The organism is Curtobacterium sp. MCPF17_051 (assembly GCF_003234595.1).
Taxonomy (GTDB): Bacteria; Actinomycetota; Actinomycetes; order Actinomycetales; family Microbacteriaceae; genus Curtobacterium; species Curtobacterium flaccumfaciens.
Genome location: NZ_QKSE01000016.1, coordinates 55,729 through 98,245, shown reverse-complemented (window position 1 = coordinate 98,245; position 42,517 = coordinate 55,729). Strand labels below are relative to the sequence as shown.

General features: G+C 72.0%; 45 protein-coding genes and 2 tRNA genes. 19 read left to right on the top strand and 28 right to left on the bottom strand.

Going from position 1 to position 42,517, the window contains the following annotated elements; genetic code table 11:
- Positions 1 to 285 precede the first annotated feature (285 nt).
- The 5 genes from DEJ35_RS13500 to DEJ35_RS13480 all read left to right on the top strand — a co-directional run bounded on the left by DEJ35_RS13500 (position 286) and on the right by DEJ35_RS13480 (position 4,235).
- The gene (locus DEJ35_RS13500) at positions 286 to 1,497 is read left to right on the top strand and encodes a glycosyltransferase (RefSeq protein WP_110862095.1); all 1,212 of its coding nucleotides are present in this window, start codon (positions 286 to 288) and stop codon (positions 1,495 to 1,497) included.
- A gap of 13 nt (positions 1,498 to 1,510) precedes the next feature.
- Positions 1,511 to 1,585 (top strand) — tRNA-Ile (locus tag DEJ35_RS13495).
- Positions 1,586 to 1,592: 7 nt separating this feature from the next.
- On the top strand, positions 1,593 to 2,717 hold the full coding sequence (locus DEJ35_RS13490) for an AI-2E family transporter (RefSeq protein WP_173033412.1): 1,125 nt from the start codon (positions 1,593 to 1,595) through the stop codon (positions 2,715 to 2,717).
- Positions 2,714 to 3,559 carry a DUF1684 domain-containing protein gene (locus DEJ35_RS13485; RefSeq protein ID WP_111192937.1) on the top strand — a complete coding sequence of 282 codons (846 nt, stop codon included), beginning with the start codon at positions 2,714 to 2,716 and terminating at the stop codon, positions 3,557 to 3,559. The genes DEJ35_RS13490 and DEJ35_RS13485 overlap by 4 nt, the downstream gene beginning before the upstream one ends.
- A gap of 175 nt (positions 3,560 to 3,734) precedes the next feature.
- Positions 3,735 to 4,235, top strand: a complete 501-nt coding sequence (locus DEJ35_RS13480; RefSeq protein WP_027465337.1) for a DUF3145 domain-containing protein — start codon at positions 3,735 to 3,737, stop codon at positions 4,233 to 4,235.
- Between the two features lie 70 nt (positions 4,236 to 4,305).
- Here DEJ35_RS13480 and DEJ35_RS13475 read toward each other — a convergent pair whose 3' ends face one another.
- The 6 genes from DEJ35_RS13475 to aceE all read right to left on the bottom strand — a co-directional run bounded on the left by DEJ35_RS13475 (position 4,306) and on the right by aceE (position 12,152).
- Entirely contained in the window at positions 4,306 to 5,550 is a 1,245-nt protein-coding gene (locus DEJ35_RS13475; RefSeq protein WP_110862099.1) for a beta-ketoacyl synthase, read from the bottom strand.
- 87 nt (positions 5,551 to 5,637) lie between these two features.
- Positions 5,638 to 5,886 carry an acyl carrier protein gene (locus DEJ35_RS13470; RefSeq protein ID WP_017886710.1) on the bottom strand — a complete coding sequence of 83 codons (249 nt, stop codon included), beginning with the start codon at positions 5,884 to 5,886 and terminating at the stop codon, positions 5,638 to 5,640.
- A gap of 122 nt (positions 5,887 to 6,008) precedes the next feature.
- Positions 6,009 to 7,061 carry a beta-ketoacyl-ACP synthase III gene (locus tag DEJ35_RS13465; RefSeq protein ID WP_258369938.1) on the bottom strand — a complete coding sequence of 351 codons (1,053 nt, stop codon included), beginning with the start codon at positions 7,059 to 7,061 and terminating at the stop codon, positions 6,009 to 6,011.
- The gene (locus tag DEJ35_RS13460; protein WP_110862101.1) at positions 7,058 to 7,999 is read right to left on the bottom strand and encodes an ACP S-malonyltransferase; all 942 of its coding nucleotides are present in this window, start codon (positions 7,997 to 7,999) and stop codon (positions 7,058 to 7,060) included. Before DEJ35_RS13460 ends, DEJ35_RS13465 begins: the two co-directional genes overlap by 4 nt.
- Positions 8,000 to 8,173: 174 nt before the next feature.
- Positions 8,174 to 9,400 carry a CdaR family transcriptional regulator gene (locus DEJ35_RS13455; RefSeq protein WP_027465341.1) on the bottom strand — a complete coding sequence of 409 codons (1,227 nt, stop codon included), beginning with the start codon at positions 9,398 to 9,400 and terminating at the stop codon, positions 8,174 to 8,176.
- A 7-nt stretch (positions 9,401 to 9,407) separates the two neighbouring features.
- Complete coding sequence (aceE, locus tag DEJ35_RS13450) at positions 9,408 to 12,152, bottom strand: pyruvate dehydrogenase (acetyl-transferring), homodimeric type (protein ID WP_110862103.1); 2,745 nt, start codon at positions 12,150 to 12,152, stop codon at positions 9,408 to 9,410.
- A gap of 241 nt (positions 12,153 to 12,393) precedes the next feature.
- Between aceE and DEJ35_RS13445 the strand changes: the two genes are divergently transcribed.
- Positions 12,394 to 12,882, top strand: a complete 489-nt coding sequence (locus DEJ35_RS13445) for a peroxiredoxin (protein WP_110862105.1) — start codon at positions 12,394 to 12,396, stop codon at positions 12,880 to 12,882.
- A gap of 56 nt (positions 12,883 to 12,938) precedes the next feature.
- Positions 12,939 to 13,865, top strand: coding sequence for an alpha/beta fold hydrolase (locus tag DEJ35_RS13440; RefSeq protein WP_181435585.1), 927 nt, complete (start codon positions 12,939 to 12,941; stop codon positions 13,863 to 13,865).
- 102 nt (positions 13,866 to 13,967) lie between these two features.
- Here the strand turns inward: DEJ35_RS13440 and DEJ35_RS13435 are convergent, their stop codons facing one another.
- The 5 genes from DEJ35_RS13435 to DEJ35_RS13415 form a co-directional block, all read right to left on the bottom strand.
- Positions 13,968 to 15,557: an alpha/beta fold hydrolase gene (locus DEJ35_RS13435; protein ID WP_111192935.1), complete on the bottom strand. Its 1,590-nt coding sequence runs from the start codon at positions 15,555 to 15,557 to the stop codon at positions 13,968 to 13,970.
- Complete coding sequence (locus DEJ35_RS13430) at positions 15,554 to 16,504, bottom strand: amino acid--[acyl-carrier-protein] ligase (protein ID WP_111192934.1); 951 nt, start codon at positions 16,502 to 16,504, stop codon at positions 15,554 to 15,556. The genes DEJ35_RS13435 and DEJ35_RS13430 overlap by 4 nt, the downstream gene beginning before the upstream one ends.
- Positions 16,501 to 17,676: an acyl-CoA dehydrogenase family protein gene (locus DEJ35_RS13425; RefSeq protein ID WP_111192933.1), complete on the bottom strand. Its 1,176-nt coding sequence runs from the start codon at positions 17,674 to 17,676 to the stop codon at positions 16,501 to 16,503. Before DEJ35_RS13425 ends, DEJ35_RS13430 begins: the two co-directional genes overlap by 4 nt.
- The gene (locus DEJ35_RS13420; RefSeq protein ID WP_051596691.1) at positions 17,673 to 17,960 is read right to left on the bottom strand and encodes an acyl carrier protein; all 288 of its coding nucleotides are present in this window, start codon (positions 17,958 to 17,960) and stop codon (positions 17,673 to 17,675) included. The genes DEJ35_RS13425 and DEJ35_RS13420 overlap by 4 nt, the downstream gene beginning before the upstream one ends.
- Positions 17,961 to 18,041: 81 nt before the next feature.
- Positions 18,042 to 18,416 (bottom strand): holo-ACP synthase, encoded by a 375-nt coding sequence (locus DEJ35_RS13415; protein ID WP_181435584.1) that lies wholly within the window; start codon positions 18,414 to 18,416, stop codon positions 18,042 to 18,044.
- A 106-nt stretch (positions 18,417 to 18,522) separates the two neighbouring features.
- Here DEJ35_RS13415 and DEJ35_RS13410 point away from each other — a divergent pair, with 106 nt between their 5' ends.
- Positions 18,523 to 19,593: a hypothetical protein gene (locus tag DEJ35_RS13410; protein WP_110862255.1), complete on the top strand. Its 1,071-nt coding sequence runs from the start codon at positions 18,523 to 18,525 to the stop codon at positions 19,591 to 19,593.
- The gene (locus DEJ35_RS13405) at positions 19,590 to 21,164 is read left to right on the top strand and encodes a CoF synthetase (RefSeq protein ID WP_258378485.1); all 1,575 of its coding nucleotides are present in this window, start codon (positions 19,590 to 19,592) and stop codon (positions 21,162 to 21,164) included. The genes DEJ35_RS13410 and DEJ35_RS13405 overlap by 4 nt, the downstream gene beginning before the upstream one ends.
- Positions 21,165 to 21,182: 18 nt before the next feature.
- On the opposite strand, the gene DEJ35_RS13400 is transcribed toward DEJ35_RS13405, so the two are convergent.
- From DEJ35_RS13400 to DEJ35_RS13380, 5 genes are all read right to left on the bottom strand, one after another.
- Positions 21,183 to 21,734, bottom strand: a complete 552-nt coding sequence (locus DEJ35_RS13400) for a hypothetical protein (protein ID WP_111192932.1) — start codon at positions 21,732 to 21,734, stop codon at positions 21,183 to 21,185.
- Positions 21,731 to 22,711, bottom strand: a complete 981-nt coding sequence (locus DEJ35_RS13395; RefSeq protein ID WP_111192931.1) for an aldo/keto reductase — start codon at positions 22,709 to 22,711, stop codon at positions 21,731 to 21,733. The genes DEJ35_RS13400 and DEJ35_RS13395 overlap by 4 nt, the downstream gene beginning before the upstream one ends.
- 65 nt (positions 22,712 to 22,776) lie before the next feature.
- The gene (locus DEJ35_RS13390) at positions 22,777 to 23,310 is read right to left on the bottom strand and encodes a hypothetical protein (RefSeq protein ID WP_111091396.1); all 534 of its coding nucleotides are present in this window, start codon (positions 23,308 to 23,310) and stop codon (positions 22,777 to 22,779) included.
- A 43-nt stretch (positions 23,311 to 23,353) separates the two neighbouring features.
- The gene (locus DEJ35_RS13385) at positions 23,354 to 24,232 is read right to left on the bottom strand and encodes a hypothetical protein (protein WP_111192930.1); all 879 of its coding nucleotides are present in this window, start codon (positions 24,230 to 24,232) and stop codon (positions 23,354 to 23,356) included.
- The gene (locus DEJ35_RS13380) at positions 24,232 to 24,876 is read right to left on the bottom strand and encodes a SatD family protein (protein ID WP_111091394.1); all 645 of its coding nucleotides are present in this window, start codon (positions 24,874 to 24,876) and stop codon (positions 24,232 to 24,234) included. The genes DEJ35_RS13385 and DEJ35_RS13380 overlap by 1 nt, the downstream gene beginning before the upstream one ends.
- Positions 24,877 to 24,961: 85 nt before the next feature.
- Between DEJ35_RS13380 and DEJ35_RS13375 the strand changes: the two genes are divergently transcribed.
- Positions 24,962 to 25,034, top strand: a tRNA-Val gene (locus DEJ35_RS13375).
- A 16-nt stretch (positions 25,035 to 25,050) separates the two neighbouring features.
- On the opposite strand, the gene DEJ35_RS13370 is transcribed toward DEJ35_RS13375, so the two are convergent.
- The gene (locus DEJ35_RS13370; protein ID WP_111192929.1) at positions 25,051 to 25,977 is read right to left on the bottom strand and encodes a helix-turn-helix transcriptional regulator; all 927 of its coding nucleotides are present in this window, start codon (positions 25,975 to 25,977) and stop codon (positions 25,051 to 25,053) included.
- Between the two features lie 106 nt (positions 25,978 to 26,083).
- Between DEJ35_RS13370 and DEJ35_RS13365 the strand changes: the two genes are divergently transcribed.
- Positions 26,084 to 27,055 (top strand): SDR family NAD(P)-dependent oxidoreductase, encoded by a 972-nt coding sequence (locus DEJ35_RS13365; protein ID WP_111192928.1) that lies wholly within the window; start codon positions 26,084 to 26,086, stop codon positions 27,053 to 27,055.
- A gap of 325 nt (positions 27,056 to 27,380) precedes the next feature.
- Here the strand turns inward: DEJ35_RS13365 and DEJ35_RS13360 are convergent, their stop codons facing one another.
- A complete protein-coding gene (locus tag DEJ35_RS13360; protein WP_111192927.1) occupies positions 27,381 to 28,256 on the bottom strand; it encodes an oxidoreductase in 876 nt (291 codons plus the stop codon).
- A gap of 85 nt (positions 28,257 to 28,341) precedes the next feature.
- On the opposite strand from DEJ35_RS13360, the gene DEJ35_RS13355 reads away from it, so the two are divergent.
- Together DEJ35_RS13355 and DEJ35_RS13350 are read left to right on the top strand one after the other, a co-directional pair.
- The gene (locus DEJ35_RS13355; protein ID WP_258378484.1) at positions 28,342 to 28,788 is read left to right on the top strand and encodes a helix-turn-helix domain-containing protein; all 447 of its coding nucleotides are present in this window, start codon (positions 28,342 to 28,344) and stop codon (positions 28,786 to 28,788) included.
- A 112-nt stretch (positions 28,789 to 28,900) separates the two neighbouring features.
- Entirely contained in the window at positions 28,901 to 29,554 is a 654-nt protein-coding gene (locus tag DEJ35_RS13350; protein ID WP_111192925.1) for a hypothetical protein, read from the top strand.
- On the opposite strand, the gene DEJ35_RS13345 is transcribed toward DEJ35_RS13350, so the two are convergent.
- Positions 29,529 to 29,882, bottom strand: coding sequence for a hypothetical protein (locus tag DEJ35_RS13345; protein ID WP_146244802.1), 354 nt, complete (start codon positions 29,880 to 29,882; stop codon positions 29,529 to 29,531). The genes DEJ35_RS13350 and DEJ35_RS13345 overlap by 26 nt on opposite strands.
- A 160-nt stretch (positions 29,883 to 30,042) precedes the next feature.
- Here DEJ35_RS13345 and DEJ35_RS13340 point away from each other — a divergent pair, with 160 nt between their 5' ends.
- A complete protein-coding gene (locus tag DEJ35_RS13340; protein WP_152377983.1) occupies positions 30,043 to 30,414 on the top strand; it encodes a tRNA-dihydrouridine synthase in 372 nt (123 codons plus the stop codon).
- Positions 30,414 to 31,718: a glutathionylspermidine synthase family protein gene (locus tag DEJ35_RS13335; protein ID WP_111091388.1), complete on the top strand. Its 1,305-nt coding sequence runs from the start codon at positions 30,414 to 30,416 to the stop codon at positions 31,716 to 31,718. Before DEJ35_RS13340 ends, DEJ35_RS13335 begins: the two co-directional genes overlap by 1 nt.
- A gap of 6 nt (positions 31,719 to 31,724) precedes the next feature.
- Here the strand turns inward: DEJ35_RS13335 and DEJ35_RS13330 are convergent, their stop codons facing one another.
- From DEJ35_RS13330 to DEJ35_RS13310, 5 genes are all read right to left on the bottom strand, one after another.
- On the bottom strand, positions 31,725 to 31,871 hold the full coding sequence (locus tag DEJ35_RS13330; protein WP_258378483.1) for a rifampin ADP-ribosyl transferase: 147 nt from the start codon (positions 31,869 to 31,871) through the stop codon (positions 31,725 to 31,727).
- A 20-nt stretch (positions 31,872 to 31,891) separates the two neighbouring features.
- Positions 31,892 to 32,284, bottom strand: a complete 393-nt coding sequence (locus DEJ35_RS13325; protein ID WP_111192923.1) for a hypothetical protein — start codon at positions 32,282 to 32,284, stop codon at positions 31,892 to 31,894.
- Positions 32,281 to 32,853, bottom strand: a complete 573-nt coding sequence (locus DEJ35_RS13320) for a TetR/AcrR family transcriptional regulator (protein ID WP_111192922.1) — start codon at positions 32,851 to 32,853, stop codon at positions 32,281 to 32,283. The genes DEJ35_RS13325 and DEJ35_RS13320 overlap by 4 nt, the downstream gene beginning before the upstream one ends.
- Entirely contained in the window at positions 32,846 to 33,694 is an 849-nt protein-coding gene (locus DEJ35_RS13315; protein ID WP_111192921.1) for an alpha/beta fold hydrolase, read from the bottom strand. The genes DEJ35_RS13320 and DEJ35_RS13315 overlap by 8 nt, the downstream gene beginning before the upstream one ends.
- A 138-nt stretch (positions 33,695 to 33,832) precedes the next feature.
- A complete protein-coding gene (locus DEJ35_RS13310) occupies positions 33,833 to 34,123 on the bottom strand; it encodes a cyclophilin-like fold protein (protein ID WP_111192920.1) in 291 nt (96 codons plus the stop codon).
- Between the two features lie 360 nt (positions 34,124 to 34,483).
- Here DEJ35_RS13310 and DEJ35_RS13305 point away from each other — a divergent pair, with 360 nt between their 5' ends.
- Complete coding sequence (locus DEJ35_RS13305; RefSeq protein ID WP_258378482.1) at positions 34,484 to 35,683, top strand: MFS transporter; 1,200 nt, start codon at positions 34,484 to 34,486, stop codon at positions 35,681 to 35,683.
- Positions 35,684 to 35,730: 47 nt separating this feature from the next.
- Positions 35,731 to 36,309, top strand: coding sequence for a GrpB family protein (locus DEJ35_RS13300; RefSeq protein ID WP_111192918.1), 579 nt, complete (start codon positions 35,731 to 35,733; stop codon positions 36,307 to 36,309).
- Between the two features lie 19 nt (positions 36,310 to 36,328).
- On the opposite strand, the gene DEJ35_RS13295 is transcribed toward DEJ35_RS13300, so the two are convergent.
- Together DEJ35_RS13295 and chrA are read right to left on the bottom strand one after the other, a co-directional pair.
- Positions 36,329 to 36,724 carry an arsenate reductase ArsC gene (locus DEJ35_RS13295; protein ID WP_111192917.1) on the bottom strand — a complete coding sequence of 132 codons (396 nt, stop codon included), beginning with the start codon at positions 36,722 to 36,724 and terminating at the stop codon, positions 36,329 to 36,331.
- A 14-nt stretch (positions 36,725 to 36,738) separates the two neighbouring features.
- Positions 36,739 to 37,944 (bottom strand): chromate efflux transporter, encoded by a 1,206-nt coding sequence (gene chrA / locus DEJ35_RS13290; RefSeq protein WP_111192916.1) that lies wholly within the window; start codon positions 37,942 to 37,944, stop codon positions 36,739 to 36,741.
- 45 nt (positions 37,945 to 37,989) lie between these two features.
- Here chrA and DEJ35_RS13285 point away from each other — a divergent pair, with 45 nt between their 5' ends.
- Positions 37,990 to 38,658 carry a MarR family transcriptional regulator gene (locus DEJ35_RS13285; RefSeq protein WP_111192915.1) on the top strand — a complete coding sequence of 223 codons (669 nt, stop codon included), beginning with the start codon at positions 37,990 to 37,992 and terminating at the stop codon, positions 38,656 to 38,658.
- A gap of 229 nt (positions 38,659 to 38,887) precedes the next feature.
- A complete protein-coding gene (locus DEJ35_RS13280; protein ID WP_181435583.1) occupies positions 38,888 to 40,675 on the top strand; it encodes a collagen-binding domain-containing protein in 1,788 nt (595 codons plus the stop codon).
- Positions 40,676 to 41,048: 373 nt separating this feature from the next.
- On the opposite strand, the gene DEJ35_RS13275 is transcribed toward DEJ35_RS13280, so the two are convergent.
- Complete coding sequence (locus DEJ35_RS13275) at positions 41,049 to 41,546, bottom strand: hypothetical protein (RefSeq protein WP_110862165.1); 498 nt, start codon at positions 41,544 to 41,546, stop codon at positions 41,049 to 41,051.
- Positions 41,547 to 41,683: 137 nt separating this feature from the next.
- Positions 41,684 to 42,517, bottom strand: coding sequence for an SDR family oxidoreductase (locus DEJ35_RS13270; protein WP_111192913.1), 834 nt, complete (start codon positions 42,515 to 42,517; stop codon positions 41,684 to 41,686).

Genomic DNA, 42,517 nt, shown 5'->3' with positions numbered 1-42,517 from the left:
CTCGGGGGCGCCGTTGTTCGCGGTGGCTGGGTTCGTGGTCGCCGCGGGCATCGCCATCACCGGGGTGTTCCTGCTCGCCAAGCACCACCCGCAGACCCGGGCCTGACGCCGGCCGACGCGGGCGACCGGCGCACACGCGGCGCTGCACTCGCCGCGCAACCGGTGGTGCACTCACCGCGCGCCCGGAGGTCGCCGCCCTCATCCGCGCGGCTGACGCGACCGTCGATCCTGGTGCGATAGCGTCACTGCCGACCAGCCATCGCCCACGAGAGGACGACCTCAGCCGTGTCAGGAGACGCCACCACCGCCACCGCCGGACCGACGGGTGCGACGGGCGGTCACCGACCGTTGCGCGTGCTGATCGCAGCGGACACCTTCGCGCCCGACGTCAACGGCGCCGCCACCTTCGCCGAGCAGCTCGCCGTCGGACTTGCCGAGCGCGGGCACGAGGTGCACGTCGTGGCCCCGGCCTCGAGCCGCCAGTACGGCACCTTCGACGAGGAGCACCACGGCGTCACGCTCGTCGTGCACCGCCTGAAGTCGTACAAGTGGCCGCTGCACCCGTGGCTGCGCTTCGTGTGGCCGTGGAGCGTCCGGAAGTGGACCGGCCCGATCCTCGACGCCGTCAAGCCCGACGTGCTGCACATCCAGTCGCACGTGGTCATCGGCCGCGGCATCGTGCACGAGGCGAACGACCGCGGCATCCGGGTCATCGCGACGAACCACTTCATGCCGGAGAACCTGCTCGAGTACACGCCGTTCGGCAAGTGGACGCTGCCCCTCGCGCTGAAGATCGCGTGGAGCGACGCCGCCAAGACCTACCGGCTGGCCGACACCATCACGACGCCGACGAACCTGGCCGCCGACTACCTGCGGAAGGCCATCGCCGGGCAGCAGGTCCTCGCGATCTCGTGCGGCATCGACGCGTCCCGGTACGTGGCGCGCGAGGGACGCCCGGTCAACAACGACATCGTGTTCGTCGGTCGTGTGGCCCCCGAGAAGAACCTCGACGTGCTGGTCCGCGCGGTGGCGCTGCTGCCCGCCGAGCTGTCCGCGACGCTGACCATCGTCGGCGACGGCGAGATGATCCCGAAGCTCACCGCGTTGGCGAAGGAACTCGGGCTCGAGGACCGCGTGCGGTTCCTGGGCTTCGTCTCCGACGAGCGCAAGCAGGAGGCTCTGACCAACGCGACGGTGTTCGCGATGCCGTCCACGGCGGAACTGCAGAGCATCTCCTCGCTCGAGGGGATGGCCTCGGGTCTGCCCGTCGTCGCCGCCGACTCGATGGCGCTGCCGCACCTGATCGACGGCAACGGGTACCTGTTCACCCCGGGCGACGTGGACGACCTGGCGGCGAAGCTCACGACGGTGCTCACCGCGCCCGAGTCGGCGTACGTGGCGATGCGGGAACGCAGTCTGGCCATGATCGAGGCACACGACATCAACCGCACGCTGTCGACGTTCGAGTCGCTGTATCGTGGTGAGCCGGTGGCCTGAGGGTCTCCGGCGAGGGGCGGTAGCCAAGCTGGTCAAGGCAGTCGGCTCATAACCGAACGATCCGCGGGTTCGAGTCCCGCCCGCCCTACGTGCACATGCCAAGGAAGCGCGACACGTCGCAGGACGACCACGCACCGACACCGAACGTCACCTTCGAGGTGACCCGTGGCGGTACCGGCGTGCGCGTGAACGCCTTCCGCATCGGGTTCATGGGCGCGATCGGGGTGCTCGTCGCGCTGCTCGCCGGGTCGATCATCAACGAGCTGAGCACGGTCCTGGTCTACATCGGGGTCGCGCTGTTCCTGGCGCTCGGCATCGACCCCCTCGTGTCGTTCCTGGAGCGGATCATCCCGCGCTGGTCCGCCATCACGATCGTCGTCGTGGTCGTCCTCGGGGCCTTCGCCGGCATCGTCTTCGCCGTCGTCCCGATCCTGGTGGAGCAGACCTCGAACCTGGTCCAGAACTTCCCCGAGATCGTGCAGGACATCTCGCAGCAGCCGTGGGTGCAGGACCTGTCGAAGCAGTTCGCCGGGTCGTTCGACATCGACCACGCGCTGCAGTCGCTGCAGTCCTTCGTCGAGAAGCCGGGCAACCTGCTCAGCGTCGGCGGCGGGATCCTGGCGGTCGGCAGCGGGATCCTGTCCGGGGTCACCGGGGCGCTCATCGTCATCATCCTGATGCTCTACTTCCTCGCGTCGATGCGGGGCATGAAGCGCGCGGCCTACCGGTTCGTCCCGGCGTCGCGTCGCCAGAACTTCATCGACGTGAGCGAGCAGATCACGCAGGCGGTCGGCCGGTACGTCGTCGGGCAGGTGTCGCAGGCGCTCATCAACGGCATCCTGAGCTTCATCTTCCTGCTCATCATCGGTGCGCCGCTGCCCGTGCTGCTCGCGTTCATCGCGTTCCTCGGCTCGCTGATCCCGCTGGTCGGCACGCTGGCCGCCGCGATCGTGATCTCGCTCCTCTGCTTCTTCGCGTCGCCGGCCACCGCCCTGTTCTCGGGCATCTACTACCTGGTCTACATGCAGGTCGAGGCCTACCTGATCTCGCCGCGCATCATGTCGCGGGCCGTCCAGGTGCCCGGCGCCCTCGTGGTCATCGCGGCGGTCGCGGGCGGCACGATCGGCGGCGTGCTCGGCGCGCTCGTGGCGCTGCCCGTCGCGGCGTCGGTCATCATCATCGTGCAGAAGGTCATCTACCCCCGCCAGGAGCAGGCGTGACGAGCGGCGCCGGCGCACCCGACGACGCGGTCGTCGCCGCCTTCGCGGAGCACGTCCACGACCGTGACCGCTGGGCGCGCAGTGCCCGTGGGCCGCTCGCCCTGGTGAACGCCCAGCACGTCGACCACCCGCAGCCGGTCTGGCCGGTCCCCGGGACGTGGGCCCCGGCCGTCGGCGGACTCACCGTGACCGCCGAGGCACCGGACGGCGTCGTCGTCGACGGCGTCCCGGTCGACGGCACGGTCCTGGTGGCCGGGGACACCGCCGTCGTGCCGTCGACCGTCGCGCTGCCGGACGGCCTCGCCGGCACCGTCAGCGGCGACACCCTGCGCGTCTGGGACCCGTCGTCCGAGGCGATCGCCCGCTTCGCGCAGATCGCCCGCTTCGCGTGGTCCGGCGACTGGGTGACGTCCGGTACGTACGTCCCGCTGGTCGGGGACGCCCCGGAGGCCCGTGGCAGCGTCCGTGATGCCGCCGGCGACGCCCTGCCGGTCGCCGGACACGTCGAGACCGTCGTGGGTGGTGCCACGGTGCGCTTCGTCGCCGTCCGGTCGGCTGCCCACCGCGGAGCCGCGCGGCTGCAGCTCATCGTGCAGGACGCCACGAGTGCCCTGCCCGAGGACGACCCGGGCAGCACCTACTCGATGGGGCGGTTCCTGTACCTCGACGACCCCGGCGCCGAGGCCATGGTCGAGCTCGACTGGAACCGGCTGGTCCTGCCACCGTGCGCGTTCTCGTACCAGTACGCGTGCCCGATCCCACCGGAGGACAACCGCGTCCCGGTACCGATCACGGCGGGGGAGCGGCACCCGGTCGACGCGAGCGGTGCCGTTCTGCACTGACGGGTCGTCGTGGCGCTGATCTGTTCGGGTCCTTGCCGTTCCCAGGCGTGGCGCTGCATAATGGGCGTGTCCCGTCGGGACATCACAATCGCATACCGATGGTTCCGTGGCCCCCGGGTCAGGATCCTCCGCACCAGGTCGATGGGGAAGTCGCACCTGACGTATCGGAGGAACCGTGAACGGAACGACGACAGGAGTGCTCTACGTGCACTCCTCACCCCGCGCGCTCTGCCCGCACGTCGAATGGGCAGCAGGTCGCGCGATGAACCGCGCCGTGAACTTCTCGTGGCTCGACCAGCCCGCACAGGACGGTGCGCGCCGGACCGAGTACACGTGGACCGGTGCGGTGGGTGCCGGTGCCGCGATCGCATCGGCCCTGCGCGGGTGGGAACACCTGCGGTACGAGGTCACCGAGGAGCCGACGAGCGCCTCGGACGGCGGCCGCTGGATGCACACGCCCGACCTCGGTGTGTTCTACGCACAGACCGACGTCACGGGCAACATGGTCATCCCCGAGGACCGGGTGCGCTACGCGATGGAGGTCGCGGGCAGCAACGCCCTCGAGCTGCACCGTGAGCTCCGACTCGCCCTCGGTCAGGCCTGGGACGACGAGCTCGAGCCCTTCCGCCACGCGGCCGAGGGCAACCCGGTCGTCTGGCTGCACCGCGTCGGCTGACCCGACCACCGGAACGACGGCAGGCCCGCCCCGACGACGCGGGACGGGCCTCCTGGCAGGGTGCGACGGATCAGACGCTGCGGAACGCGACCACGGCGTTGTGGCCGCCGAAGCCGAACGAGTTGCTGACCGCGAGCAGGTCGCCCTCGGGCAGCGCACGCGGCTCGCGGGCCACGTCCATGACGATCTCCGGGTCCTGGTCGTGCAGGTTGATCGTCGGCGGGGCGACGCGGTTGTGCAGTGCGAGGACGGTGAAGACCGCCTCGATCGCTCCGGCACCACCGAGCAGGTGCCCCGTGGAGGCCTTGGTCGCGGACACCACGACGTCGTCCAGGTGGTCGCCGAAGACCCGGCGCATCGCGTGGTACTCGGCGACGTCGCCGACGGGCGTCGAGGTGGCGTGCGCGTTGACGTGCACGACGTCCTCGCGGCTGGCGTCGGCGTGCTCGAGTGCCTGCAGGACCGCACGGGCGGCGGCACTGCCCTCGGGGTCCGGCGCGGTGATGTGGAAGGCGTCCGAGGTGATGCCGGCACCGGCGACCTCGGCGTAGATGGTCGCGCCGCGGGCTTCCGCGTGCTCCTTCGACTCGAGGATGAGCGCCGCGGCGCCGTCACCGAGCACGAAGCCGTCACGCGTGACGTCGTACGGACGCGAGGCGGTCTCGGGGGAGTCGTTGCGGCGCGACAGGGCCTGCATCGCGGCGAACGCGGCCAGCGGGAGCGGGTGCAGCGCGGCTTCGGCGCCACCGGTGATGACGATGTCGGCGTCGCCGTCGGCGATGTGCCGGTACGCCTCGGCCAGCGACTCGGTCGAGGACGCGCAGGCGGACAGGTAGGTGCGGGCGCCGCCACGGGCACCGAACTCCATCTCGATGGCGGCGGCGGGGCCGTTCGCCATGAGCATCGGGACCGTCATCGGCAGGACGCGACGCGGGCCCTTCTCGCGCAGGGTGTCCCAGGCGTCGAGCAGCGTGTTCACGCCGCCGATGCCGGTCGCCCAGTCGACGATCAGGCGTTCGGGCACGACTGACTCGTCGTCGATCCCGGCGTCGGCCCAGGCCTCGCGCGCCGCGACGAGCGACAGCTGCGACGAGGGGTCGAGGCGCTTCGACTCGGGGCGGGTGAGCTGGTCGGTGAGGAACCGGCGCGCCTGGCCGGCGAACTCCACGGGGAGTTCGAGCTCGGCGTAGCGGGGGTCCTCGATGCGGGTGATGCCGGACTTGCCGGCGAGCAGCGCGTCCCAGGTGTCCGGGGCGGTCGCGGCGAGGGGTGAGATCGCACCGATCCCGGTGACGACGACGGTCTTCTTGGTCATGGGACGACGTGTTCTTTCGTTGGGGTGAACAAGATGAGCGCCGTGGCCCGCAGGGGTCCGCGGGCCGCGGCGCTCAGGAAGCTCGTGTCAGGCCTGGGCCTTGACGATGTAGTCGACCGCGTTGCCCACGGTCTTGAGGTTCTTGACCTCTTCGTCCGGGATCTTCACGTCGAACTTCTCCTCGGCGTTGACCACGATGGTCATCATCGAGATGGAGTCGATGTCGAGGTCGTCCGTGAAGGACTTGTCGGCGGCGACGGTGTCGGTGGCGATACCGGTCTCGTCGTTGATCAGCTCGGCCAGGCCGGCGAGGACTTCTTCGTTGGACAGGGCCATGAGTGTTCTCCTTGAAGGGGGGTGTCGTTTGACCGTTGACCAGCCTAGGGCACGCGGGGTCCGGGTGCGCGGAGGCTCGTCGGGATGGGGACCGGGCGCGCGGTTGCGCGACCGGGCGGGGATCAGGGGAGGACGACCACCTGCGCGCCGAAGACGAGTCCGGCGCCGAAACCGATCTGCAGGGCGAGGCCGCCCGACAGGTCCGGGTGCTCCTCGAGCAGGCGGTGCGTGGCGAGCGGGATGCTCGCGGCGGAGGTGTTGCCGGTGGTGGTGATGTCGCGGGCGATCGTCACCGTCTCGGGCAGGCCGAGCTGCTTGGCGAACTCGTCGATGATGCGGATGTTCGCCTGGTGCGGCACGAAGGCGGCGAGGTCCTCGGGGCGGACCCCGGCGGTCTCGAGCGCCTGGCGGGCGACCTTGACCATCTCCCAGACGGCCCAGCGGAACACCGTCTGCCCGGCCTGGCGCATGGTCGGACGCGGTGCGCCGGCCTCCCACTCGTTGTAGGTCGCGGTCATGCCGATGGCGTCCCACTTCGAGCCGTCGGAACCCCAGATGGTGGGGGCGATGCCCGGGAAGTCGCTCGGGCCGACCACGGCGGCGCCGGCACCGTCCCCGAGCAGGAACGAGATCGAGCGGTCGGTCGGGTCGACGACGTCGCTGAGCTTCTCGGCCCCGACGACCAGCACGTGGTCGGCGAGCCCGGACTTGATGAACGAGTCGGCCTGGGCGATGCCGTAGGCGTACCCGGCGCAGGCGGCGCTGATGTCGTACGCGGCGGCCGGGGTGGCGCCGATGCGCTCGGCGAGCAGCGACGCCATCGACGGGGTCGCGACCGTGTGCGTGACGGTGCTCACGAGCACGACGCCGATCTGGGACGGCTCGATGCCGGCCTTCTCGATGGCCTCGCGCGCGGCGGCCTCGGCGAGGTCGACGGCCTCGACGTCCTTGCCGGCTCGCTTGCGGGTGATGATGCCGGTGCGCTGCCGGATCCACTCGTCGGACGAGTCGATCGGGCCGACGAGGTCGTCGTTCGGCACGACGGTCTCGCCGCGGGCGGCGCCGAACGCCAGGATCCGGGTGAACTCGTGGCCGCGGCGCTGCTGGAGCAGCGGGCGCGCGGACCCGGTCGGGAGGCCCGTGGGGGCGTCCGTCGGGGTGGTCGGGTCGGTCATGCGGTTGCGTTTGCTTCCTGGCCCGCGCGCTGCAGCAGGTCGATCGCCGCAGGCAGGTCGTCGGGGGTCTTGATGGCGACGGTCGGCGTGCCGCGGAGGCCGCGCTTCGCGAGGCCGACGAGGGCACCGGCGGGTGCGAGCTCGATGATGCCGGTCACGCCGGCGGTGGAGAAGGACTCCATGACCGCGTCCCAGTGCACGGGGTTCGCGATCTGCTGGACCATCAGGTCGACGAAGCGGCGACCGTCGTCGACCCGGGAGCCGTCGGCGTTCGTCCAGATCGGCAGGGTCGGGTCCTGCACCGTGGCGGTCGCCGCGACCGGGGCGACCCGCTCGACGGCGGGGGCCATGTACCGCGTGTGGAACGCACCGGCCACGGCGAGCGGGATCACTCGGGCCTTCGCGGGCGGGTCGGCGGCGAGGGCCGCGATGGCGTCGGCCGCACCGGCGACGACGGTCTGGCCGCCACCGTTGTGGTTCGCGGGCACCAGGCCGTGCTCGGCGAGGGCTGCGGTCACGGCGTCGGCGTCGCCACCGAGGACGGCGGCCATCGAGGTGGGCTCGAGCGCTGCGGCGTCAGCCATGGCCCGGCCGCGCTCGGCGACCAGGGCGACGGCGTCGGTCGGCTCGAGGATACCGGCGACCGCGGCGGCGGTGAACTCGCCCACCGAGTGTCCGGCGACCCCGCCCACCAGGGCACGACGGCCCTCGGCGAGCAGTGCGTCGGCGGTCACCAGGCCGGCGGCGACGATGAGGGGCTGTGCGAGCGCGGTGTCCTTGATGGTGTCCGCGTCGGAGTTCGTGCCGTGCTCGGCGAGGTCGACGCCGATCGACTCCGACCACTGCCCGACTCGTTCACGAACGGCGGCGTCCTCGAGCCAGGGGGCGAGGAAGCCGGGGGTCTGGGAGCCCTGTCCGGGCGCGACGACGACGATCACCGGACAATCCTCGCGTTCTCGCCCCGCGGGGCCCGTGTGGACTTCCCACACGAATCCCCGCGCGACATTGTCGGGTCTCTACCGTCCGGCAGGTTCGGCCGGCTGGCGATCTGCCACGGGGCGCTCCAGCGCGGGGTGCGCTACCGCCGTGGGGTGCTCCAGCGCCGGGGCGCGCTACCGCCGTGGGGTGATGCGGCGGCGTCCGGTTGCGGACTCGGACATCGCGCCGAGGATGAGCGCCGACTGCACGATCAGGGCGTCGCGCGCGTGCGTGGCGTCCCACCCGATGATGTCGGCGACCCGGCGCAGGCGGTAGCGCACGGTGTTCGGGTGCACGAAGAGCTCGCGCGCCGTGGCCTCGAGCGAGCGGCCGGTGTCCAGGTAGCACCACAGCGTCTGCAGGAGCTCGGTGGACTGGTCCTTGAGCGGGACGTAGATGCGCTGCACCAGGGCCGACCGGGCGAGCGGGTCGCCGGCCAGGGCTCGTTCGGGCAGCAGGTCGTCGGCCAGGGCCGGGCGGGGCACGCCGCGCCAGGCACGCGCGACGGCGAACCCGGCGAGGGCGGCCTTCGCGCTGGTCGACGCGTCGACGACGCCGGGGACCTCGTTGCCGAGCACCAGGTGGCCCTCGCCGAACAGCGGTTCGAGGGCCTGCGCGATGGTCGTGAAGGAGACGGGCTCCTCGCCCTCGGGGACGTCGTCGCGCGGGGTGGCGCGGCCGATCACCACGACGAGCCGCGATCCCTGGACCCCGACCAGCACGTCGGCGTCCATGTGCCGTGCGGTACGGCGGACCTGGTCGACCTCGAGCTGCTTCGGTGCGGTGCCGACGAGCACCGCGACCTCGCCGTGGCCGTGCCACCCGAGGGCGGCGATGCGGGACGGCAGTTCGTCGTCGTACTCGCCGGAGAGGATCGAGTCGACCACGAGCGCTTCGAGCCGGGCATCCCACAGGCCACGGGCCTCGGCCGCGCGGGCGTAGACGTCCGCGGCGGCGAACGCGATGTCGCGGGAGTACTTGAGGATCGCCTCCTGCAGCATCTCGTCGTCGGCGGCGCGTTCCTCGACCACGGTCACCACGACGCGGATGAGCTGCAGTGTCTGCTGCAGGCTCACCGAGCGCAGGAGTTCCCGCGGGGCGGACCCGAAGACGTCGGCTGCGGCGATCCACGGCGTCGACGCGGTGCCCTCGAGCCAGCTGATGAACGAGGTGATGCCGGCCTGGGCGACGAGGCCCACGGCGGAGCGACGCCCCGGCGGCATCTCGCTGTACCAGGGGAGCGTGTCCTCGAGCCGTTTGATCGTCGCGGTGGAGAGTTCTCCGGACACCTGACGGAGCCAGGAGAGCGCACGCTCGCGCGCGCTCTCCTGGCTCTCGTGGTCCGGGCGGACCGTCGTCACGGGTTGATCAGCTCTCGCCGCCCGCGCTGCCGGTGGTGCCGGCGGTCACGTCGTGCAGGCGGTACTTGTCGATCGCCTGCTGGACGAGCGCGCCGTCGACCTTGCCCTGGCGGGCGAGCTGCTGCAGCGTCCGCACGACGACCGAGGGGCCGTCGATGTGGAAGAAGCGGCGAGCGGCCGGACGGGTGTCCGAGAAGCCGAAGCCGTCGGCGCCGAGGGTGGCGTAGTCGGTCGGCACGAACGGGCGGATCTGCTCCTGCACCAGGTGCATGAAGTCGCTCACGGCGACGACCGGCCCCTCGGTGTCGAGCAGACGCTCGGTGACGAACGGCGTGCGGGCCGGCTCGTTCGGGTTGAGGAACGCCTGCTGCTCGGCGGCCACACCATCGCGGTACAGCTCACCCCAGCTCGTGACGCTCCAGACGTCGGCCGACACGCCCCAGTCCTCGGCGAGGAGCTGCTGCGCCTCGAGGATCCACGGCACGGCGACACCGGACGCGAGCAGCTGGGCCTTCGGGCCGTCGTGCTCGCTCGGCTTGAGCAGGTACATCCCCTTGAGGATGCCCTCGACGTCGACGCCCTCGGGCTCGGCCGGCTGGACCAGCGGCTCGTTGTAGACCGTCAGGTAGTACATGACGTTCGGGTCGGCGTGCTTCGGCGAGCCGTCCTCGTTCGTGCCGTACATGCGGTCGAGGCCGGCCTTGACGATGTGGCCGATCTCGTAGCCGTACGCCGGGTCGTACGAGACGACGGCCGGGTTCGTCGTGGCGAGGAGCGGCGAGTGGCCGTCCGCGTGCTGCAGACCTTCGCCCGTCAGCGTGGTGCGCCCGGCGGTCGCGCCGATCATGAAGCCACGGGTCATCTGGTCGCCAGCGGCCCAGATGGCGTCGCCGGTGCGCTGGAACCCGAACATCGAGTAGAAGACGTAGACCGGGATGAGCGGCTCGCCCTGTGTCGAGTACGAGGTACCGACCGCGGTGAACGCCGCGAGGGCGCCCGCCTCGTTGATGCCGACGTGGATGATCTGGCCCTGCGGGCTCTCCTTGTAGGCCAACAGGAGCTCGCGGTCGACCGACGTGTAGTGCTGGCCGTTCGGGTTGTAGATCTTCGCCGACGGGAAGTAGGCGTCCATGCCGAACGTGCGTGCTTCGTCCGGGATGATCGGGACCACGCGGTCACCGAAGTCGGGCGAGCGCAGCAGGTCCTTCAGCAGGCGCGCGAACGCCATGGTGGTGGCGACCTCCTGCTTGCCGGAGCCCTTCTTGACGACCTGGTACTTCGAGTCGTCCGGCAGCGTGAACTGCGTGTACTTCGTGCGACGTTCCGGCACGTAGCCACCGAGCGCGCGACGACGCTCGTGCATGTACTGGATCGCCTCGTCGTCGTTGCCCGGGTGGTAGTACGGCGGCGTGTAGGGGTTCTCCTCCAGCTGCGCGTCGGAGATCGGGATGCGCATCTCGTCGCGGAACTGCTTGAGGTTGTCGAGCGTGAGCTTCTTCATCTGGTGGGTCGCGTTGCGGCCCTCGAAGCTCGGGCCGAGACCGTAGCCCTTGACCGTCTTCGCCAGGATGACGGTCGGCTGGCCCTTGTGCTCGGTCGCGGCCTTGAACGCGGCGTAGACCTTGCGGTAGTCGTGGCCACCGCGCTTGAGGTTCCAGATCTGGTCGTCGGTGTAGTCCTTGACGAGCTCGAGCGCCTTCGGGTCGCGCCCGAAGAAGTTCTCGCGCACGTAGGCACCGTTCTCGGCCTTGTACGTCTGGTAGTCGCCGTCCGGCGTCTGGTTCATCAGGTTGAGGAGCGCGCCCTCGGTGTCACGGGCGAGCAGGTCGTCCCACTCGCGGCCCCAGACGACCTTGATGACGTTCCAGCCCGCACCGCGGAAGAACGCCTCGAGCTCCTGGATGATCTTGCCGTTGCCACGGACCGGACCGTCGAGTCGCTGCAGGTTGCAGTTGATGACGAAGTTCAGGTTGTCGAGGCCGTCGTTCGCGGCGACCTGGAGCTGCCCGCGGGACTCGACCTCGTCCATCTCGCCGTCGCCCAGGAACGCCCAGACCTGCTGGTCCATGGCGTCCTTGATGCCGCGGTTCGACAGGTACTTGGCCTGCTGCGCCTGGTAGATCGCGTTGATCGGACCGATGCCCATCGACACCGTCGGGAACTGCCAGAAGTGCGGCATGAGGCGCGGGTGCGGGTACGACGACAGGCCGCCGCCGGCGTGCGACTTCTCCTGCCGGAACCCGTCGAGCTGGTCCTCGGAGAGGCGCCCTTCCATGTACGCGCGGGCGTACATGCCGGGGGACGCGTGGCCCTGGAAGAAGACCTGGTCGCCACCGGAGGGGTGGTCCTGCGCGCGGAAGAAGTGGTTGTAGCCGACCTCGTACATCGCGGCGCTCGACGCGTACGTCGAGATGTGCCCGCCGACCGCGATGCCGGGACGCTGCGCGCGGTGCACCGTGATGGCCGCGTTCCAGCGGATCCAGCGGCGGTACCGGCGCTCCAGCTCTTCGTCGCCGGGGAACTCCGGCTCGTTCTCCGGCGCGATGGTGTTCACGTAGTCCGTCGTCGGGACCATCGGCACACCGAGGTGCAGTTCCTTGGACCGCTTGAGCAGGCTCAGCATGATCTCGCGACCGCGCTGGTGTCCGTGGGTCTGGACCAGCCCGTCGAGGGACTCACGCCATTCGGCGGTCTCCTGCGGATCCTGGTCGTTCGCCCCGGTGCTGTACGGGTCCTGGTCGTTCACCGTCACCCTTGACCTCGTTCGTTCTCGTGGTGGTGGACATGGTGGCTCCGGTGGTCGGGTCGCGACCGGCTGGGGCCCCGTCCACTCTAGGCCCCAGGACCGACGCTGATGCTGATGGTGACGTGCAGGTGGACGGGTGCTTGCATTCGCGTGTCGTCGGCGTAGCATGGCCGATCGTGCACACGCGATCTGCGGCGCACGGACCCGACGGGCACACCCCACGCCCGAGGAAGAAGCACACGTAGCGATGGCACTGGAGATCGGCTCACTCGCGCCGGACTTCGAGCTCCCGAACCAGTTCGGAGAGCACGTCCGACTCAGCGACTTCCGCGGCAACCGCCCGGTCGCACTCGTCTTCTTCCCGCTGGCGTTCTCGTCCGGCTGCACGAACGAGCTCTGCACCCTGCAGGACAACATCACGATGTTCCAGGACCAGCGCATCGAGCTCCTCGGCATCTCGGTCGACTCGAAGGCGACGCTCCGGTCGTTCGCCGAGACGAACGGCTACGACTTCGAGCTGCTCGCCGACTTCTGGCCGCACGGCGCGGTCTCGAAGGAGTACGGCGTGTTCCTCGAGAAGAAGGGCTTCGCCACGCGCGCGACCTTCGTCATCGACGTGCAGGGTCGGATCAAGGCCTCGATCATCACCGAGCCCGGCCTGCAGCGGGACGTCGCCGAGTACAAGGCGGCCCTCGACCGGCTCGCCGCCTGCTCGGCACCCGTCCCCGTCGGCTAGCGTTCCGAACCCCTCCTGACGGACGCGTCCGCGTCGACGGTCGGACAGGAGGCCCGGTGCACGCCATCGACACCGACCCACGTGGTCACGGCGTCGCCGCTGATGCGTACGCCCCGTACCCGGTGCGCGTCACGCCCGGCGCCTGGGGGCTGACCCGCACGGTCGCGGAGGCCCCGACCGGGCCCGTCGTGGTGCACCACCGCGCCGGCCCGGACCCCGTCCTGCTGCTGCACGGCGTCGCCGGCTCCTGGTCGACGTGGACGCCGCTGCTGCAGGCCGCACAGGGCGTCGGCGTCCGCGGGCTGGTGCTCGTGGACCTGCCGGGCTGGGGGTCCTCGCCGGCTCCGGACGGTCCGCTCGACCTCGACGTCGTCGCCGAGGCGCTGACGACCGTCCTCGACACGCTCGGGGTGCACCGCGTGGACGTCGTCGGGCACTCGCTGGGGGCGTTCGTCGGCATGCACCTCGCCGTCGTGGCGCCCGAGCGTGTCCGCTCCGTCGGCCTCGTGTCCGGCACCACGGTCGCGACCGCCGCCGCCGCCCGTCACCCGCTGCGGGGGCTCCGGACCCTGCCGGCGTTCACGCTCCTACGCGCAGGACTCACCGTCACCGGTGAGGCCGCTGGGCGCATGCTCCGCGGACTCGCGCGGGTCGGGCTGCTGCCGCTCGTCGCCGCGCCGGTCTTCACGCACGTGCGCCGGCTCGACGCGAGTGTCCTCGACGCCTTCGTCGAGGAGCTCCGGCCGACCCGCTTCACCGACGCGGCGCGGGCGGCGGGCGGGTACGACCTCCAGCGCTGGCGGTCGGTGTCCTGTCCGGTCACCGCCATCGCCGGGCGCGACGACGTGTTCGCGCGGGTCTCGGACCTGGAGGCACTGCGGGAGATCGTGCCGCAGGTCCGGACGGTGCTGCTCGACGACTGCGGGCACTTCGCCCACGTCGAGCACCCTGCCGCGGTCACCAGGACACTCGCCCTCGTCTGACCCGCATTGCATGCGTGTGCATCTGGCGACAGACCACGAGTCGTTCGACACGTGGATCGTCGGAACCTGCACCCGCACGGACTGCCCGCCGGGCGGCCCTCGTCAGGTGTGGACGGGGAACGTCGCCGCGACGCGGGAGCGCACCTCGGTGACGACGGCCTCGCGCATCGTCGGGGAGAACAGCGCGTGGTCGCCGTCCTCGACGCGGACGACGGACACCGAGCCGCGACGGTCGTCACCGGGCCAGCGCCGGACGGCCTTCTGCCCGCCGAGCCGGTCGAACAGGGCTGCGTCCTCGGGAGCGACGATCACGACGACGTCGGTGCCGTGCTCGACGAGCGGGCGGACGTGGCCGACGACCCCGCCCATCCGGTCGCGACGGGCGATCCGGTCGCGGACGGCCTTCGGCACGAACCGGTTGTACCGCTCGCGCACCCACATCCGGGCGGGCGACGGGGCGTCGACAGCCCGGACCCCTTCGGCGTACGAGCCGGGCTCGGCCGGGACGCGACGGTAGTCGTTCGGGCTGATCTCGACGACCAGGCGCGGGGCCTCCTCGACGGCGCGGCCCGCGACCCAGGCGCCGGCGCACATGCCGACGAGCACGAGCCGGTCCGAGGGCGTGGCGAGGGCGGTGACGACGGCGGACTGGTCCTCGACCCACTCCTGCGCGAACAGGAAGCTCCGCTCGTCCTCGTGCACGCCGGTGCTCTCGCCGGTGGCACGACGGTCGACCCGGACGACCCGGGCGCCGTCGCGGGCGAGGGCGCGGGCGAGTTCGACCTGGTAGTCGGTGGCACCCACCCGGTGCTCGGCGCCGCCGCTGTGGAGCACGACGACGGGGGCGTCGTGGTGCTGGGCGGACGAGACGGTCTCGATCCCGAACAGCCCCTGATCGCCGAGGTGGACGATCCGCTCCGACACGCGGCCGTCGACGTCGAGGACCTCGTCGAGGACGGGCACGCGGACGGGCACCGCCGTCTCGGGCGCCCAGGTGTCGAGCCAGGCGACGACGGTGTCCACGGCGGCTCCGGGGATGCGGGCGTGGATGCTCGTGCCGTCGAGGAGCTCGGCGCTGCCGGTGACCTCGGTCACGTCGACGCCACCGAGGGCCTTCGGTGGCCGGGCACCCGGACGGACGAGCGCGACGGTGGGCCCGGTGCGCGCATCGAAGGCGAGGTCCGAGAGTGCGGCGGCCTCGTCCGGCTCGACGTCGAACCCGATCAGGCTCTCGACGCCGTCGACCACGCGGTCGGCACCGATCGTGATGGTCGCGAGCGCGCGCTGCCGACGGAGCCACCCCTTGCCCGATGCCGGAGCGTCCCAGACGACGAGGCCGTCGGTGTCAGCGGCCGCGTTCGCCGCGACGAGGGCGGCCGAGGCCAACCCGACGAAGGCGACGTGCTGCACCCCCGTCGTGCGGAGCACGGCGGCGGCGTGGCGCGCGGACCGGACCTGCGCGTCCGGTGTGGTGTCGGCGGCGCCGTCACCACGTCCGGACGGGTCGTAGCGCACCGAGGCGATGCCACGGGCCTCCAGGCGGTCGGCCAGCAGACGGAGCGTGCGGTACGCGATGACGCCCTCCTGCCCGAGCGGCGGGCAGATGACGACGCCGGCGCGCGCGGCGGCGTCGGGGAGCTGGACCGCGGCGCGGATCGCCGGCGTTCCGGACCAGCCGTGCAGCGTGGTCACAGGGCGAGGGCGGCGCGGGCGGACGCCGGCCAGGCGTCGAGGTCCGTGCCGTGGGCGGCGAACAGGGCGATGGTGATGCGCTCCAGGCCGAACGCGATGCAGGCGCTGTGCGCGACCTGTCCGTCCTCGGTGCGGAGGCCGAACGAGGTGCCGAAGTGGTCCTCGTGCAGGTTCGCGGAGCTGATCGCGGTGGCGTCGTGGTCGGGGCCGTAGACCTTCGTCACGAACTCGAACTTGAGCGCCTGCTCGACCTGGTTGCGGGCGAGCATCTGCCCGACGCGGCCGAAGAAGGGGTCGTTCGCGGGGACCACGTCGATCTCGAGCCCGAACGACTCGAGCAGCGCGCGCATCACCGGGATGCTGCCGTCCCGGTGGGCCGCCGCGGACGCGGGGGTGCCGACGTGCACGAACTCGTGCATGTGGAAGGCCTGCAGGCGCATCGGGTCGAGCGAGGGCTCACGGCGGAAGGAGTCGCCGAGGACGTCGAAGGCCCGGCCCGGCTGGGGCACGGTGTCGCCGATCAGGCCGTAGACCGGGTGGCAGACCGCGGGGGTGAGCATGAGGTCGGCCGGCTCGAGGAACCCCTCCCAGCGCTCACCGCGCTCACGGGCGGCGAGCAGTGCGCGGTGGGTGCGGTCGTCGCCGGTGAACCCGGAGATCGACGCGGCGAGGTCCGGGAACGACGCGATGTAATCGGTGCGCTCGAACGACGCGAGCGGCTCGACCGGCGGGAAGCGCAGCACCTCGGCGCCGAGGTGCTGCTGGCTCCGCACCGCTGCGGCGTCGACCGCGGCGTAAACGCGCTCGAAGACCCCGGTGCGCCCGTAGAGGCCGGGCGTGCCGAGGTCGAGGAGGACGCCGTCGGTGAGCAGGCGGGCGCGGAGGGCGGCGCGTGCGGCGTCGAGTGCGGCGGCGGTGTCCGCGGTGGTGGTGTCCGTGATGGTCACAGGATCACTCCCGTCATGATGGCCAGGTCGGCGTCGTTCTTGAGGAGACGGTCGTTGCTCACCATGACGGCGGCACCGTGGGCGTCTCGGAGGTGTCGGGCGATGCTCATCGGACCCGAGGCGGCGTAGCCCGCGATCCCGACGATGCGCAGCGCCTTCGTGACGATGTCGGTGACGCGCTCGGACGCACCGATCTTCAGGGCGTTCGCGGCGAGGGCGTACGCGCTCGAGGCCAGCACGTCCGGGTCGTCGGCGGCGGCGTCGAACCGTTCGGCGGCGTGGCGCACCGAGTCGGCCAGGGCCTGCAGGTCGACCAGGAGCTCGGCCAGCCGGAGGGCACCGGGCGGGGTCGTCCCGACGGCGGCGCGGGCCTGCTTGCGGACGGCGCTGCGGGCACGTTCGGCGGACGATACCGCGATGCCGAGCCAGACCGAGGCCCAGAGCACGTGCGACACCGGCAGGACGGTCTGGGCGGAGATCGTGGCGTAGTCGTCGCGGAACACCCGGTCGGTCGTCGTCTCGGTGTCGAGGATCCACCCGTTGCTGCACGTGCCGCGGAGCCCCATGGTGTCCCAGGTGGACGTCTGCGACAGCACCATCGCGTCGGTGCGGCAGATGAGCAGCCGCTGGTCCGACGCCGGGGCGTCCGGGTCACGACGGGCGGTGACGAACACCGCGTCGGCCTCGGTGGCGTACGAGATCACCGGCGCGTCCTTGCGCAGGCGGATCCGGCCGTCGTCGGTCGGCTCGATGGAACAGGTGGACCGCCGGGCGTCGCCGCCGACGCCGCGCTCGGTGGTGGCCGACGCGACGAGCGCCCCGTCACGGACGGCCCCGATGGTCTCGAGCACGCCGGCACCGTCGCCGCCGTGCCGCCAGAGCGCCATGACCTGGCCCTGGTGCATCGCGAACACCATGCCGGTCGCGGCACAGGCCCGGCCGAGTTCGGTCGCGATCGCGGAGAGCTCGGCCACGGAGGCACCCTCGCCACCGTGCTCGGTCGGCACCGCTGCCGCGAGCAGGCCGTACTCCCGCATCGCGGCGATGGCCTCGCGCGGCGGTCGGGCGTCGCGGTCGACCTCGTCGGCGAACTGAGCGGCGACCTCGGCCACCGCGCTCGCACGCTCGGCGAAGCGGTCGATGACCGACGGTGCGGGCAGGACCAGGGTCACGAGGCGAGCTCCGCGGCGGCGGTGATCGACTCGACGCTCGCGAAGGTGGACCGGTTCAGCACGGAGTCGGGGAACTCGACGTCGAGGTCCGACTCCACCGCGAGCATCACGTTGACGGTGGCGTGCGAGGTCAGGCCGAGGGCGTAGAGGTCGGCGATCGACGCGACGTCCCACGCGTCGACCGTCAGTCGGCCGTGCTCGGCGAGGGCGCGACGGACGGCCCGGTCGGTGGCCGGGTCGGCGATCGTCGCGGTGGTGCTGGAGGGGTTCGGGTCCTGTTCCATGACGGCAACCATAAAGAGGAACGGCCCTCGGGAAACCGCCGTGCGGGTGCGGGAAACCGCACCCCTGTCCGGAGCACCGGGTCAGCGCTCCGAGAGGGCCACCGCCGTCGCCACCGCGAGCCCCCGTTCGTGTGCCAACGAGACCGCGATCGGGCCGCACCCGATCGACTCCGCCAGGGCCGCGGCCGCTCCGGACAGCTCGACCGTGGGGGCACCGCTCGCGTCGAGCACGACGGCGACGTCACGCAGCGGGATCGCCTGGTCCGGAGCCGGCCGGAGCAGCTTCACGACGGCCTCCTTGCCCGCGAACCGGGCAGCGAGCCGCTCCGGGTCGTCGCCGGTGTCGGTGCGCTCCCGAAGGGTGAACACCCGGTCCAGGTACCGCTCGCCGTGCGCCGTCACGGCGTCGACGACGTCCTCGACCGCGGCGAGGTCGGTGCCGGTGCGGATGGTCATCACGAGGAGCAGGCTACGCACGAGTTCTGCACAGCGCATTCCCCGAGGGGCATGGGGCGCCGAGGGGATTCGTATGATCGTCGCCAGGGACCACCGAGGGGGAACGATGGCATCACCGTGGACGGGCATCATCGAGGACGCGCGGCACTACCCGTCGCCGCACAACTCGCAACCGATCGTCGTGCGCGTCGAGGACGACCGCACCGCGACCGTGTTCTACGACCTGCGACGGGGGTTGCCGGCGGAGTCGTTCGGCATCCCGTTCGGGCACGTCTGCGCCGGGGTGTTCCTGGCCGGGCTCGACGTGGTGGCACGGGCGCACGGGTTCACCGTGCAGGAACGGCTCGACCACGCCGAGATGGACTTCGGTCGGCTCAGCGCGGGTCCGGGTGACGACGGTCCGGGGCACGACGGGACGGCGGACGACCACCTGCACCGGCTGGGCACGGTGACGTTGCGTCCGCACGTGGTCACCGCGGACGACCGGGAGGCCCTGGCCGGCTTCCTCGCACGGCGCACCTCGCGCAGGCCCTACGACGCGACGCTCGTCGACACCGACGCGATCGAGGCCGCGTCCGACATCGCGTCGGCAGCCGGGCAGCGCTTCCGGACCACCGACGACCGGGCCACCGTCGACGAGATCGTGCGCGTCAACCAGGAGACCCTGTTCGACGACCTGCAGCACGACGCCGTGCACCACGAGATCCTGCACTGGCTGCGGTTCTCGAAGCGACAGGCAGCGGCCACCGGCGACGGGCTGTCCGCCGAGACGATGCTCATGCCCGGCCCGGTGCTCCGGTTCGCCATGGAGCACCGCGGACTCTGGCAGGCCCCGGGCATCGGCGGGGTCTTCCGCAGGGTGTACCTGTCCACCATGCGGGGCGTCCGACAGCTCGCCTGGCTCGAGGGACCGTTCAGCACCCCGGCCGAGTACGTCGAAGCCGGACGGGTCTTCATGCGCATCTGGCTCGAGTTCTCCGCACGCGGCATCGCCGTGCACCCCTTCGGGACCGTGATCACCAACCCGCGGTCACACGCCGCGTTCGTGGAACGCGCGGGCGTCGACGAGTCCGACGGGCGGATGGCCTGGATGCTGTTCCGCTTCGGACACAGCGACCCGCCACCCCTGGCACACCGCCGACCCGCAGCAGCGATGACCGTCGGGCGGACCCGGTGAAGCGCGCCGCGGTGTTCTCGGTGGTGAGGATCGTCGAGACCTTCGTCGCGCTGTTCATGCCCCGCGTCGGCACCCACAAGCTCCTGCTCACACCGGGCATCGAGCCGCTCCGCTGGACCCTCGGACGCTGGCGCGCATGGCGAACCGCGGAACGGGCTGCGAAGCGGGTCCCCGCGTACCGCGCGTTCCTGGCGGAGTCCGGACGCGCCTCCCGGCTCGACACCCGTGGCGGGATCGCCGCGGCGATCTCGGGACTCCCCGAGATGGACAAGGACTCCTACGTCAAGCGCTGGAGCATCCCCGAGCGCTGCATCGACGGACGCCTGCCCCGACGCGGAGTCGTCGTCGACGAGTCCAGCGGGTCGAGCGGCACCCCGACCAGCTGGGTGCGCGGCCCCGACGAACGCCAGGCCACCCGACAGCTGCTGCAGCTCGGGTTCTCCCGCACCGCGAAGGACCTGTCGAAGCAGCCCTTCGTGCTCAACGCCTTCTCGCTCGGGGCATGGGCCACCGGGATGAACGTGACCGCCTCGCTCACCGAGTCCTCCATGATCAAGTCGATCGGCCCGGACCGCGACAAGATCGTGCAGACGATGCGCGAGTTCGGCACCGACTTCACCTACATCATCTGCAGCTACCCACCGTTCCTGAAGGCCCTGTTCGAGGACGACCGGCTCGACTGGAGCCGGTACACGATCGTCGCCGCGTTCGGGGGCGAGGGCATCAGCGAGAACATGCGCGCCCACATCGAGCAGTACGCGCAGGCCGTGCTCGGCTCCTACGGGGCGAGCGACCTCGAGATCAACCTCGGCATCGAGACACCGTTCAGCGTGCAGCTGCGCCGGGCGATCGCCGCGTCACCGGAACTCTCCGCCGCCCTGACCAAGCAGGGCGAGTACGGGGTGCTGCCGATGGTCTTCCAGTTCAACCCGTTCGGCTACCTGATCGAGACGAACGACCTCGGCGAACTCGTCGTCACCATCGCCCGCTCCGAGAACATCAGCCCACGCATCCGCTACAACATCCACGACCGCGGACACGTGGTGCGGATGAAGGAGCTGCGGTCCGTGCTGCGGGCGACCGGACACGCCGCGCTCGCCGCCGAGGCCGAGCTCGACCTGCCGTTGCTGTTCCACTACGGCCGGTCCGACCTGTCGGTCGACTACAACGGGGCCGTCGTCGCACCGGACGTGGTGCGGGACGTCGTGTACGGCGACCCGGAGCTGCTCGAGGCCGTCGAGAACCACCGGCTGATCAGCTACGAGGACGACCGCGGTGACCGGCAGCTGCACATCGCGTTCCAGCTCGCCTCGGGTGCTGGCGGGTTCGACGCGGATGCCGCCCGGGGCGACGTGATCGCGCAGCTGCGCCGGCTGAACAAGGACTTCTCGAACGCCATCCGCACTGCGCCGCCCGGCACGCTGCCGACGGTGGCGTTCTACCCGTACCGGACGGGGCCGTTCCGCGAGGACGGCAAGAAGCTCAAGAACGAGTACGTGTGGCAGCTGCCGGCCGGGGCGGTCGCGCAGTGGGACCTCGACCTGTCGTGGGTCGCGGCGAAGGAGGCCTGAGCCGAGCCGGTTCCGGCGCTAGTCGTACTGGGGCGGCCAGTCGAAGGGCGCCGGCAGGTGCGGGACCTCGCCGACGGTCGTGACGACGAGGACGATCTGGCGCAGGTCCGTCAGCTCGATCGAGCGCGGGTTGCCGATCCGCCGGTGCCCGTCGACCCACACCGTCAGTTCGCCGCGCAGGCCACCGACGTGCTCCGGACCGAGCGAGACGCCCCACTCGTCAAAGAACTGCCCGAGCGTGAACGTCTGCTCCGTCGGCGACTCGACGTGCACGATGCCCGACGTGTCGTGCGTGTGGATCTCCGCGGCGAACTTCCGGCTGTCCGAGTGCCCGACGTTCGCGGGGACGGTCACCGGTTCGTCGCCGTCCAGGATCGTCAGGTGCGTGTGCACGTGCTCGGCGAGTCGTTCGCCCCAGACGTTCCGGAGCCCGGCGGAATCCGCGCGACCCGTCAGGTCGGTGGGGCGTGGCCAGGGCGGAGCGTCGCGGGCGGTGACCTGTCCGGGCGCGGCACACCCGGACACCAGCAGGAGTGCGGCCGCCGCGACCGCGACGCTCCGCAGGTTCACCAGCGGTCGTGGACGCTCGCGCGGAACCAGGTGTCGTACAGGTCGTGCACGGTGGCGTCCAGTCCCTCGATCGGCGGCAGGTCGCCGGCTGCGGCGTTCGACCGGGCCTGCTCCGGATTGCGGGCGCCGGGGATCGCCGCGGTGACGCCGTCCTGCGCGATGATCCACGCGAGCGCCGCCTGCGGGACCGAGACGGCGTCCGGCAGGGACGCCGCGAAGGTCTGCGCGGCGCGCACCCCGTCGTCGTAGTCGACGCCGCTGAAGGTCTCGCCCTGGTCGAAGGCCTCGCCGTGGCGGTTGTAGTTGCGGTGGTCGCCCTCGGCGAACGACGTGTCGGTCGTGTACTTGCCGGAGAGCAGCCCCGAGGCCAACGGGACGCGCGCGAGGATGCCGACCCCTGCCTCCAGGGCCGCCGGCAGCACGCGGTCGAGCGGCTTGAGCCGGAACGCGTTGAGGATGATCTGGACGCTCGCGACGCCGGGCCGGGCGATCGCGGTGAGCGCCTGGTCGGCGGTCTCGACGCTGACGCCGTAGGCGGCGACCGAGCCGTCGGCGACCAGCGCGTCGAGGGCGTCGTAGACGGCGTCGTCCTCGTAGACCGGGGTCGGCGGGCAGTGCAGCTGCACGAGGTCGAGGGTGTCCTGCCCGAGGTTGCGGCGCGAGCGGTCCACCCACTCGCGGAAGTTCGCGGCGACGTAGTTCTCGGGGACCTGGTCGGCGCGACGGCCCATCTTCGTGGTGATGGTCAGTGGCACGTCGGGGTTCGCGGCACGCCACGCGCCGATGAGCTGCTCGCTCCGGCCGTCGCCGTAGACGTCGGCGGTGTCGAACAGGGTGACGCCCGACTCGACGGAGGCGTCCATCACGGCGTTCGCGTCGGCTTCGGAGACGGGGCCCCAGTCACCGCCGAACTGCCAGGTGCCGAGACCGATGGGGGAGACGGAGCGGCCGGTGCGGCCGAGGGTGCGACTCTGCATGGGTCCGAGCGTAGTCAGGCGCGAGCGAGCGGGGTTCAGCCGGGCGGGGTTCAGCCGAGCGGGGTTCAGCCGATCGTGGAGACGCCGCGGCGCAGGAGCGCTCGCGCCGCCCGGGCGCGGGGGATGACCCACACGGCTGCCCACAGGGCCATCGCGCTCCACAGCAGGATGAGCATCGTCGTGATGAGCGTGCCGTGCTGGTCGCGCATCGACCAGGTCATCGCGATCCACAGCACGCCGAGGACGACCTTGCCCCAGCCGGCGCCCTCACGGTCGGCCTGCGCCTGGACGAGCGGGATCCACTGGTCCGCCGGGACGCCCGCGGGGACCTCGCCCTCCGCGATCCACTCGCGCACCGCGATCGAGCGTTCGTAGCCGCCCTCGGCGCGCCAGGCGCGGCGCTGCAGGACGACGGCGATCGCGGCACCAGCGACCGCGGTCGGGATGCCGACCGAGACCAGGACGGCGGTGGTCGCCTCGGTCCACGAGGACAGGACCAGCATGACCAGGACGACGGCGAAGGCCGCGCCCGTCACACCCGCACCGAGCAGGCGGAGCCGCCCGGCTTCGTCGAGGACACCGACTCCGACACCGTTCACGGGGGAGAGCGTACCTGCGGTGATCGGGGGCCGGGTGCGTTCGTCAGCCCAGTGCCAGCAACCAGCACATGCCTGCGGCGGCGAAGGCCATCGCCCAGCTCACCAGGCTGCCGATCAGGAAGTACTCGGCCTGGTACCCGGTCGTCTCGCGGCGGATCTCGGGGAAGCGGACGATCCCCTTCGCGGCGATCAGCGCGGCGACGACGGGGAAGGCGCCGGCCAGCGAGAACCCGGCCAACAGCAGGCGCTCGATCGGGCCGATCATTCGTCCGCCCTTGAGGGTGACCGTGCCGTCCGTGTCCGTGTCCGTGTCCGTGTCTGCGTTCCCGTCGGCTCCGCGTGCCCGGGTGGTGCGGCGCCAGCCGAAGCGCTTCCGGCGCGTCGGCTCGGCCGCCACCGCACCGGGCCGTGCGTCGGGCGACAGCCCCGGCGGCAGCGCCTGGGCGACGACCACGTTGGCCGAGTCGACCAGGAACAGCGCGGAGCCGATGCCGGCGACGAGCGCCGCGAGCGGGACCGCTCCGACGAACGCCGGGCCGGCGTCACGGTGCCAGTCGACCACGAAGCCGGACGCGTCGGCAGCCGGCGCCCCGAGCAGCAGCACGGCGACGGCGACCGCGAGCAGGACGGCCGGCCAGGACCCGGAGCGGCGGAGCCAGGGGAGTGTCCGAGCGCCACTGCCGGGTGCGCCCCCGGACCGCACCGGGATCGTGGTCGCGACCCACAGGGCTGCGAGGACGACCGTGACCAGCACCGACCAGACCGCGAGGCCGAGGCCGAGCACCGCCACAGCCGTCACGGCGGCCCAGAGCAGGACGATCACCGTGGTGGTCAGCACGCGCCGTGGTACCGCGTCGGTCCCGGTCCGTGCGCGGACGACGTCGGCGAGCCCGACGAGGGTCAGGAGGACTCCGGCGAGCATCAGCGGCCCCCGTCCCCGAGGACGCGCAGGCCCTCGACCAGGGCGGCGACGCCCGACTTCTGCACGGACTGGGACACCGCCGACGGGGTGATCCCCTCGTCCGCGGCGATCTGCGCCTGCGTGCGGCCCTGGACCAGACCGAGTGCGATCCGGCGCGCGCGGGGTGCGAGTCGCGAGACGACGTGGTCGCGGCTGAGGAAGTAGGCGTTCACGAGTCGCTCCGTCGTTCCGTGGCGGTCGTCGGCGTCGTGGTACCAGGACCGCAGGAACGCGGTCCGGCCGTCCTCGCGCCGGTGGGTCTCGTTGATGGCGTCCCGCGCCGACCACCAGCCCGGACCGTCCTGCAGCGGCCCGGCGCCGCCGGTGCCGATCGTCCGGACCTGCCCCCGGCCGATGCCGAGGCGGATCTGCACGGTCGGGGGGAGTGCGAGGGTCGCGGCCGTCGTCGCCACGAGGGCGTCGGTGAGCGTGCCGTAGATGACCTGGAACTCGTCGCCGACGGTGGCGCGCAGGGGATCGAGCGCGGTGACCTCAGCGGTACTGTCGAACGCGCGCTCCACGTCGTGCTGGGCTGCGGAGCGGTCCTCGAGCGTGCGGGAGTCGACCAGGTCGACGATCACGGCGATCACGGGCTCGGACTGCATGGGTTAAGCGTAGAGCTTCATATCGTCGAAAGTAAGTCTGGGGCTAAACCTCATCGGCTGCCGTGACGCTCTAGGATCGTCGTGAGGGCCTTTAGCTCAGCTGGTAGAGCGCCACGTTTACACCGTGGATGTCGTCGGTTCGATCCCGGCAGGGCCCACCGAGAAGACCCGGGTTCAGCGCGTGGCCGGTCCGCCACCGGGACCGGCCGACGATCCGTCAGTCGCTGAGGGGGCGCGGCCAGTCGGCTTCGAGGTCGCCGCCGGCTCGTTGATCCTCGATGTGCTTGCCGTGCCGGTGGACAGCAGGATCAGCGCGCGCGCCGTTGCCGAGCCGGCCTCGCAGCCGTAGACGACGAGCTGCAGGCCGGGTGACCCCTGGACGGCGAAGGTGTGGGCGTCGAACTCCAGCCGCCCGACCTCCCCGTGCTCGAACCGCTTCGCGGTGGTCGTCTTGCGCTGTACCCGTTGCGTGCTCCACCGTTCGGCGAAATCCGGGCTGGCGTCGTTCACTTCCGCGACGAGACGAAGGAGGCGCGGGTCGCTCCCGAACTCCGCGCTCGCCGCCCGCAGGCTCGCGACGGTTGCGTCGGCGGCGCGGGCCCAGTCGGCGTGGAAGTGCCGCGCCGTCGGGTCGAGGAAGGTCATCCGCACGAGGTTGTCGAAGCGTTCGAAGGTCGCGTACACCGCACGAGCCAGGGCGTTCGCGGCGAGGACCTCGTGCGCGGGGTCGATCACGAACGCGGGGTGTGTCGACCACGAGTCGAGCAGCTGCCCGAGAGCCGGCGTCACCGACGTCGCCGCGCGGGGGACTCGTGGCGAAGCAACCAGCCCTGCCAACGAGAACAGGTGGTCGCGCTCGTCGCCCTCGAGTTCGAGCCCGTCGGCGATGCCCTCGAGCACGGCGGCGCCGGGACTCACCTCCCGCCCTTGCTCGAGGCGCGTGTAGTAGTCGACGCTGAGGCCGCCCAGCACGGCGAGTTCCTCGCGGCGGAGCCCGGGCACGCGGCGGACACCTCCGCCTGGCAGTCCGAGCGACTCCGGGGCGAGTCGGCCGCGGACCGCGCGCAGGTACGCGGCGAGGGTGAGGTCGTCGGCGGGCATGGGCACGGGACCAGGGTAGGTGGCAGGAGCTCCGCCTCCCTGGTCCTGCCGCACCCCGGCAGGACAGGGCGATGGTCGGGGGCTGCACGGCGTCGAGGGTGGGAGCATGGACACCAGCAGCGCACCCCAACCCGTTCACCCCTACCTCGGCCTCTGGGTCACCGCCGATGGCCGCATCCGCCACGAGCTGCGGCCCGACGGCCGCTACGTGGAGGCCCGAGGTGACCGTGAGGCGGCCTACGTGGGCACCTACGAGGTCGACGGAGACCACATCGACTACCGAGACGACACCGGCTTCACCGCGGACGGCGACTTCAGGGACGACGTCCTGCACCACGCGGGCATGGTGCTGCACCGACGGAAGGTCGTCCTCGTGACGGGCGCCTCGAGCGGCATCGGGCGCGCGACGGCGATCCGCCTCGCCGCGGCCGGCCACCCCGTCGTGCTCGGGGCCCGGCGCACCGACCGGCTCGACGAGCTCGTCACCGAGATCGAGGGGGTGGGCGGTACGGCGATGGCAGTGCCGCTCGACGTCACCGCCCTCGCCTCGGTGCAGGAGTTCGCGGCTGCTGCCCGGGCACGCTTCGGGCGGATCGACGTGCTCGTCGCGAACGCCGGCGTGATGCCGTTGTCGCCCCTTGCCGCAGGCCTCGTCGACGAGTGGGACAGGATGATCGACGTCAACGTCCGCGGCCTCCTCCACAGCATCGCGGCGACACTGCCCACCATGCTCGCGCAGGGCACCGGCCACGTCGTGACGATCGCGTCCGTCGGCGCCTACGACGTCTCGCCCACGGCTGCCGTCTACTGCGGGACGAAGTTCGCAGCACGGGCGATCACCGAGGGGCTTCGCCAGGAGTCACCGCGTGGAATCCGTGTCACCACCGTGTCGCCCGGAGTCACCGAGTCCGAGCTCGCCGCAACGATCACCGACGCCTCCGCCGCCGCCGCGATGGCCGTCTACCGTGCCGAGTCGATCTCCGCCGACGCGATCGCCCGGGCCGTCTCCTACGCGGTGGCCGAGCGGTCGGACGTCGACGTGAACGAGATCGTCGTGCGGCCTGCGGCCCAGCGTTGAGTTGCTCCCCAGTGTCGCCGCGAGCCGCCGGGAGTGGCCCGACGCGTTGCCGTCACCCCGGGAGGGCCATGTCTCGATCGGCGATCGTCATCGAACGCGAGATGCACTGCGTGTCCGGTAGGTCAGAGTGATCGCGGCGAGAGCGAGGACGACCGCTGCGGCTGCGGCAAGCCGGCCCACCTGCCGAGCGGCCAGCGCCAACTCGTCCTGCCGTTTCGTCAGGACCACATCGGCGCCCTCGGGGGTGGGGTGGGCCAGAAGAACACCGGCGCAACCTGGCCGACCCGGCGCCGGACGCCGCGCGAGCGAACGCCCGGCACGCGGATCACCCCGAGATCTGGTCGAGTTCCCGCACGTCGTCCTCCGACAGCGTGATCGCCGCACCGGCGATGTTCTCGCGCAGGTGCGCCACCGAGGACGTGCCCGGGATGAGCAGCACGTTCGGGGAGCGCTGCAGCAGCCAGGCGAGCGCGACGGACATCGACGTCGCTCCGAGCCGGGCGGCGACGCGTGCGAGTGCCTCGGACTGCAGCGGCGCGAAGCCGCCGAGGGGGAAGAACGGGATGTAGGCGATGCCGTCGGACGCGAGCCGGTCGATGAGTTCGTCGTCCTGGCGGTTCGCCAGGTTGTAGCCGTTCTGCACCGACACGATCGGGGCGATCGTCCGTGCTTCCGCGACCTGGTCGGCAGTCGCGTTGCTCATCCCGAGGTGCCGGACCACCCCCTGCTGCTGCAGGTCGACCAGCGTCTCGAAGGCCTCGGCGATCCGTTCCTCCACGGGTCCCTGCGCGTCACCTGCTCGCAGGTGCACGAGGTCGAGCACGTCGACTCCGAGGGTCTCGAGGTTGTCGTCGATCTGCGCCCGGATCTCGTCCGGCTTCCGGGCGGCCGGCCAGCCGCCCTGCGCGTCCCGTCGCCCGCCCGCCTTGGTCGCGATGAGCAGGTCGGACCGGTAGGGGTGCAAGGCCTCGCGGATCAGGTCGTTCACGACCCGTGGGCCGTACGTCTCGGAGGTGTCGACGTGGGTGATGCCGCTTGCGACTGCTTCGCGGAGGGTCGCGATCGCGCCGTCGTGGTCCTTCGGCGGGCCGACGACCCAGGGGCCGGCGAGTTGCATCGCGCCGTACCCGAACCGGCTGACGACGCGATCGCCGAGTGTCCAGGTGCCGCCGGGGAGTCCCGCGGTGGTGGTGTTGGTCATGGGGTGCCCTTCACGGTCTTGTGGATCTGCGGTACGTGATCCACTCTGGGCAAGCTGCTTCCTGATGGGAAGGAGTTACCCAGAAGTGCGTAGCTACCCGGAGGACGCCATGGCGACGATGACCGCAGCGGAGAAGAAGGCCACGGCGAAAGCGGAGTACAACGCGTTCCTCGCGGCGTGCCCCAGTCAGCAGCTCCTCGGCAGGGTCTCCGGAAAGTGGGTCACCCTGGTGCTGTCCGCACTCGGGAGCGGTCCCGACTGCGACGGCGACCCGCGCCCGATGCGGTACTCCGAACTCGCGCGGGTGCTCGCCGGGGTGAGCCCGAAGATGCTGACGCAGACGCTCCGGTCCCTCGAGCGCGACGGCCTCGTCGCACGGACCGCGATCGCGACGGTCCCCGTGTCCGTGACCTACGAGCTCACCGCACTCGGACTGTCGCTGCACGAGACCGTCCGCCAGCTCAAGCGCTGGTCGGAGGCCCACCGTGACGACGTCGCCGCGCACCAGGAACGGTTCGACGCCGACGAATGACCCGTCGTCACGTGGTGGCCGCAGTCCTGTGCACCCACCGCTCCTGACCCGTAGGCTTCCAGGCGGACCGACCGGTGCACGGGGCGCACGGTGGGATCCGAGGGGGAACCACATGTCCATCACATCCAGGATCACCACCGCGGGGACGGCGACCGTGATCGTCGTGCTCGCACTCTCCGGCTGCGCCGGAACCGGCACCACGGCACCGGGGACGGAGCGGGCCGCAACGCAGTCGCCGGCGCCGACACAGGCACCGACGGAGACGCCGACCGCGCCAGCCACCGCCGACTCCGCCACGAAGGACCTCACGTTCGAGGACGGCGACGCGCTCTCGGCGAGCATGCTGCCCGCGTTCGGGCTCCAGGTCTCGGCGCTCGACGGCTGGGAGCAGACCGGCGAGGACCCGACCACCGGGTCGCGGGAGTACACGAACGCAGAGGGCTCCGTGGCGACGATCACGCAGCAGCGGCTCACCGACCTCGACCCGACGATCGGGGACCGTGCAGCCACCGAGCAGCTGTTCACGGCCGCGGGGCTGCCGGCCGACCGGCTCGAGGAGCAGCTCCTGCCGACGATCACCGGCGGGACCGCGCAGTTCCTGTCGATCGCCGGGCACAACACGGACGGGTCCTGGTCGGCGACCGTGGCGCGGGCGTTCGCCAAGCCCGGCGCAGCACTCATCGTGAAGGTCCGGACGACCTCACAGGATGCGCTCCGTCCCGACCTGCACGACATCCTGGTCAACGCGCAGGTGGTCGTCGCCTGACGGAGCAGGAGACGGAAGACGACACGGACCGGAGGCCCGGTGCCAGCTGGCACCGGGCCTCCAGTCCCTGTCGTGCCGACCCCGGGACGGTGGCCGGCCTGTCGAGTTCGTCGAGCCGGGCGAGCGGCAGCGTCGATCCGATGTGCTCGCGGGGGTCGCCACGGACGATGACCGCAGCGGGAGCCGCAGCGGATCCCGGTTCGGTCCCCGCGGCGGGTCGCCACACCACGTCGTCCAGGAGCTCGACCTCGTCGTCGATGCGGAACCAGCCGCCTTCGAAGCCGTCGACAGCGGCGTCGGGATCGGCGCGGCGCGTGGTCGTGGTCACGTCGGTCATCCCGGCAGCAACCGGGCGCGCATCGGCACCGCCGCTTCGGGGGCCGGTGCTGCACGTCGTGCGCTGGACGGTGCTGATCGGCGTGTCCCTGGCGCGTGGAGATCGCGCCGACGCGGACACCGGTTCGTCGGGAGCGGTACTGTTCCCCTTCGTGAGTGTTCGTCGCCGTGCTTCCCGTGTCGTCTCCATCGGGGTGGTCGCAGCCCTGGCAGCGTCGTTGACCGGGTGCGGCGAGGGAGCCGGCGTCGACAGCGACTACGCGAAGATCTGCCGCGACAACGCGACCGAGAAGCGGTTGCCGGACGACGACTGCAACAACCACGGCGGACACGCCGGCTGGTACTTCCTGCCGCTCTTCGCCAACCGTGCCACCAGGGTCCCCGGCGTGGGGGATGCGGTCTCCGGCGGCACGAGCGCCCTGCCCGCCGGGAAGACCGCGAAGGCCGGCGTCTCGTCCCGTGGGAGCTCCGTCACCAAGGGTGGCTTCGGCGGAGCCGGCGGACACGGTGGGTTCGGCGGCTGATGGAGCGCATCGAGTTCCCCGAGCGTCCGGACTGGCGGCGCCGGATCCAGCAGACGGGGCTGATCTACTCGCGGTCCGTCCGTGACGACGGCACGCCCGTCGAGTACTGGAACGAGACCGCCGCGTACGTCTTCACGCTGCCGGAGGTCGAGGCGCTCGAGCGGCAGACCGAGGAACTGCACCGGATGTGCCTCGAAGCCGCGCGGTACCTCGCCACCGGCGCCCTCGGCACGCTGGGCCTGACACGAGCCGGGTTCGACCTCGCCGCCTGGTCGCTCGAGCACGAGGAGCCCGACCTGTACGCGCGGTTCGACCTGGCCTACGCCGGAGACGGTTCACCCGCCAAGATGCTCGAGTACAACGGGGACACCCCGACCGGGTTGATCGAGGCATCGGTCACGCAGTGGCACTGGATGCAGGACCGGCTCGCGACCGGCGAACTGTCCGCCGGTACCGACCAGTGGAACGGCATCCACGAGGCGATGGTGGCGCGCTGGCGGACACTGCTGCACGAGTCCCTGCGCGCCGAGGACGGCGGCCGACTGTTCGTGGCGCACTCCGACCTCGACACGGCGGGCGAGGACTGGGACACGGTGGCCTACATGCGCGACCTGGCGGGGGAGGCCGGGTGGGAGCACACCGGCATCGAGATGAAGGACATCGGCTGGCACGCGACGGCCCGTCAGTTCGTCGGCGACCAGGAGCCGGCCGGTTCGTCTCGGAGCGTGTTCACGCTGCCGGGGGACGAGCCGGGGACCCAGTACCCGGTGATCCGCAACCTCTTCAAGCTGTACCCGTGGGAGGACCTCGTCTCCGGGGACGACCGGGCGCAGGGCGACCAGGAGTTCGGCGCCTTCCTGGTCAGCGACCGCGGGCGGCTCGGCCGCTGGTACGAGCCGGCGTGGAAGATGTTCCTGTCGAACAAGCTGCTGCTCGTCGCGCTCTGGCGCTTGTTCCCCGGCCACCCGAACCTGCTGCCGGCCTTCGCGGACGGTCCGAACGGCATGCGCGACTTCGTCGTGAAGCCCGTGTTCGGGCGCGAGGGCGACGGCATCGCGGTGCACCGGGCCGACGGTTCCGTCACGACGAACGGTCGCGAGTACCGGCGCGCCGGCACCGGGGCCGAACGGGTGTGGCAGCAGTACCACGAGCTCCCGGACTTCCCGGGGTCGAACGGGCACAACCACCCGGTGCTCGGCTCGTGGGTCGTCGGCGGCGAGTCCTTCGGTGTCGGCATCCGTGAGTCCGACGGGCCGATCACGGACTACTGGTGCCGGTTCGCCCCGAACGTCATCGCGGTCTGACGCCGGTCAGTCGACGATCTCGCCGCGTTCCTCGGGCGGGAGCGCGACGGGCCGTTCCCGCCACCGGCGCAACGCCTCCGGGGTGAGCCGCGTCCACTCGGTCTCCTCGCCGACCACACGGAGCGGGAGGGCGCTTCGGCCTGCTGCTGCCAAGACGACAGCCGACGAACGGCTCAGCGCCCGCGGCCGACCAGAGCCCGCCACCGCGGCTGTTCCGAGACGACGACGGCGATGCAGAAGACCGTGACGGCGATCGCGACCGCTGTCGGCCACACGGCCCAGGCCGCGACGACGGCCCCCACCAGGTGCGCGAGGACCGACCCGATCGTCACCGCTCCGGGTGCCGCGACGGGCGGGTCGCCGCCGGGGCGATCGCCCGGGGTGCCGAAGACCGCGGGCGGCACGACGAGGACCAGGACGGCGGCGATCGCGAGCACCGGCGAGTGGGGCCAGAGCGTCCACGGCACGGCCACCCACGCGACGAGCTCCGCCAGGAACCGCAGGCCGCCACGGAGCGGGTCGTGACCGACGGGCCTCGACGGGTGCGCCGCCGTGGTCACGGTCACCGTGTCGTCGCGGCACGGAACCCGCGATCCAGGAAGTCGACCATCCACGTGGCACTCGCGTCGACGTCCGTGTCCATCTGGAACCCGCCCGACGCCTCGATCGTGGCGAACCCGTGCAGGACGCTGCGGAGCACCCGGAGCGCGTGGACCTCGTCGGCCGGGTCGAGCGGGTAGTCGCGGAGCGCCGCGGCGAAGGACGCCAGGGTGCGGCCGAGTGCGACCGCCAGGGGGTCCTCGGCGCCGGTCGGCCGGATGCTGACGGCCGCCTGGTACCGCGCCGGGTGCTCCTGGACGCTCCGGCGCACGGTCTGCACCGCCGCCTCGAGGGCACTGCGACCGCTGCGCCCCTGCATGGCGTCGCGGAGTGCGTCGCCGAGCTCGTTCGCGCCGAGGATCGCGATCCTGCGGGTGAGGTCGCCGAGTCCGTCGACGTGCTTGTACAGCGACGGCGCCTTCACCCCGAGGCGGTCGGCGACGACGCTCATGCTCAGCTGGGCCAGGCCGATCTCGTCGGCCAGCGTCGCCGCGGCCTCGGTGACGGTCGCCGGGTCGAGCCCCGCCCTAGGCAACGGGACCTGCGACGGGCAGCGTGCGGGCGAGGAACGGCAGCAGCAGGGTGAGGACCGCAGTCGGGGTCTCGGTGTGGGGGTAGTGACCGGCACCGTCGATCACGGCGAGTTCCCCGAGGCCGTCCGGCAGGTCGGCGAGGATCCGCTCGCCCTCGGCGCGGGGCACGGCCCAGTCCGGATCGGCACTGCCCTCGACGACCAGCACGGGGCACCGGACGGCGCCCAGCTGCTCGCCGGCGTCGGCGGGTGAGGTGCGGGTCATGGCACGGAGGACCGCCATCCGCTCCGGTCGCCGCAGGGTCGTCTCGATGCGGCTGCGCTCCGTCGCCCAGTCGGCGGGCTTGGTGGGGACCGCGATGTCGAGGTACGCGAGCCAGCCGGGCAGGCTGCCGTTCGTCATGACCCGCGCGAGCTGGACGGTGCCGGCGCGGTGTCGGCGGTTGCGCAGGAGTCCGCCCAGGTCGACGGACTGCTTGCGCGTGAACGGCGCCAGTTCGACGATGCCCGCCACCAGGTCCGGGGCGGTCGCCGCGGCGATCGTCGCCGCACCTCCGCTGATGGACTGCCCGACGACCACGGCCGGGCCACCGAGGTGACGGGCGACCGCGACGAGGTCGCGTGCGATGTCGGCGCGCTCGTAGCCGGCCCACCCGGTGCTCGAGTCGCCGCACCCACGGAGGTCGACGTTCGCCACCCGGTAACCGGCCGCGACGAGCTCCGGCACGACGAAGCGGTAGGAGTGGCGGCTGTCGCCCATGCCGTGGGCGAGGACCACGAGCGGCCCTGATCCGGAGAGGTCGTAGGCGATCGTGCCGCCCTCGGTGTCCAGGTGTTCGAGCATGACGTGGCTCCTTCGGCTACGGGTAGTAACTCAAAGGCTAATGCTCGTAGCCAAAAAGTCAAGACCACCTCGTCGGCGGGAACGTGCCGGTCCTGATCACGGTGTTCCTGTTCAGGAGGGCAGGCGGACGGACGTGAATCAGTCGCGGACTCGTATGGTCGCGGCGCCGGACGGCAGGTCGCGCACCGCTTGGACGTCGTCGACGGCGCCGATCGGCACGATCCCCGGGAAGCTGCCGACGTCCGTGTAGTACAGGACGATCGACTGGTCCGGCACGTAGTAGGCGATGGTGCCCACCGGCGCATCGCTCGTGCTCGGGGCGCCGGTGGTGTCGAGCGGCGCGGGGAGCCGAGCGATCTGCTCCTGCCCGCCGTGGTCGGAGAACGTCAGCGTCGCCGGCAGCTGGGCGGCCAGCGCGCGCCGTCGCACTCTCGGTCAACCGGCCGGTGAGGGTCTCGCCGTCGAGTTCGATGGTGATGCGCACGGGGTCGGCCTCCGTCGGGGTGGTGATCGTGGGAGCTGTCGTTGCCGACGCAGGCGCAGACGCAGGCGTCTCCGCGTGCTCGACGCCGCTGCACCCGGCGAGCGCCCCCACCACCAGCGCGAGCGGGCTCAGCGCGACCAGCGGCCCCAGGGGGGTCCGGCGTCTGGTGCGGATGTGCATCGGGGCTCCCTTCGTTCGTGGACACCACCATGGAAGCTCCACCACCACCCACGCAGTGAGGCTCCGGCGAAACGGGGTCCTGCAGAACCTCCCTGTCCGCCGGACGATGCCCCTACCGTCGGTCCGTGACCACGACGACCTCCGACCTCCCCACGACCGACCGGGCGACCGACGGCCGACTGCCCTGGCTACCGCTGTCCCTGCTCGCCGCGATCGGGTTCCTCCTCGTCGCCATGGAGACGATGCCGGCCGGGCTGTTGCCCGCGATCGCCGACGGGATGGGCACGAGCGAGGGCACGGTCGGCCTGTTCGTCAGCGCGTACGCGATGGGCACGGTCATCGCCACGGTCCCGGCGATCGCCCTGACCCGCGGGTTCCGTCGCAAGCCGCTCATCGTGGCCGCCATCGCCGTGCTGCTCGTCGCGAACACCCTGACCGCGTTCGCGCCGGACGTCGCGGTCGCGCTGGTCACCCGGTTCGTCGCCGGCGCGATGTCGGGGACGATCTGGGGCATGTTCGCCACCTACGCCCGGCGGATCAGCCCGGCCCGCTCCGCCGGGGTGTCGCTCGCGATCGTCTCGACGGGCGCGCCGGTGGGGTTCGCGCTGGGCACCCCGCTCGGGTCCTTCATCGGCAACGCCCTGGGCTGGCGGTCGTCGTTCATCGGGCTGAGCCTGGTCGGCGTGGTGATCCTGGCGCTGATCGCGCTGTTCGTGCCGGATGCCCGGGGGCAGACGAGCGCCGCGAAGCTGTCCGTCGTGAAGGTGTTCCGGATCCGCGGCATCGCGGTCATCCTCGCCGTGATCGCGACGTGGATGGTGGCGCACAACACGATCTACACGTACATCTCGCCGTACCTGGGGGCGACCGGCACCGACCTGAGCGCCGGGCTGGTGCTGCTGGTCTACGGGATCGCCGCGATCCTCGGCGTCGTCGTCACCGGCGCCCTGCTCGACCGGCACCCCCGACCCCTGCTGCACGGCAGCGTCGGCCTGTTCGTCCTGGCCGGCGTGGTGCTGCTCGTGGGGCACACGTCGCCGGTCGCGGTCCTGGTGGCCGCGGGCCTGTGGGGCATCGGCTTCGGCGGTTCGTCGACGCAGCTGCAGGCCGCCCTGACGACCGCCGGCGGCGAGGACGCCGACGTCGCGAGCGCGTTCCTGCCGGTCGCGTTCAACATCGCGATCTTCGCGGCCGGCCTGTTCGGTGCCGCCCTGCTGACGGCCTTCGACGGGCTGGTGCTCGCCGTCGTGATGATCGTGTTCGGGGCGGTCGCGGCGATCCTCACCGTCATCGGTCGCGGATCGGCGTTCCCCGCGAAGCTCTGACGCGCTCGACGAACGTGGCCGCGACCGCCGGCTGCGATCATGTCCGGGTGCAGCACCACGACGAGGACCACACCCGCCCGGACGTCACGACCGTCGAGGTCATCGGCGGCCCGGAACCGGTCACCGTGACCCTGCACCCCGCCGACAGCGGGTGGGCTGCGGTCTTCGCGGACCACCGGCGACGCATCCTGGAGGCCCTCCCCGGCTCCGGCGCGGACGCCCCGGTCGTCGAGCACATCGGATCCACGGCCGTCCCCGGCCTGGCCGCGAAACCGATCGTCGACATCGTGGTCGCCGTCGCGGACGTCACCGCCGAGGCCACGTACCTCGACCAGCTCCTCGCGACCGGGTACGAGCTCCGTGTCCGCGAGGCGGGCCACCGCCTGGTCCGGACGCCGGCCCGTGACGTCCACGTGCACATCTACGAGCGGGGCGCGACGGCGGTCGACGAGTACCTGCTCCTCCGTGACCACCTGCGCGCCGACGCCTGTGACCGGGCGCTGTACGAGCGCACCAAGCGGGAGCTGCTTGGCCGGAGTTGGGACGACATGAACGCCTACGCCGACGCGAAGACGGCCGTCATCACCGCGATCAAGGAGCGGGCGCGTCGGAACCGCGCGTCCTGAGACGCGGGGTCGCCGCCGGTCAGGAGATCACCAGCCCAGCGAGCAGGTCCTGCACCCGCGCGCGCACGTCGTCGCGGATCGGCCGGACGGCGTCGAGGTCGAGCCCCGCGGGGTCGGTCAGCTCCCAGTCCTCGTAGCGCTTGCCCGGGAACACCGGACAGGCGTCCCCGCACCCCATCGTGATGACGACGTCGGCGGCCCGGACGGCATCGGTGCTGAGCCGGGCCGGCTGCTCGTTCCGGATGTCGATGCCCTCCTCGAGCATCGCCGCGACGACCACGGGGTTGAGCTGCTCGGCCGGTTCGGAGCCGGCGCTCCGGACGTCGACGCGGCCGTCGGCCAGGTGCTGCAGGAAGCCGGCGGCCATCTGGGAACGGCCGGCGTTGTGGACGCAGACGAACAGGACGGTGGGCATGCGAGGTGCTCCGATCAGAGGACGACGGCGCCGAGCATGCCGGCTCCGATGACGACCGCCCACGGGGGAGCGGACCAGCGGGTGAGGGCGATGAAGGCGGCCACGGCGAGCGCCAGTGCGGGTGCCGAGCGGACCCCCTCGGTGATGACCGGGTCCCAGAGCGCCGCGGCGAGGAGCCCGACGACCCCCGCGTTCACGCCGGCCAGCACCCGCCGGGCCCACGGCAGAGCGCGGAGCACGTGCCAGAACGGCAGTGCGCCGACCACCAGGAGCGCCGCCGGCAGGAAGATCGCGACGAGTGCCACCGCGGCGCCGACGAGCCCGCTCGGGCTGCCGTCGGCGACGGCGCCGAGGTACGCGGCGAAGGTGAACAGCGGCCCGGGCACGGCCTGTGCGGCGCCGTACCCGGCCAGGAAGTCCGCATGGCCCACCAGGTGGGTTGCCACGGTCTGCGACTCGAGCAGCGGCAGGACGACGTGGCCGCCGCCGAAGACGAGCGAACCCGCCTGTGCGAAGACCCCGAACAGGCGCACGGCCCCGGTGCCGCTCGCGGCGACGGGTGCCGCGACGAGCAGGGCGGCGAACGCGACGAGCGCCGACACCGCGACCCAGCGGGGGAGCCGCACGGCGACCTCGCTGACGGCGACGTCCTCGGCCGGGCCCACCACCCGGCCCAGCCACAGCACGCCGACCACGCCGCACGCCGCCATGACCGCGACCTGCGCCGCCGGGCCGGGGACGAGCAGCACCACGATCGCGGCGGCGGCCGCGATGGTCGCCCGACGGCGGTCCGGTGTGAGTGAGCGCGCCATGCCGAGCACCGCCTGCGCCACCACCGCGGCGGCTGCGGCCTGCAGCCCGAGCAGCCACCCTGCGCCGGCCAGGTCGGGCGTGCCGGACACGAGCAGGGCGAACGCGACGAGCAGCACCGCGGACGGCAGGGTGAACCCGCACCACGCGGCGAGGAGTCCGAGCAGCCCGGCGCGCTGCAGCCCGAGTGCCATCCCGACCTGGCTCGACGCGGGTCCGGGCAGGAACTGGCACAGCGCGACGAGGTCGGCGTAGGCGTCGTCCCGCAGCCAGCGGCGACGCACCACGAAGGCCTCGCGGAAGTACCCGAGGTGCGCGACCGGCCCGCCGAACGAGGTCAGCCCGAGCCGCAGGAACACCAGGAACACCGATGCCGCGGACGACCGCAGGGGCTCGGGGCTCGTCGTCACCCGCTCATCTTGACGACGGCAGATGGTTCAGTCAACATTGAACCGATGAACACCCGGCGGCAGGACCTCGAGCGGCGTGCGGCGCAGCATGCCGCCCTCGGCGACGTCGCCCGCCTGGCGATCGTCGACCTGCTCGCCGCGTCCGACGCCAGCCCGAGCGAGGTGCGGGCCGCCCTCGGGTTCTCCGGGCCGCTCCTGGCGCACCACCTGCGCGTCCTCGAGCAGGCCGGTCTGGTCACGCGACGCCGCTCCGACGGCGACGGGCGACGCAGCTACCTGCACCTCGAGCCGAGCGGCGTCCCGCACGGTTCGGCAGCGGTGCCGGGCCCGGTGTCCCGCGTGCTGTTCGTCTGCACCGGCAACTCCGCGCGCTCCCCGCTGGCCGCGGGCGTCTGGGCGCAGGTCAGCGAGATCGGCTCGCTGTCGGGCGGGACGCGTCCCGCGGCCGCCATCGCACCCGGGGCGGCCGCCGTCGGCGAACGCCACGGCCTGGACCTCGGCCGCCACGTCCCGCGTGCCTTCCGCGACCTCGTCGCCGACGGCGACCTGGTCGTCACGGTCTGCGACCGCGCGCACGAGTCGATCGACGCCGGCGACAGCCTGCACTGGTCGCTGCCGAACCCCTCGCGCGTCGGCACGGCGGACGCGTACGAGGCCACCTACGCGGACCTGAAGTCCCGCGCCACCGCGCTCGCTGCGCGCCTCGCCGCCTGACGCGGCCCACGAACGGAACGCCCCGATGAGATCCCCCCTCCTCATCGGGGCGTTCTCCTTGCTCCGCCGACTGCGGACGGGAGGCACGGGGCGGGCCTGCACCGAGCCTCCCGTCCGGTCCGTGGTGTGTGCACGGCGGCGCGCGCGTTCCTGGGAGCGCCGGAGGCGAGGCCGGTTTACCTTGTCGGCCAACGGGGCAGGCAGGGGCCCCGAGGGCGAAGGCGGCCGCATGGCCTGGATCAGGGACACCGTGACGGCGCGAGAGCGCCACCGGGCCACGGTGCTCGGTGTCGCCGCACTGCTCGTTCCGGCAGCCCTGGTGATGCCGGCGGCCCTGCTCGTGTCCGAGTCGGCCGCGGCGGCCGACGTCCCGCCCGTCAACCCCGTCACCGTGCCGGTGGACGGGCACCCGGCGAACCAGGGGTTCCTGGTCTTCGTCGAGGGCGACGTCGAACTCGCAGCGGACGAGGCCGAGGGCACGCTCGCCGCCGGCGGTGACCTGGCCTTCGAGACCAGCTACAACATCGGTGCGGGCAACCCGCCCGCGAACGCCCTGACCCTGCCGGGGGAGAGCCGTCCCACGTTCCTGTACGTCGACGGTGGCATCCGGTTCCCGTCGGAGCAGTCGGCCGTCCTCCGCGTGCTGAACGGCGGGTACGCCCACGTCGGCGACACGGCGACCTACGACGCCTTCGACACCGACCAGAACGGCGCGACGATCGACTACCGGCTCGCTCCGGAGGGCACCACCGCCGAGACGTTCCCCCGCATCGAGGGGACCACCCGGCAGCCCGCGAGCTCCGTCCCGACGATGGCCGACCCGTCGGTGCTGGACTTCGCGTCGTCCTTCGCCCGCTACCGCTCCCTGTCCGCCGACCTCGGGACGTGCCCGGTGACGACCGTGCTCCACGACGCCGCAGGCGCGCCCCTGGCGACGCCGATCGCGCCGGGGACGGCCGCGTACGCCGACGTCCAGCCCGGCGTCACGAACGTGCTGACGGTGGCGGCCGAGGACCTCGACGCCCTCGACCTGCTGACCTTCGACGGTCTGCCCGGCCCCGGATCGCCGCTCGTCGTGAACGTCACCGGGACGACCTTCGACGGTTCCGTCCCGAACCTCGCGAACCTGACGAACGCGCACGCGCCGTTCGTGCTCTGGAACTTCCCGGACGCGACCACCGTGCACGTCACCGGTGCCGACGTCCTCGAGGGCACGATCTACGCTCCCCGGGCCGACCTGCGGTGGGACGTGACGCAGAACGTCGAGGGCAACGTCGTCGCGGCGTCGTTCACGCACGGGGTCCCGACCGCCGCCGGTCCGGTGCCTCGCGAGATCCACGGGTTCCCGTTCTCGACGACGGTGTCCTGCCTGTCGACCGACGCCGTCGAGGGGGACCTCACCCTGGTCAAGCAGGTCGTCGGCGGCGACGCGGACCCGGGCGACTGGACCCTGACCGCGACCGGACCGACCACGGTCTCCGGCACGTCGGGCAGCGATGCGGTGACTGGTCGACCGGTGCCGCCGGGGGACTACACGCTGACGGAGTCGGGCGGCCCCGACGGCTACGAGGCGGGGGACTGGACCTGCACCGGCGCGCCGGTGACCGACGGGGTCGTCACGGTCGCGGACGGCGATGACGTGGTCTGCGCCATCGTGAACACGGCGGTGCCGGACGACGGGGGCGGAGGCGACGGCGGTGGTCCTGGCACCGGCGACCCCGGTGACGGCGAGCCCGGTGGCGGTGGCGGTGGCGGCTCCGGCGGCCCGACCCCCGGACCGGGAGGGATCGGCACGGGCGACCAGGGCGACGACGGAGGACCCGGCACGGACGGTGGCGTCGACACGGCGCCGAACGCCGGTGTCGAGCCCGGTGGCGGGACGGGCGCCCTGGCCGCCACGGGAGCCGATCCGCTGCGCGTCGCGGTGCTCGCCGTCGCGATGCTCACCGTCGGCGGGACGCTCGCGGTCGTGCGTCGGCGTGGACGGCGGGTCGGTGCGCCGGACCCTGGTCGATGAGCGCGGCGACGGATCGGGACCGGGTCGGTCCTGTCCGGTTCCGGCGGATCCTGTGCACGTCTGAGTCGTGGTCGTCGTACAGTCTCCGGAAGCTACCCCGCCGGACCCTACCGGCGGGTGCCCGACCCCCCGTTACCGGGCTGGCCTCGTCATGACCACCGCGTCGAACCCGACGGCGTCGTAGCGCGAGGACGTCTGCTCCTGACCCGAACTCGTGGCAGACGTCCTCGCACCTTCGACCGCGTCGTCCGCTCCGGTCAGCGGTGCCCGACACCGGGAGCCGCAGGCACCGACGGCGGCGACGACCACCACGTGGACGTGGAAGTGGCCGACCAGCCCGAGGGCTGATCGGCCACGCTACGTCGTCCGACGACTAGCGGTCGGACGCCTCGACGACGCAGCTCTCGACCTGCTCGGCGGCCTTCGAGTCGTCGGCGAACGGCGTCGGCGCGTCCGAGGTGGTGGTCGTCTCGTCGGCGACGGCCTGCTTGGCGATGTCGTTCACGGCGTACAGCGGGCCGTCGAAGTCGTCGGCCGTGGGGTCGGCGGTGGTCGCCCAGATGGTGACCTCGTCGTCGTTCGAGTCGTTGCTGTCCGCGGGGACGATCGCGGCACCGAGGTACCAGCCGCCGTCACCCTTCTGGATGTTCGCGAACTCGGTGGTGTCGTGCGACCCGACCGCCTTGTCGATCATGTCGACGGCGGCACTGGCGGCCACGTCGCACTGGGCCGACTGGGACTTCTCCTCGGAGCCGGGGACCTTGCCGACGGGGTTGATGTTCTGCGCTCCGCCGGGGTCGCAGGCGGTGAGCAGCAGGGCTACGGTGGCGGCGCCGAACAGCGCCGTGACGGTCTTCGCTCGCGTGGACATGGCCCTGAACGTAGGCCGCCCGCGGTGGGCGGCGATTCAGCCAGGAGCGTCCCCCGACGACGGACGGGAGGCCCGGCGCACGTCGTGCCCCGGGCCTCCCGCCCGTCACCTGGTCCCGTTGCCGGACCGGCGTCCCGTCACAGGATCGGGGTGCCGCCGGTGACGGCGACCCGCGCGCCGGAGACGTAGCTGCCGTCGTCACTGGCGAGCAGCACGTAGACGGGTGCGAGCTCGGCCGGTTGGCCGGGACGGCCGAGCGGCGACTGCTTGCCGAACTGCTCGACCTCCTCCGGCGGCATGGTCGACGGGATCAGCGGCGTCCAGATCGGCCCGGGGGCGACGCTGTTCACGCGGATCCCGCGGTCCCCGAGCAGCTGCGCGAGCGCTGCCGACAGGTTCGCGACGCCGGCCTTCGTGACGTCGTAGGGGGCGAGGTTCGGCTTCGGGTTGTCGGAGTTCACCGAGCTGGACCCGATGATCGACGACCCCGGGCCCAGGTGCGGCAGTGCAGCCTTGACGAGGCGGAAGTAGGCGCTGAGGTTCGTCGCGAGGGTGTGGTCCCACTCCTCGTCGCTGATCTCCTCGATCGTCTCGTGGGTCATCTGGTAGGCGGCGTTGTTCACGAGGACGTCGAGCCCGCCGAGCTCCGAGACCGCCTGGTCGATGACCGATCGGCAGTACGCGGGATCGCTCACGTCGCCCGGGAACAGCACGGCCTTCCGACCGGCTTCCTCGATCCAGCGCTTCGTGTCCTGCGCGTCGTCCTCTTCTTGCGGCAGGTAGCTGATCAGGACGTCCGCACCCTCGCGGGCGAACGCGATCGCGACGGCCTTCCCGATCCCGCTGTCCCCGCCGGTGATGACGGCACGCTTGCCGGTGAGCTTGCCGGAGCCGCGGTACGACTCCTCGCCGTGGTCGGCCTTCGGCGTGAGTTCCTGGTCGCTCCCCGGGGGCTGCTGCTGCTCGGTCAT

Excerpts from the sequence above, each read along its gene's own strand:
- DEJ35_RS13490 (WP_173033412.1), top strand. The coding sequence starts at position 1,593 with ATGCCAAGGAAGCGCGACACGTCGCAGGACGACCACGCACCGACACCG.
- DEJ35_RS13475 (WP_110862099.1), bottom strand. The coding sequence starts at position 5,550 with ATGACCAAGAAGACCGTCGTCGTCACCGGGATCGGTGCGATCTCACCC.
- DEJ35_RS13470 (WP_017886710.1), bottom strand. The coding sequence starts at position 5,886 with ATGGCCCTGTCCAACGAAGAAGTCCTCGCCGGCCTGGCCGAGCTGATC.
- DEJ35_RS13465 (WP_258369938.1), bottom strand. The coding sequence starts at position 7,061 with ATGACCGACCCGACCACCCCGACGGACGCCCCCACGGGCCTCCCGACC.
- DEJ35_RS13445 (WP_110862105.1), top strand. The coding sequence starts at position 12,394 with ATGGCACTGGAGATCGGCTCACTCGCGCCGGACTTCGAGCTCCCGAAC.
- DEJ35_RS13420 (WP_051596691.1), bottom strand. The coding sequence starts at position 17,960 with ATGGAACAGGACCCGAACCCCTCCAGCACCACCGCGACGATCGCCGAC.
- DEJ35_RS13415 (WP_181435584.1), bottom strand. The coding sequence starts at position 18,416 with ATGACCATCCGCACCGGCACCGACCTCGCCGCGGTCGAGGACGTCGTC.
- DEJ35_RS13410 (WP_110862255.1), top strand. The coding sequence starts at position 18,523 with ATGGCATCACCGTGGACGGGCATCATCGAGGACGCGCGGCACTACCCG.
- DEJ35_RS13395 (WP_111192931.1), bottom strand. The coding sequence starts at position 22,711 with ATGCAGAGTCGCACCCTCGGCCGCACCGGCCGCTCCGTCTCCCCCATC.
- DEJ35_RS13385 (WP_111192930.1), bottom strand. The coding sequence starts at position 24,232 with ATGCTCGCCGGAGTCCTCCTGACCCTCGTCGGGCTCGCCGACGTCGTC.
- DEJ35_RS13380 (WP_111091394.1), bottom strand. The coding sequence starts at position 24,876 with ATGCAGTCCGAGCCCGTGATCGCCGTGATCGTCGACCTGGTCGACTCC.
- DEJ35_RS13370 (WP_111192929.1), bottom strand. The coding sequence starts at position 25,977 with ATGCCCGCCGACGACCTCACCCTCGCCGCGTACCTGCGCGCGGTCCGC.
- DEJ35_RS13365 (WP_111192928.1), top strand. The coding sequence starts at position 26,084 with ATGGACACCAGCAGCGCACCCCAACCCGTTCACCCCTACCTCGGCCTC.
- DEJ35_RS13360 (WP_111192927.1), bottom strand. The coding sequence starts at position 28,256 with ATGACCAACACCACCACCGCGGGACTCCCCGGCGGCACCTGGACACTC.
- DEJ35_RS13350 (WP_111192925.1), top strand. The coding sequence starts at position 28,901 with ATGTCCATCACATCCAGGATCACCACCGCGGGGACGGCGACCGTGATC.
- DEJ35_RS13335 (WP_111091388.1), top strand. The coding sequence starts at position 30,414 with ATGGAGCGCATCGAGTTCCCCGAGCGTCCGGACTGGCGGCGCCGGATC.
- DEJ35_RS13315 (WP_111192921.1), bottom strand. The coding sequence starts at position 33,694 with ATGCTCGAACACCTGGACACCGAGGGCGGCACGATCGCCTACGACCTC.
- DEJ35_RS13295 (WP_111192917.1), bottom strand. The coding sequence starts at position 36,724 with ATGCCCACCGTCCTGTTCGTCTGCGTCCACAACGCCGGCCGTTCCCAG.
- DEJ35_RS13285 (WP_111192915.1), top strand. The coding sequence starts at position 37,990 with ATGAACACCCGGCGGCAGGACCTCGAGCGGCGTGCGGCGCAGCATGCC.
- DEJ35_RS13280 (WP_181435583.1), top strand. The coding sequence starts at position 38,888 with ATGGCCTGGATCAGGGACACCGTGACGGCGCGAGAGCGCCACCGGGCC.
- DEJ35_RS13275 (WP_110862165.1), bottom strand. The coding sequence starts at position 41,546 with ATGTCCACGCGAGCGAAGACCGTCACGGCGCTGTTCGGCGCCGCCACC.
- DEJ35_RS13270 (WP_111192913.1), bottom strand. The coding sequence starts at position 42,517 with ATGACCGAGCAGCAGCAGCCCCCGGGGAGCGACCAGGAACTCACGCCG.